Annotated in this window: 46 protein-coding genes (1 of these 46 running past the window's edge); 17 read left to right on the top strand and 29 right to left on the bottom strand. The window is 70.6% G+C overall.

Going from position 1 to position 57,671, the window contains the following annotated elements; translation table 11 throughout:
- Positions 1–57: 57 nt before the first annotated feature.
- From AWX74_RS18350 to AWX74_RS18360, 3 genes are all read right to left on the bottom strand, one after another.
- The gene (locus AWX74_RS18350) at positions 58–1,299 is read right to left on the bottom strand and encodes an IS256 family transposase (protein ID WP_091278262.1); all 1,242 of its coding nucleotides are present in this window, start codon (positions 1,297–1,299) and stop codon (positions 58–60) included.
- 277 nt (positions 1,300–1,576) lie between these two features.
- Complete coding sequence (locus AWX74_RS18355) at positions 1,577–2,308, bottom strand: TNT domain-containing protein (protein ID WP_091278265.1); 732 nt, start codon at positions 2,306–2,308, stop codon at positions 1,577–1,579.
- Positions 2,309–2,468: 160 nt separating this feature from the next.
- On the bottom strand, positions 2,469–3,059 hold the full coding sequence (locus AWX74_RS18360) for an NADPH-dependent FMN reductase (RefSeq protein ID WP_091278266.1): 591 nt from the start codon (positions 3,057–3,059) through the stop codon (positions 2,469–2,471).
- A gap of 902 nt (positions 3,060–3,961) precedes the next feature.
- Here AWX74_RS18360 and AWX74_RS18365 point away from each other — a divergent pair.
- Positions 3,962–4,879: an NADP-dependent oxidoreductase gene (locus AWX74_RS18365; protein WP_091278268.1), complete on the top strand. Its 918-nt coding sequence runs from the start codon at positions 3,962–3,964 to the stop codon at positions 4,877–4,879.
- 162 nt (positions 4,880–5,041) lie between these two features.
- Here the strand turns inward: AWX74_RS18365 and AWX74_RS18370 are convergent, their stop codons facing one another.
- A complete protein-coding gene (locus tag AWX74_RS18370; protein ID WP_091278270.1) occupies positions 5,042–6,244 on the bottom strand; it encodes an amidohydrolase family protein in 1,203 nt (400 codons plus the stop codon).
- Between the two features lie 358 nt (positions 6,245–6,602).
- Here AWX74_RS18370 and AWX74_RS18375 point away from each other — a divergent pair, with 358 nt between their 5' ends.
- Positions 6,603–8,066 (top strand): FAD-binding oxidoreductase, encoded by a 1,464-nt coding sequence (locus tag AWX74_RS18375; RefSeq protein ID WP_091278272.1) that lies wholly within the window; start codon positions 6,603–6,605, stop codon positions 8,064–8,066.
- Between the two features lie 152 nt (positions 8,067–8,218).
- Complete coding sequence (locus AWX74_RS18380) at positions 8,219–11,746, top strand: ATP-binding protein (RefSeq protein ID WP_091278592.1); 3,528 nt, start codon at positions 8,219–8,221, stop codon at positions 11,744–11,746.
- Here AWX74_RS18380 and AWX74_RS18385 read toward each other — a convergent pair.
- From AWX74_RS18385 to AWX74_RS18425, 9 genes are all read right to left on the bottom strand, one after another.
- On the bottom strand, positions 11,727–12,020 hold the full coding sequence (locus AWX74_RS18385; protein WP_091278274.1) for an EthD family reductase: 294 nt from the start codon (positions 12,018–12,020) through the stop codon (positions 11,727–11,729). The genes AWX74_RS18380 and AWX74_RS18385 overlap by 20 nt on opposite strands.
- 51 nt (positions 12,021–12,071) lie before the next feature.
- Entirely contained in the window at positions 12,072–12,848 is a 777-nt protein-coding gene (locus AWX74_RS18390; protein ID WP_091278276.1) for a VOC family protein, read from the bottom strand.
- A gap of 69 nt (positions 12,849–12,917) precedes the next feature.
- Complete coding sequence (locus AWX74_RS18395) at positions 12,918–14,003, bottom strand: Rieske 2Fe-2S domain-containing protein (RefSeq protein ID WP_091278278.1); 1,086 nt, start codon at positions 14,001–14,003, stop codon at positions 12,918–12,920.
- A gap of 151 nt (positions 14,004–14,154) precedes the next feature.
- On the bottom strand, positions 14,155–15,135 hold the full coding sequence (locus AWX74_RS18400; RefSeq protein WP_311984670.1) for an amidohydrolase family protein: 981 nt from the start codon (positions 15,133–15,135) through the stop codon (positions 14,155–14,157).
- 309 nt (positions 15,136–15,444) lie between these two features.
- Positions 15,445–16,158, bottom strand: a complete 714-nt coding sequence (locus AWX74_RS18405; RefSeq protein WP_226931151.1) for a TetR family transcriptional regulator — start codon at positions 16,156–16,158, stop codon at positions 15,445–15,447.
- Positions 16,159–16,644: 486 nt separating this feature from the next.
- Positions 16,645–16,986, bottom strand: coding sequence for an indolepyruvate ferredoxin oxidoreductase subunit alpha (locus AWX74_RS18410; RefSeq protein ID WP_006540958.1), 342 nt, complete (start codon positions 16,984–16,986; stop codon positions 16,645–16,647).
- 542 nt (positions 16,987–17,528) lie between these two features.
- A complete protein-coding gene (bluB, locus tag AWX74_RS18415; RefSeq protein WP_242666305.1) occupies positions 17,529–18,284 on the bottom strand; it encodes a 5,6-dimethylbenzimidazole synthase in 756 nt (251 codons plus the stop codon).
- A gap of 50 nt (positions 18,285–18,334) precedes the next feature.
- A complete protein-coding gene (locus tag AWX74_RS18420) occupies positions 18,335–19,483 on the bottom strand; it encodes a thiolase family protein (RefSeq protein ID WP_006540956.1) in 1,149 nt (382 codons plus the stop codon).
- 331 nt (positions 19,484–19,814) lie between these two features.
- On the bottom strand, positions 19,815–20,969 hold the full coding sequence (locus tag AWX74_RS18425; RefSeq protein WP_091278284.1) for an acyl-CoA dehydrogenase family protein: 1,155 nt from the start codon (positions 20,967–20,969) through the stop codon (positions 19,815–19,817).
- A 129-nt stretch (positions 20,970–21,098) separates the two neighbouring features.
- Here AWX74_RS18425 and AWX74_RS18430 point away from each other — a divergent pair, with 129 nt between their 5' ends.
- Positions 21,099–22,058: an AraC family transcriptional regulator gene (locus AWX74_RS18430; RefSeq protein ID WP_165615680.1), complete on the top strand. Its 960-nt coding sequence runs from the start codon at positions 21,099–21,101 to the stop codon at positions 22,056–22,058.
- Between the two features lie 34 nt (positions 22,059–22,092).
- On the top strand, positions 22,093–22,518 hold the full coding sequence (locus tag AWX74_RS18435) for a VOC family protein (protein ID WP_054568740.1): 426 nt from the start codon (positions 22,093–22,095) through the stop codon (positions 22,516–22,518).
- A gap of 49 nt (positions 22,519–22,567) precedes the next feature.
- Here the strand turns inward: AWX74_RS18435 and AWX74_RS18440 are convergent, their stop codons facing one another.
- The 3 genes from AWX74_RS18440 to AWX74_RS18450 all read right to left on the bottom strand — a co-directional run bounded on the left by AWX74_RS18440 (position 22,568) and on the right by AWX74_RS18450 (position 25,872).
- Entirely contained in the window at positions 22,568–24,385 is a 1,818-nt protein-coding gene (locus tag AWX74_RS18440) for a carboxylesterase/lipase family protein (protein ID WP_091278597.1), read from the bottom strand.
- A 291-nt stretch (positions 24,386–24,676) separates the two neighbouring features.
- Positions 24,677–24,883 (bottom strand): developmental transcriptional regulator BldC, encoded by a 207-nt coding sequence (gene bldC / locus AWX74_RS18445; RefSeq protein WP_006540950.1) that lies wholly within the window; start codon positions 24,881–24,883, stop codon positions 24,677–24,679.
- A 152-nt stretch (positions 24,884–25,035) separates the two neighbouring features.
- Complete coding sequence (locus tag AWX74_RS18450) at positions 25,036–25,872, bottom strand: DUF8083 family protein (protein ID WP_091278287.1); 837 nt, start codon at positions 25,870–25,872, stop codon at positions 25,036–25,038.
- 510 nt (positions 25,873–26,382) lie between these two features.
- On the opposite strand from AWX74_RS18450, the gene AWX74_RS18455 reads away from it, so the two are divergent.
- Both AWX74_RS18455 and AWX74_RS18460 read left to right on the top strand, forming a co-directional pair.
- The gene (locus AWX74_RS18455; RefSeq protein WP_091278289.1) at positions 26,383–27,510 is read left to right on the top strand and encodes a Glu/Leu/Phe/Val family dehydrogenase; all 1,128 of its coding nucleotides are present in this window, start codon (positions 26,383–26,385) and stop codon (positions 27,508–27,510) included.
- 371 nt (positions 27,511–27,881) lie between these two features.
- Positions 27,882–28,076, top strand: coding sequence for a DUF3073 domain-containing protein (locus AWX74_RS18460; protein WP_006540947.1), 195 nt, complete (start codon positions 27,882–27,884; stop codon positions 28,074–28,076).
- 524 nt (positions 28,077–28,600) lie between these two features.
- On the opposite strand, the gene purM is transcribed toward AWX74_RS18460, so the two are convergent.
- The 3 genes from purM to AWX74_RS18475 form a co-directional block, all read right to left on the bottom strand.
- Positions 28,601–29,728, bottom strand: coding sequence for a phosphoribosylformylglycinamidine cyclo-ligase (purM, locus tag AWX74_RS18465; protein ID WP_091278291.1), 1,128 nt, complete (start codon positions 29,726–29,728; stop codon positions 28,601–28,603).
- Positions 29,725–31,476 carry an amidophosphoribosyltransferase gene (gene purF, locus AWX74_RS18470; RefSeq protein ID WP_091278292.1) on the bottom strand — a complete coding sequence of 584 codons (1,752 nt, stop codon included), beginning with the start codon at positions 31,474–31,476 and terminating at the stop codon, positions 29,725–29,727. The genes purM and purF overlap by 4 nt, the downstream gene beginning before the upstream one ends.
- A 375-nt stretch (positions 31,477–31,851) precedes the next feature.
- Positions 31,852–32,553, bottom strand: a complete 702-nt coding sequence (locus AWX74_RS18475) for a sterol carrier family protein (protein ID WP_165615681.1) — start codon at positions 32,551–32,553, stop codon at positions 31,852–31,854.
- Between the two features lie 174 nt (positions 32,554–32,727).
- On the opposite strand from AWX74_RS18475, the gene AWX74_RS18480 reads away from it, so the two are divergent.
- Complete coding sequence (locus tag AWX74_RS18480) at positions 32,728–36,462, top strand: sacsin N-terminal ATP-binding-like domain-containing protein (protein ID WP_091278296.1); 3,735 nt, start codon at positions 32,728–32,730, stop codon at positions 36,460–36,462.
- 161 nt (positions 36,463–36,623) lie between these two features.
- On the opposite strand, the gene AWX74_RS18485 is transcribed toward AWX74_RS18480, so the two are convergent.
- The 4 genes from AWX74_RS18485 to AWX74_RS40775 all read right to left on the bottom strand — a co-directional run bounded on the left by AWX74_RS18485 (position 36,624) and on the right by AWX74_RS40775 (position 40,055).
- Positions 36,624–36,986, bottom strand: coding sequence for a DUF2530 domain-containing protein (locus tag AWX74_RS18485; protein WP_226931152.1), 363 nt, complete (start codon positions 36,984–36,986; stop codon positions 36,624–36,626).
- A 276-nt stretch (positions 36,987–37,262) separates the two neighbouring features.
- Complete coding sequence (locus AWX74_RS18490; RefSeq protein WP_091278298.1) at positions 37,263–38,186, bottom strand: sulfotransferase; 924 nt, start codon at positions 38,184–38,186, stop codon at positions 37,263–37,265.
- A gap of 406 nt (positions 38,187–38,592) precedes the next feature.
- A complete protein-coding gene (locus AWX74_RS18495; protein WP_091278300.1) occupies positions 38,593–39,126 on the bottom strand; it encodes a flavin reductase family protein in 534 nt (177 codons plus the stop codon).
- Positions 39,123–40,055: an NADPH-dependent FMN reductase gene (locus tag AWX74_RS40775; protein ID WP_091278302.1), complete on the bottom strand. Its 933-nt coding sequence runs from the start codon at positions 40,053–40,055 to the stop codon at positions 39,123–39,125. Before AWX74_RS40775 ends, AWX74_RS18495 begins: the two co-directional genes overlap by 4 nt.
- Positions 40,056–40,557: 502 nt before the next feature.
- Between AWX74_RS40775 and AWX74_RS42555 the strand changes: the two genes are divergently transcribed.
- Positions 40,558–40,638: a putative leader peptide gene (locus AWX74_RS42555; protein WP_369809833.1), complete on the top strand. Its 81-nt coding sequence runs from the start codon at positions 40,558–40,560 to the stop codon at positions 40,636–40,638.
- Positions 40,639–40,994: 356 nt separating this feature from the next.
- Positions 40,995–41,366, top strand: coding sequence for a winged helix-turn-helix domain-containing protein (locus tag AWX74_RS18505; RefSeq protein WP_054569134.1), 372 nt, complete (start codon positions 40,995–40,997; stop codon positions 41,364–41,366).
- Here AWX74_RS18505 and thpR read toward each other — a convergent pair.
- On the bottom strand, positions 41,315–41,872 hold the full coding sequence (gene thpR, locus AWX74_RS18510; RefSeq protein ID WP_091278304.1) for an RNA 2',3'-cyclic phosphodiesterase: 558 nt from the start codon (positions 41,870–41,872) through the stop codon (positions 41,315–41,317). The two genes, AWX74_RS18505 and thpR, sit on opposite strands and share 52 nt — an antisense overlap.
- A 216-nt stretch (positions 41,873–42,088) precedes the next feature.
- Between thpR and AWX74_RS18515 the strand changes: the two genes are divergently transcribed.
- Positions 42,089–43,102 (top strand): Gfo/Idh/MocA family oxidoreductase, encoded by a 1,014-nt coding sequence (locus AWX74_RS18515; RefSeq protein WP_091278306.1) that lies wholly within the window; start codon positions 42,089–42,091, stop codon positions 43,100–43,102.
- 6 nt (positions 43,103–43,108) lie between these two features.
- Here AWX74_RS18515 and AWX74_RS18520 read toward each other — a convergent pair whose 3' ends face one another.
- Entirely contained in the window at positions 43,109–43,534 is a 426-nt protein-coding gene (locus tag AWX74_RS18520; RefSeq protein ID WP_006543719.1) for a MarR family transcriptional regulator, read from the bottom strand.
- A gap of 330 nt (positions 43,535–43,864) precedes the next feature.
- On the opposite strand from AWX74_RS18520, the gene AWX74_RS18525 reads away from it, so the two are divergent.
- From AWX74_RS18525 to AWX74_RS18535, 3 genes are all read left to right on the top strand, one after another.
- Positions 43,865–45,700, top strand: coding sequence for a sensor histidine kinase (locus tag AWX74_RS18525; RefSeq protein ID WP_091278308.1), 1,836 nt, complete (start codon positions 43,865–43,867; stop codon positions 45,698–45,700).
- Between the two features lie 122 nt (positions 45,701–45,822).
- On the top strand, positions 45,823–46,530 hold the full coding sequence (locus AWX74_RS18530; RefSeq protein ID WP_091278311.1) for a response regulator transcription factor: 708 nt from the start codon (positions 45,823–45,825) through the stop codon (positions 46,528–46,530).
- A 644-nt stretch (positions 46,531–47,174) separates the two neighbouring features.
- On the top strand, positions 47,175–48,542 hold the full coding sequence (locus tag AWX74_RS18535; RefSeq protein ID WP_076830061.1) for a citrate synthase: 1,368 nt from the start codon (positions 47,175–47,177) through the stop codon (positions 48,540–48,542).
- Positions 48,543–48,693: 151 nt separating this feature from the next.
- Here the strand turns inward: AWX74_RS18535 and AWX74_RS18540 are convergent, their stop codons facing one another.
- The 3 genes from AWX74_RS18540 to AWX74_RS18550 form a co-directional block, all read right to left on the bottom strand.
- Entirely contained in the window at positions 48,694–50,220 is a 1,527-nt protein-coding gene (locus tag AWX74_RS18540; protein ID WP_226931153.1) for an ATP-binding protein, read from the bottom strand.
- Positions 50,221–50,482: 262 nt separating this feature from the next.
- Positions 50,483–51,607, bottom strand: coding sequence for a phosphoserine transaminase (gene serC / locus AWX74_RS18545; RefSeq protein ID WP_091278315.1), 1,125 nt, complete (start codon positions 51,605–51,607; stop codon positions 50,483–50,485).
- Entirely contained in the window at positions 51,600–52,694 is a 1,095-nt protein-coding gene (locus tag AWX74_RS18550) for a citrate synthase 2 (protein WP_006543712.1), read from the bottom strand. The genes serC and AWX74_RS18550 overlap by 8 nt, the downstream gene beginning before the upstream one ends.
- A 569-nt stretch (positions 52,695–53,263) precedes the next feature.
- On the opposite strand from AWX74_RS18550, the gene pdxH reads away from it, so the two are divergent.
- From pdxH to AWX74_RS18565, 3 genes are all read left to right on the top strand, one after another.
- Positions 53,264–54,007 carry a pyridoxamine 5'-phosphate oxidase gene (pdxH, locus tag AWX74_RS18555; RefSeq protein WP_091278317.1) on the top strand — a complete coding sequence of 248 codons (744 nt, stop codon included), beginning with the start codon at positions 53,264–53,266 and terminating at the stop codon, positions 54,005–54,007.
- Positions 54,008–54,364: 357 nt separating this feature from the next.
- The gene (locus AWX74_RS18560) at positions 54,365–55,129 is read left to right on the top strand and encodes a hypothetical protein (RefSeq protein WP_091278319.1); all 765 of its coding nucleotides are present in this window, start codon (positions 54,365–54,367) and stop codon (positions 55,127–55,129) included.
- The gene (locus tag AWX74_RS18565) at positions 55,126–55,923 is read left to right on the top strand and encodes a L,D-transpeptidase (protein WP_091278321.1); all 798 of its coding nucleotides are present in this window, start codon (positions 55,126–55,128) and stop codon (positions 55,921–55,923) included. Before AWX74_RS18560 ends, AWX74_RS18565 begins: the two co-directional genes overlap by 4 nt.
- Before the next feature lie 713 nt (positions 55,924–56,636).
- Here the strand turns inward: AWX74_RS18565 and AWX74_RS18570 are convergent.
- On the bottom strand, positions 56,637–57,671 hold the 3' portion of the coding sequence (locus tag AWX74_RS18570) for a cryptochrome/photolyase family protein (protein ID WP_207550367.1). 396 nt of this gene lie beyond the right edge of the window; 1,035 of the gene's 1,431 nt are visible here — the last part of the coding sequence; its start codon lies beyond the right edge, outside the window; its stop codon occupies positions 56,637–56,639.

Consider the following 57,671-nt stretch of genomic DNA (forward strand, 5'->3'; position numbering starts at 1 on the left):
GGTCACGTCCGGGGGCGTGGTGTACGGAGAGTGACTCCGCGTGATCCTGATGGAAGGTTATGCGGCGAGGGCTTCGGGCGTCACGCTGATCTCGGGTGTGTCGGATGGGTTGTTCGCGGCGTCGACTTTGGCGAGGACTTCCACACCGAAGTAGCGGTGGGTTTCGATCCACTCGTCGTGCTGTTCAGCGAGAACCGCGCCGACGAGACGTATGATGGCTCCGCGGTCGGGGAAGATGCCCACGACGTCGGTGCGTCGCCTGATTTCCTTGTTCAGGCGTTCCTGCGGGTTTGAGGACCAGATCTGCCGCCAGATCTCCCGTGGGTAGGCGGTGAACGCGAGCAGGTCTGCTTTCGCTTCGGAGAGATGTTCCGCGGCACGAGGAAGTTTTTCGGTGAGCCCGTCGACGACCCGGTCGAACTGGACGACGACCTCGTTCGCGTCGGCCTGATCGAAGATTGTTCTCACGACGGTGGCGACCCAGGGCTGCGACGATTTCGGTGTGAGGACGAGGAGGTCTCGCAGGTAGTGGGTACGGCATCTCTGCCACGAGGCGCCGGGCAGGGTCGCTCCGATCGCGTTGACCAGGCCGCGGTGGGCGTCGGAGGTCACCAGGCGCACCCCGGACAGGCCCCGGGCGACCAGGCCGCGGAAGAACGCCAGCCAGCCGGCGCCGTCCTCGCTGCTCACGACGTCCAGGCCGAGGATCTCCCGGTGCCCGTCGCCGTTGACCCCGACGGCGAGCAGACAGTGCACGTTGATCACACGGCCGCCCTCGCGGACCTTCATCGTCAACGCGTCCGCCTGCACGAACCGGTACGGACCGGCGTCCAACGGTCTCGACCGGAACGCCTCGACCTGGCCGTCGAGATGCTTCGCCAGCTCGGACACCTGTGACTTCGAGATGTGCGCCACCCCGAGCTGCTCGACGAGTTTGTCGACCCGGCGGGTGGACACCCCGAGCAGATACGACGTCGCGACGACCGAGATCAGTGCCTGTTCCGCCCGCCGGCGGCGTGTCAGCAGCCATTCCGGGAAGTACGACCCGGCCCGCAGCTTCGGAATCGCGAGATCAAGTGTTCCGGCCCGGGTATCCCACTCGCGCGGCCGGTAACCGTTACGGCGATTCGTGCGATCCGGTGATATCTCGCCGTATTCAGCGCCACAGGCACTGTCCGCCTCGGCGCTCATCAACGCCTCCGCGAACGCCTTCACCATCGAGCCCAGCAGATCAGGACTCGCCGCCAGCAGTTCCTTGCCGAGCCCTTCGGCATCGGTCACAGTCGGACGCACGGCCATCGCGTATCTCCTCATCGAGTCGCTTTCGCAGGTTTCTCGTGAGGATCACGCGGTGGTCGCTCTACGTCACGAACTGCCACGCCGGCGAGTCGCTAGACGATCACGATCCGTACACCACGTCCGTGGACTCCACTGGACGCGGCGACCCGGCAGACGCGGCGGACCCGCTCCGGGCCCTGGACAGCGACAGGCCGGCGCCGGTGAACCGAGGAAGTGCTGTCGTTTCACCGGCGCCGGCCCACCAGCGCTCTATCAGAGGTTTCGGTTCAGGAGCCGTCTAGAGGGTGCGCCGGTCCACGACCGGTACCTCGACGATGTACTGCTTTTCGAGCAGCTTCTCGATGCGCAGGTTTCCCCCCGTCTCGTCACAGGTGGTCGTCCCCTTGAATTCCGGGATGAGTATGCAGACCGTCTGGTACTGCAGGCCGTTCCCGGGCTGGTCGAACCATGGCCGGATTGGGCCGGAATAGACGTCGAACGGCTTCAGCACCTGGTAGACGTGGTAGTTGCACCCACCCGGGTTCGTGGTGTCGTCGAGGTTCGACGGCGGGAGCGATCGTGCGTCGTAGTCGGTTCCACGCGGGGAGAGGAAACTTCCGCCTGGCAGGCCGAAACGGTCGATCAACTGACCTGGAACCAGGGTGGTTGTAGTCCGGACCTGCGTTCCGTCGGGCCTGAGATAGTAACCATCCTTCGGCGGGTAGACCCAGAATCCATCAATTCCAGGGAAATAGGGCTTGGAGGGTAGCGACGGATCCCACCAGGTACCGAGGAACTGCCGGATCGAGTGTCCTCCGGTACGTTCGTAGTCGTCGAGTTCCTTCGCCACCGAGCCGACATACGGCAGTTTGGCCGGGCCGAGGCGGGGATCGTTCCGCAGATCGGCCTTCGAACACTGGTTGAAGGGCTTGGTCAGGGGCTCGGTGGCTGCATCTGCCACGCCCTGCGCCGAAGCGGCGAACAGCAGCCCGCCGGCGGCCAATGACATGAGCGTTCTGCGAAAGAACACCTGCTTCTCCCGTGGCTTCTGGAAATCAATATGCGGCCACGGAGAGTAGCCAGCGGATCTGGGCTTTCGCGGACACGGCCGGGTTGCGGTACTGCGCCGCGTGTCGCCTCTTATGGGCGCCGGATCGGGAACCGGATCTTCGGGCGGGTCGAAGGCGTGGTCAGAACTTGTACGGGGTTCGGATTCGGGCCTCCTTCAGCGCGGTTGCCCACCACCGCAGCTCGTCGAGCATCGTCCGGGCCGCCGTGTTGGCGCCTTCGGCGTCGCGCGGAGATCCGTCCGAGTCGAAGCGCTCCCAGGCCCCGTGGAAGCTGACCACATCTCGAATGGTGACCGCGTGCAGCTCCGCGAAAACCTGGCGCAGATGCTCCACGGCACGCAGGCCGCCGGACAGCCCGCCGTAGGAGACGAAGCCCACCGGCTTGGCCTGCCATTCGGTGTAGTGCAGGTCGAGGAGATTCTTCAGTGGAGCCGGGAAGCTGTGGTTGTACTCGGGGGTGATGACGACGTATGCATCCGCGGCGTCGAGCTGGCGGGTCACCGCCGTCAGCTCGTCGGTTTCCGCCCCGCGCGGGGAGCCCAGCCGTTCCGGCAGGCTGGTCTCACCCAGGTCGAGGACGGTTGTCGTCATCGATTCGTCGCCGGCGGTCTGACGCAGGAACCACTGCGCCACGACCGGGGCGAAACGCCCCACCCGGTTGCTTCCGATGATGACGGTCAGGTTTACCGGCTGTGCTGGCGCACTGGTCATGAGAATAATCCCCGCATCTCGCTGGCCCCGCATTCGTCGGGGTCTGCTCCGAAAACCTAGAACCTCAAGTCGAGTTGAGGTCAAGCTCCAGCACCCGGAAACCGCGGAAAGTGTTGTCCGGTTCCGTCCAGCGCGGGTGAAACTGCCAGAGGGCGGGATTCTGATGTACCCTGTCCCGCTTCCGCACCTTCACCGTGGCGCCGAGCCGGTCGCCGTGCCACAGCGGGACAGCCAGTACGGACCCATGAACAACGGCAGTAGCGCGACACCCACACACACACACGAGCACCAGCATCGCGCGGCGACCCGAAGCCGCGGCTGCTGCCGGGCAGGAGCTGAGGATCGTGGTCGTCACGGGCCCTGGGAGCCAGGGAGCCAGGGAGCCAGGGAGCCTGTAGCAGAGTCCTGAGGAGAGGCGGATCCGGACCACCAGCCTGGGCTTGGCGGAGTCGCGCTGATGGAACGCGCATTCCACCCACGGCCACCCATCGAGGATCTCGCACCGCCGCACAGCACCCGCGATTCACCGCAAGAGGGGCAAAAGGGGCGTAGGCGCGCCTGACGGCCCGCAAGAGTGAAGGATTTTGGTCGTTGGAACGACCAAAATCCTTCACTCTTGCGACTCACCAAACCGGGCTACCGGCGCCACCGGGGGTCCGGGGGGCCGGCCGCGTTCGTGGAGTGCGAACCGCCGCGCACCAACTACCGATCTTGTGCCGCTATGCCGTCCGTCGCCTGCTCACCATCGCCTGGACGTCGCCCCGCAACGGCTCTTGACCTCAACCTCGCTTCAGCCGACAGGCTGGCCGGCACCGGCATGGCGCGTCCTCGTGCCTGCGATGCCGGCCCGACTGAACGGCCCGACTGAACGGCCCGACTGAATCGGAAGGTGTTGGTAGGCGATGAAGGCTGCCGCGTTCGTTACTCCCGGTCCGCCCGAGGTGCTGCAGGTGATGGATCTGCCCAGACCAGAGCCAGGCGCCGGCGAGGTCCGGGTCCGGGTGCGGGCGGCCGGGGTCCAGCCCGTCGACCTGTCGGTCCGCCAGGGGCGGATGCCGATGGGTGTCGAGGCGACGCCGGGCCCGATGGTGCCCGGCAACGAGTTCGCCGGAGTCGTCGACGAGGTCGGGGCCGATGTCACGGACGTCGCCGTCGGCGCCGAGGTGCTCGGGTTCCGCGTCCTGGGCTGCTACGCGGAGCAGGTGGTCGTCCCGGCCAGCCAGATCGTCCGCAGGCCGGCGGCGCTGCCCTGGGAGATCGCGGGTGGGCTGTCCGGCGCCGGGCAGACCGCCCACACCGCGGTCGAGCTTCTCCGTGTCGCCGCCGGCGACACGGTCCTCATAAATGCCGCCGCCGGGGCGGTCGGCACGGTGGCGGTGCAGCTCGCCAGGCTCGCCGGCGCGACGGTGATCGGGACGGCCAGCCCGGCCAACCACGACTACCTGCGCGCCCTGGGGGCGATCCCGGTCGCCTACGGCGACGGTCTGGTCGAACGGGTCCGCGCGGTAGCGCCCGGCGGCGTCGACGCGAGCCTGGACGCGGCCGGTGCCGACGGACTGCGTGCCGCGGTGGAGCTCGTCGAGGACCGGGGCCGAATCGGGACGATCGTCGCCTTCGACCTCGTGCAGGAGCTGGGCGTGCGGTGGCTGGGCAGCCAGCGGTCAGCGGCCCGGCTCGCCGACCTGGTCGAGTTGTACGTCACGGGGCGGCTGCGGGTCGAGCTGCGCCGCGCCTATCCGCTGGAGCAGGCCGCGGACGCCCATCGCGAGGTCGCGACCGGGCACGGCCGGGGCAAGGTCGTGCTGACGCTGCCATCCTGAGCAGGCCCGAGCCGTCCTGAGCCTCCTGCGCCCTGCTGGTGGGCGGCGGACGCCGCTGCGCTGGTGGGCGGCGGACAAAAGCCTGCCGCCCCGGCGGACCTCGTTGTCCGGCCGGGGCGACAGGCTTCGTGCGGAGAACAGACTTTCAGAGAGAACGGCTGCTCAGACGGTGGCGGGAAGCTTCAGCGCCGTGGCGAGGTTGCCGCCCATGATCTTGGCCTTGTCCTCCCTGGACAGCCCCTCAAGATCGTCCATGTAGGAGAGCGGGTCGGACAGGCCCTCGGCGTGCGGGTAGTCGGAGCCGAACACAACCCGGTCGACGCCGACGAGGTCGATGAGGTACTTCGTGTTCTCCTCGAAGAACGGGTGGATCCAGATGTTGCGCTTGAGCACCTCGATCGGGTCCTCGTCGTAGAGCTTGGGGCTCTTGGCGTAGGACTCGCCGGCGGCCTCGATGAACGGGCGGACCCAGCCCGACCCGTTCTCGACCGGCAGGATCCGCAGCTGGGGGAAGCGGGTGAGCAGCCCGTGCCCGATCAGCGAGGTCACCGTGTCGAAGATGCCCCGGTGCTGCTTGTGCATGATGTCGGTGAAGGCGCTCGGCGTGGCGAACGGCAGGTGCTCACCGTCCTGCCGGCCCTCCCACATGTTGTAGTACCGGGTCAGGCCGTCATCGGACGAGTGCAGGCCGACGGTGATGTCCGCCTCGACGACCTTCTTCCAGAACGGGTCGAACTCCGGCAGCGCGAACGAGCGGAAGCCCTCGAAGCCGGGCACCGGCGCCGGACGGATCAGGATGATCTTGGCGCCCCGCTCGACGATCCACTCGAGCTCCTTGATCGCCTCGCTGACGATCGGCAGAGTGATCACGGGAGTCGCGAAGATGCGGTTCTCGTAGTTGAAGGTCCACTGCTCGTGCATCCACTGGTTCAGCGCGTGGACGACGATGTGGGTGGCCCGCGGGTCGTCCCGCAGCCGGTCCTCCAGCAGGCTCGCCAGCGTCGGCCACATGATGGCGCGGTCCAGGCCGAGCTCGTCCATCAGCTTGAGCCGGGGCTCCGGCGCGAAGAAGGCCTCGGGCGAGCGAATCGGCTTGCCCATGAGCTCCCGGGTCGACTTTCCCTCCGGGTTGCCGTTCTTGAAGTAGTCCTCCCAGGCACCCGGCCGCGCCACGACATTGAACGTCGGGTTGGGGATGTACTCGGAGATCACACCCCGAACCGCGATCTTGTCGCGCCCGTTCACCTGCACGTACTTGATCAGGCCTTCGTGTTCCTTCGGCAGGTACTTCGTGAAGGCGTCCACTGTCTCGTACATGTGGTTGTCCGCGTCGAAGACAGGGAAGTCGACGTCCGACCTGGGCATGACTACCTCCGTACGCCGGCTGACCGGCACCGGCTCGACGCCGTGAGGCAGTCACAGGACTCCCCCGGCGAGGCCTCCGTGGGATGGATGCGCCCACCCCAGAACATCATTCTCGATGTTGCCTCACGCTAACACTTATTGACTTCGACGTCAAAATCGCTTGACCTGGGGCAACGGGCGGCGGAGCGACCAGCGGCGAACGTCACCCTGGCCGATCGCAAGTGGCGTGGCGGCCAGCCGCAAGCGCCGTCTTGGCTGGCCGCAAGCGCCTCTCAGGCAGCCGCAGGAAAGGCCCAAGCGCCGGACCACACGCTGATTCCCGTCCAGCCCGGCACCCACCCCGCCAGACGGAGGCGTCATGTCCACGCTCACGCCCGACTACTCGTCCCACGACCTGCCCCACGTTCACGACGTGACCGAGGGCCTGGCCCCGGTACTGCCCCTGGCCGACCTCGCGGCCGTGGTCCGCGGGGAGGTCGCCCTGCCCGGCAGCGAGGCCTACATCCAGGCCGCCACGCCATGGAACGTCGCGGTCGTGTCCACGCCGGCGGCGGTCGTCATCGCCTCCGACGCGGCCGATGTGGTCGCCGCCGTGGTCTTCGCCAACACGCACGACCTGAACATCGAGGTGCGATCCACCGGACACGGCGCACTCGAGCTGCTCGACCGGAGCCGCCCCACGCTGCTCGTGCACACCGGCCGCCTGGTCGAGATCGTCATCAACCCGGTCACCCGACGGATCCGGGTCGGCGCCGGCGTGCGCTGGCAGCAGGTCCTCGACGCGGCCGCCGGGCACGGGTTCGGCGCGCTCGCCGGCTCCTCCCCGAACGTCGGCGTCGTCGGCTACCTCACCGGCGGCGGGCTCTCGCCGGTGGGCCGCAGCTTCGGCTTCGCCAACGATCTGGTGACCGCCTTCGACGTCGTCACCGGTGACGGTGAGCTGCGGCGGGCCACCGCGACGGAGAACTCCGCCCTGTTCTGGGCGCTGCGCGGCGGCAAGGGCGCGCTCGGCGTGGTCACCGCCGTCGAGTTCGAGCTGCTGGACGTCCCGCGGATCTACGGCGGCTGCCTCTACTTCGATGGTGCCGACGCCGAGCGGGTCGTCGAGGCGTGGCGGGCCTGGACGGCGTCGCTGCCGGAGCAGGCGTCCACATCGCTCGCGATCCTGCGCCTTCCGGCGATGCCGGCGGTGCCCCCGCCGCTGGCCGGCCGATGCACCGTCGCGGTCCGCTTCGCCTGGGTCGGTGACCCGGCCGAGGGCGCCCGGGTGGCCGAGGCCATCAGCACAGTCGCACCCGTGATCTTCGGTGGGCTTGACGTGCTCCCGTTCAACGCCCTGGGAATGATCCATTCCGACCCGGTCGACCCGATGCCGACCCACGAGCGTGGCGTGCTGTTGCGGGAGCTGCCGGAGCAGGCGGTGCAGACCCTGCTGGCGGTGGCTGGCCCGCAGGCCGAGTGCCCCCAGGTGATCGTGGAGCTGCGGCTGCTCGGCGGCGCGTTCGCGCGCCCGCCGCGGGAGCCGAGTGCCGTCTGCCACCGGGATGCCGCCTACTCGCTGCTGACCATCGGCATCGCCGCGCCGCCGATCATCGAGGCCACCGCGGGACACGCCGCCGCGGTCATCGCCGCTGTCGCCCCGTGGTCTGACGGTGGCTCGACGCCGAACTTCGGTGCCAGCTCGGACCCCGCGATCGTCGCCCGTCAGTACGACCCGGCGACGCTGGCCCGGCTCGCCACCCTCACCGCGAGCTACGACCCGCATGCGCGCATGGTCGCCTCCCACGCGGTCCGCGCCGCCGCGGGGCTGGTCCAGTCCTGAGCCCGACAGGCCCGCGGGCAGCCCTCAACCGACGGACCGGCGCACGGTCCTCAAGCCGACCGACCGGCGGGCAGTCCGGAAGCCGACCGGGCAACCGGCCGTCCTGAAGCCGACTGGCCGTTCCACCATGCGTGACCTGGGCCGACGGCATCATGAGATTCGTGCCGTCCTACCGCCTGTTCGGGCCGATCGAGGTCATCCGCGAGGGTGACCCGGTCTCGTTCGGCGGGCCCAAGCAGCGGGCGGTCCTCGCCGCGCTGTTGCTGAACGCCGGCCGGGTGGTCTCCGTGGACCGCCTGGCCGACGCGGCCTGGGGCGACGATCACCCGCCGAGCATGCTCGCGAGCCTGCAGGCCCACGTCTCGAACCTGCGGCGGCTGTTGCGGGACGACGAGCACGCCACCTCACCCATCGTGCGCCGCACACCCGGCTACCTGATGGACGTCCCCGCGGACGAGGTGGACCTGCGGCTGTTCGAGCGGGCCTGCGGCCAGGCGCAGGCCGCCGTCGACGCCGGCGACTGGCAGCGCGCGCTGGAGGCCGCCGACCGTGCCACCGCACTGCGCCGGGGTCCGCTTCTCGCCGAGTTCGCCGACGAGCCGTGGGTCCGGCGCTCGGCGGACACGGTCGCGGAGCGCTGGCAGCAGTGCGAGCAGAACGCGGTGGTGGCGCTGCTCGGCCTCGGCCGGGTGGCCGCGGCCGCGCCACGATCGCGCCAGCTGCTGCTCGACACCCCCGGTTCGGAGGGTGCCTGCCGGCTACACATGATCGCTCTCTACCGGGCCGGGCGGCCGGCGGAGGCCCTGGAGGCGTTCGGCGAGCACGCTCGCCGGCTGGACGAGGATCTCGGCCTGGATGTCAGCCCGGCCCTGCGCGACCTGCAGGGCGCCATTCTGCGCCAGGACCCCGCCCTCGATCTCTGGCCCGGCCAGGCACCGACCGCACCGGCCGCACTCATGACCACGATCGCGACCGCGCCGACCACGCCGACCGCGCCCGCGACCACGACGGCACGGACCGTGATCACACCGACCGCGCCAACACCAACATCAACACCAACCGCAGCGGCAACGGCAACCACCACCACGGCTTCCGGCGCGCGGGCGGACCTGGTCGGCCGGGAGCATGAGATCTCCGCCCTGGACTCCGCCCTCGGCGAGGCGGCGGCCGGGGACGGTCGCTGGATCGTCCTCACCGGGCCAACCGGCATCGGCAAGAGCCGCCTGGCGCACGAGGCCGCCGTGATCTGGCGGCGCGCCGGAGGACTTCCCGTGCGGACCGGATGCCCCGACGACGAGGCGCTTCCTCCGTGGTGGCCGGTCCGCCAGCTGCTGCGCGAGCTCGGCGCGGAGCCGGACGACGTGCTGACCCCGCCGAGCGGTGTCGACGCGGACGCCGCCCGCTTCGTCGTCTACGACCGGGTCATCGAAGCCCTGACGGCCGCGGCTCGGACCAGCCCGCTGCTGCTTGTCATCGAGGATGTCCACTGGGCGGACCCGGCGTCCCTGCGGCTGTTGGCCCATCTCGCCGACGCCGGCCCGCGCCCGGGGATCAGCGTGGTCGTCACGGCGCGGGACGTCGCCGGCAGGCCCCCACTCGACCGGCTGCTCGCCGCGGCGGCCCGCCGGCACGGCTCGCGCCGGCTCGCCGTCCCGCCGCTGACCAGGGCCGAGGTGGTGCAGCTCGCGTGCCGGGTCAGCGGCCAGCAGATCGGCGCCGCCGAGGCCACCGAGCTTGCCGAGCGGACCGGCGGAAACCCGTTCTTCGTCTGCGAATACGCCCGCCTGCCCGCGCGGGAGCGGGCCGAGGGCACGATTCCGCTCGCGGTGCGGTCGGTGCTCGGGCAGCGCCTCGCCGGCCTGGACCCGGCGGTGCTGCAGGTGCTGCGCGCCGCCGCGCTCATCGGCGACACACTGGACATCGGCCTGCTGCGAGCCGTCACCCGGCTGGACCCCGACGCGCTCGCCGACATGCTGGACGAGGCCTCGGACGAGCATGTGATCGTGCCGGCGGCCGGCACCGGCCGGTACATGTTCGCGCATGCGCTGCTGCGCGACGAGGTCGTCGCCGGGCTCTCCAGCCTGCGCCGCCAGCGGCTGCACCTGCGGATCGCCGAGGAGCTCGACCCGGCCGGGGGCGGTGAGACGCTCAGCCGCCGGGCCGCGCATCTCGTGGCCGCCTGGCCACTGGCCCAGGCCCCGGACGTCCTCGCCGCCTGCCGGGCCGCCGCGCTCGACGCGGAACGGCGCTGGCAGTCGGAGGCGGCCGCGCGCTGGTGGGGCCAGGCACTCGCCATCGTCGACCAGAGCCCGCGCGATCTCGACGTCGACCGGGACGAGTTGCTGGTCGCCCAGGTGCATGCGCTCGCGCGGCACGGTCGCGGCCAGACGCTGCTCGACCTGATCGACGCCGGCCTGCTCGACGCGGTGCGCCGCGGGCGGCTCGACTCCGCCGGCCGCCTGGCCAGCGCGCTGCTGCGGACCACCGGGTGCTGGCCCTGGCCGGCCTACGGCGACGACCCGGCGCCGCTGCTGGCCCGCCTGGCCGGCCTGGAGACGCTGGTCACCGCTGATCCGGCGGCACACATCCGCGTTCTGGCGGCCCTCGCGGTCGGTAGCACCTACGACCCGGACAGTTCCGTTCCCGACCGGCTCAGCCGCCGGGCGATCGAGCTCGCCGAGCGCCTCGGCGACGACGAGTGCCTCGCGGACGCCCTGCTCGGCCGTGCACTCGCCTTCTCCGGCATCGCCGAACGGGCCACCGAGTCCCTCGAGCTGCTCACCCGGCTGGCGAAGGTACCCCACTCATCCGCCCAGATCGACCAGGTCATCGCGCACGGGCTGGGCTGCCTCGCGAAGATCACGTTGGGTGACCCGTCGGCCGCCGAGCAGGCGCGGCTCGGCGCGGTCGGCAGCGACCTGCTCCGGCTCCCCGCCACCCGGGTGCAGTTCCGGTGGGCGCAGGGCTCCCTCGCGCTCTGGCATGACGACGATCTGGCCGCCGCGGAGCGGACCTACGACCAGGCGTTCGCGTTGCACCGGGAGACGGAGCTGTATCAGAGCGGCGCCTACGACTTCGCCCGGCTGACCCTGCGCTGGGAACAGGGCCGGCTGCACGAGCCGGATGACCGGGTCTCCGGCGCTCCGCTCCCGCCGTGGGCCGTCGCGGTCATCGCCGCCGCGCGGGACGACCCGGCTGCCGACGAGCTGCTCGCCGCGGCGGTCACCGAGACCGGGCCGGTGACCTGGACGACCCATGGACGCCTGACGCTGCTGGCCCACGCCATCGCCGACCGCGGGCTGCGCGAGCACGCCGAGACGCTGACCACGCGGTTGGCACCGATCGCCGGCAACATCGCCAACCTGGGCCAGTGCGGGATGGCCGGCCCGGTCGCACTGGGTCTGGCCCGGCTCGCCGAGCTCACCGGTGACATCCCGGCCGCCCGTGCACACCTGCGGACCGCACTGGAGGTCGCCACGCGATCGCGAGGGGTGGGCGCGGTGTTACGCACTCGGCTTGAAGCCGCCCAGCTCGCCCGCCGGTGCGGCGAACCCGTCGACGAGGCCGGCCTTCGGGACCTCGCCGAACAGGCCGCGCGGCGCGGCATGATCGGCGTCGCCCGCGACGCGCACGAGCTGGGACTGTCGCTTCAGGCGACCATCAAACGACCACGTCACTGATCTGCAGGACCGGGACGATCGTCGTGTAGTTCTTGACGTCGCCGGTGATCTGGGCCGTCGCCTCCGAGGCCAGCGCCGTGTCGAGCGCCTCACGGGAGGAGAACGTGATGTGGACGGCGGCGACATGGGGGCCGGAGCTTCCCCGGTCGACGCGGACATCCTCCGGCTTCCACAGTTTCTCGCACAGCGGGATGTGGACGTCGCGATAGTAGTCGTGGTCGAACGTCTCGTCGGCACCGGCCGGGTAGAAGACGCTCAGGCGGGCTTGTGGCATGGGGCCACCTCCTGGAGTTGTCGGGAATGCGAAATGTGCGTCGGCGGGCGGTCAGTTCAGTTTCTGGACGAGTTCGACGAGGTAGCCGGCCGGATCGGTGAAGAACGCGATGATCGTCGGCCAGCGGTCAAGCCGGGTCGGCTCCATGACTGCCTCGCCTCCAGCTGCCAGTGCGGTTCGGTAGAGCCCCTCGCAGTCGTCGGTGTTGAGATAGCGCTTCCAGAACCCGTTGCCGTGCTCGATCGGGACGCCGTCCTTCTGCTGGGCCAGCTGGATCAGCCCGCCGCGCCCCGGGGCCTCGACGATTGCTTCCAACGCCTCGGGAACGTCCGTCCGGCTGGTGCAGGTCAGTCCGAGCTTCTCATGGAAGGCGACCGCGGCGTCCAGATCGGGGACGTTGATGCAGTACTGGCCCAGCCAGGGTTCATCGGCCGGCGAGCCCTCGGGCCAGGGATGACGCTCGACGAACTCGACCAGACGACCATCCGGGTCGCGAACGAAGGCGATCGTCACCGGCCAACGCTCCGTCCGCTCCGGCTCGGTCACCACTTCGGCCCCCGCCGCCACCGCCCGTTTGAACGTCCCAGCGATGTCCGGAGTGTTGACGTACAGCTTCCACAGTGCCGTGCCGAGCGCGACCGGCCCCTGCTGCGCCTTCTGCTGGGCGATCTGGAAAAGCCCTCCGGTGGCCGGATTCTGCATGATCGCCTCGAAGGCGTCGGGAATCTCGGTGCGGCTGGTGTTACGCAGCCCGATCGCGCTCCACCAGGCGACGGACCTTTCCAGGTCCTCGACATTAAGGCAGTACTGGCCAACCCAGGTGCTCACGATTCCACCTTTCGAGTTCTCAAGGAAAAGGACAGCAAAACCACTGCGGGCGGCGAGGGCCGGGCACCGTCAACGGAGCCGGCGGTCGCCTTCGGGCCAGGAATAGAACTGCTGGCACCAGCGGCGCTGCTCGGTGACGGCCCGTTCGGAGGGGCGGAGCACCGGCGGATCCTTGAAGATCTTGTTTTCCCAGATCGGCAGGTCCTGGCTGACGCCGGCGGTGAAGCTGTCCGCCGCCGCTTCGGCGGCGTCCTCGCCGAGCGATCGCGGCGAGGTGAAGATCCATCGGACGTGCACGTTCTCCTCATCGATCGGGGTGGTCGAGGAGATGAACGTCGTGTAGCCCTTCACGCGCAGAACACCGAGGCCGAGTCCGAAGCCCTCGCGTACGAAGTTGCCATCCATCCCGACCGAGCGCTTGTAGTGCCCGTCGATGTGGAACTCCTCCTCCGGAACCGCCTGCATGCCGTGCACGTACAGGAAGTGCGGGGTGTCGACGTTGTTCTCGGCCATCTCCTGGCAGCAGGTCGCGACAGTGATGTCCTTGACGACGATCGGCAGCCAGTCCGGGTCGTGGATCTCCGGCACCTCGGGCACCTCGTAGAAGGGCTCCTTACCCTCCAGGTGGTGCCAGGCCCAGATCATCTTGTTGCGTTCGACCACCGGGTAGGAGCGCGCGGCGGCCGTCTTCGGGATGTAGGGGTTGTCGTCATAGGGCACCTCGACACACGCACCGCTCGCACCGTCGAATCGCCAGCCGTGGAACGGGCACTGCAGGCTGCCGTCGACGACCTTGCCGCCGACACCGAGGTGCGCGCCCAGATGCGGGCAGTAGGCGTCGAACAGATACGGCGTGCCGTCGGTGCCGCGGAAAAGCACCAGGTCCTTGCCGAAGTAGAACAGTGTCTTCGTCCGGCCCGGCTCGATCTCGTCGGCCCGGGCGACGACGAACCAGCCGTTGGGGACGGGGAACGGGAAACGCGGCCCGCGCTCCCGGCGAACCAGGGTGCGCCGGGACTGGTCATAAAGAGTGTCCGGCCGCAGCGGCATCGGTAGGCCGGTCAGGTCCGCCGCGGACGTCGTGAGCTCCGCGGAGAGCTCGTAGGTACCGGTCAGGCCGGATCGGTTGGCCCCGGCCTCGCTGGAGAGCGTCATGTACTGCCTCCCATGAGGTCACGCAAGGAGACTGGATGGGGTTTGGATAATGTATTCGATACTGGATCAAGAACGGTTCGTGATGCCGGCGCTCACGGCCGGGATTGCCGTCACGCACGCTCGCCGGGTGCGATCGACCGGCGGATTCTGGTCAGGTGCCGGGTAGCGGGTCGCCCATCCGGGCGAAACAGTCGGCGATGTTGCCGCCGAGGAAAGACCGGCGGGTCGCCTCATCCAGTTCGCCCAGGGCCGGGCCGTACAGGTCGATCGGGTCGGCGTTGCCCTCGCCGTGCGGGTAGTCCGACGAGAAGACGAGCATGCCGGGTAGCTGCGGCATCCAGCGGCCGAGTACATCACGGTCACCGACGCCGATGAGAGGCGAGGCGCGGACGTGGTGGCGGAGCATCTCGACGGGCGAGCGGTCGAACGGCCACCGGCCGGCGGAGCCGAGGCCCTCACACCGAGTGAGCAGGAACGGAAGCCAGCCGACCTGCAACTCCTCCGTCAGTATGGTGAGGTTCGGGTGGCGGCCGAGCGCCCCGCCGTACAGCATCGCGGTGATGAACAGCTCCGCGGCCTGGTGGTTCATGCAGTTGGCGTAGCGGAAGAACCCTCCGACACCGACACCGCTTTCCGTCCAGCCCGCGTTCCCCCACCCGGAGAAGGCGGTCGGGGCGTTGCCGATATGGAGAACGGCGATCATTCCGAGATCCGTCGCCGCTGACCAGACCCGGTCCCAGTCCGGATGGGCCGGCGACATCCCGTTCACCGGCTCGGCGCGTGCCCAGAACGCCCTGCTGCCCCGTGCGCGCATCCGGGCCAGCTCGACGACGGCACCGTCGAGGTCGTTCCAGTTCAGCATTGTTACCGGCATGAGCCGGTCGGTGTGGCCGGAGAGCCGGTCAGCGAGAAAGTCGTTGAGCAGGCGCACCAGCTGGGACCGGTCACCGTCCAGGTATCTGGGGAGGCTGGCGTAGACACCCGGGTTGACAAGCGCCGCGTCGATCCCAACCCGGTCCATCCAGGCGAGCCGTTCCGCGGCACTCGCGGACGGGAACTTCGGGTCGACCGACGCGGCCGGATCAACCGCTGCGGACGTATACGAACGGTTCGCTGGCGGACTGTACAGCAGAAGCGCCTCGTCACTCGGCCGCGAATCGGCCGAGTCGCCTCGCGCAGATCGTGGGTGAGCGCCTCGGCTACATACCGCCGCGCGGTCGGGAACTGGTCCGCATGGGCCCGTAAGGGATGGTCTTCGGCAGTGAAAGCAACTTCGAAATGGGTGTCAACATCCAGCACGAAGGTGTCACGACCAATGATTTTTCCGGTGGCCTTTACTTCGTCGACCGCAGTCATTCCATATGCCTCTTTCTTTTACCATGGACTCCGGGGCCACGAACCGATACCCAAAGGGGGAACGTCGGCGCGGCGGGATTACAAATCAATTCTCATCCAGATACGAACAGTCCTGCTGGATGACAGCGAAGGCCGCCCGCAGGTCTTCCACGGGAGAACGGTTGGCTCCCGCGGCCAGCCATCTGTCGGTGCCCAGCCGGAGGGCGCACAGCACGCTCCCGACCACGATGCGCGAGCGGAAGAGATCGACGTCCGGCGTGGCGAAACGCGGCGCGATCTCCCGCGCGATGGTGGTCTCCCAGTCCACATATCTGGCGCTGGCATGTGCCAGCACCGCAGGGAACTCCGCGCGCAGCTGGCCGTCGAGAACCGCGATGTCGCGCTGCGCCTCCCAGCCCTCCTGCGCCACCAGGAAGGCGTTACACAGCGCGGTGAAAGGCCCCTCCTCCGGCGGGCGCGCCCTGATCGCAGCCAGCGCGTTCTGAAGGTGCCCCTGGTGTGCGCCGGTGACGAAGCAGCTCTCCTTCGAGTCGAAATAGCGGAAGAAGGTCGACCGGCCGATCTCTGCCCGCGCGCAGATGTCCTCGACCCGGACCGCCGCGAGGCCGCGCTCCCTGACGAGGGCAACCGCCACCCGGGCGACGTGCTCGACGGAGCGTTCCTTCTTCAGGGCGCGCAGCGATTTCCTCGGCGCGAACGTCGTTCCCGGGGCCGCCGCCTCGGTCGTCACGCCCTGCCCGCTCGTCATGAGCCCCTGATCGCTGCCGCTCAGCGTGGCACCTCCACCCTCACGTCTCATGTGGGACTCTGTCTCACATGGGAATTCGTGTCAACTGGGTTGAGGTGCCAGCCGTCTGCCCGAGGGCAGCTCCAGGCGCGGGGAAAGCCGGGCATGCCAGCTACCTCGGCGACCGCCGACGAGACGGCGCGGGCGAGTTCGGTTAACTCGGCCAGGAAGTCAGCCCGGACGCCCCGCTGGCCGGGCGGGGGAGCACGGCCGGCCGGCCGATCCGCAGGTCACCACGAAATGCCGGCTCAAGCTGGGGCGATGTAAGCCGACCAGCGGCTGGCGGTGGTCAGGCTGAGCCGGTTTGGGCATAGCAGGCCAGGGCGAAAATGGTCGTACCGGTGAAGACGGGCAGCGGGACGGATGCGTGATCGGGCCGTACGCGAGCGGGCCGCGCACCCCGGGACACGAGTGCACGAAGCGACCCGGGGACACGAACACCCGAACACACGCTCAGTGGCTACGGCAGGCCGGACCAGGCTCCCGCTGCCCGTCAGGTCACTTCTTGAAGTTGGCGACGAATTCCGAGTCGGCGTCGATCTTTCCGACCTTGGCCGCGCCGCCCGGGTCGTCACCGATCGGCTCGTCACGCCCGGGCAGGGTCTCGGAGAAGAAGAGCTCCTCGCTCCTGATGAACTCCTGCTCCTCCTCGGGCACCATCTCGTCGAGCATTGCCGCTCCGACCGGACACCGCAGCGCGCACGCCCCACACTCGGTGCATTCGTCGGGGTTGATGTACATCTTGCGCCCGCCGGTGTAGATGCAGTCGGCGGGGCATCCGCCGTCGAGGCAGGCGCCATCCTTGACGTCGATGCACGCGGAGGTGATCACAAATGGCATGACAGAATCGTCTCCAATCAGCCGCACAATGCGTCGGCAAGCCGGGCCACGGCGGATCCGCGACCCACTGCCAACACACCTCGGCCGCCCCGACCGAAATGGGATCGACTCCGGCGAACCCGCATAGATTATTGGCGGGGGCTTGTCACACCGACGCTTCCCACGGTAAACGGCGGGTAACGAAGAAAAACGGCCGTGCCACTCAGATGATTTCCTTTTCCCGGACCACGGGAAATATGTTCGGATCTCGGCTCGGATAAAGTTATCCTCGCCTGAATCGGCTAGGCCGGGCGCGACAACCGGGAAGATCCGCCTGCGGCCACGGTACCCGAACGGCACTGGGAAGGCGGAGTGAATACGCCGACGGGTGCCGCATCGGGTGCCGCGACGGTGCCGACAGGCCCGCGGAACCGGCCCGTGCGACCCTCGCACCGTCCGGTACAAGGGTCGCCCCGGCTCAGGCGTGGCCCACGCTCCGGCTCAGGCGGCTGTGTCACCGACCTCGTCGAAGCCGACCGGCGCCAGGAGCCCGCCCCGCGCGACTACCAGCGCTCGTGGCGGATCACGACATCCAGCGGACGGCGGGCCGCCCATCCGTGCCGTTCCAGGTCGGGTGTGGTCTCCAGGTGGCTCACAGGACCGACGCACAGCCAGGCCACCGGGCGCACCCGCTCGGGTATGCCGAGCAGGTCGCGCACGAACTGCTCCCGATAGAACGAGACCCAGCCGACCCCGAGGCCCTCCGCGGTCGCGGCCAGCCACAGGTTCTCGATCGCCAGGCACACCGAGTACAGGCCGGCGTCCGCGATCGTGTTGCGGCCGAGTACCGCCGGTGCCCCGCGGTCCTGGTCATACGTCACGACCACGGAGAGGGTCGACTCCAGCACTCCGTCAATCTTGATCGGCGCGAACCGCTCCGCACGGTCGCCGGTGAGCGTCGCGGCGAAACACCCGCGCTCCTCGCTGACGTGCGCATGCATGGCAGACCTGGTCTCCTGGTCCTCGACCAGGATGAAATCCCACGGTTGGGTGAGCCCCACGCTGGGCGCGCTGTGCGCCGCGCCGAGGATGCGGTGCAGCGCGCCCGGCGGCATCGGCTCACCGGTGAACTGCCCGCGGACGTCCCGCCGCTGCCGGACGACCTCATAAAGGCCGGCCGCAACGGGCGGAACGGCGGGCGGGGTACGGGAAGGCCCCGGCCCATCCAGGGCCGGCGACGGATCCAGCGATGGATCCGTCGTCGGATCAGGCGTCGGATCCGACGGCTGATCGGACCACATCGAAAACGACGACATCACGACGGTTGCGCTCCACTCCGGCGAATCGGGTCAGGGATCCGCAGGTGTGATCAGTTCGCGACGAGCTCCACGATCGCGGCGTTGGCGGTGCCGCCACCCTCGCACATCGTCTGCAGGCCGTAGCGGATGCCGTTGTCCCGCATGTGGTGAGCGAGCCGCGTCATCAGGATCGCGCCCGAGCCGCCGAGCGGGTGCCCGACCGCGATGGCCCCGCCCAGCGGGTTGACCAGCTTCGGGTCGGCGCCGGTCTCGGCGAGCCAGGCGAGCGGAACCGAGGCGAAGGCCTCGTTGACCTCGAACGCGCCGATGTCGCCGATCGACAGGCCCGCGCGGGCGAGCACCTTCTCCGTCGCCGGGATCGGGCCGGTGAGCACCAGCAGCGGGTCGGAGCCGGCGACCGCGGCGCTGTGGTAGCGCACGATCGGCTTCAGGCCCAGCTCACGTGCCCGCTCGGGGGTCGTGACCAGGAGGGCCGCCGCGCCGTCGGAGATCTGCGAGGAGTTGCCCGCGTGGATCAGGCCGTCCTCACGCGCGACCGGCTTGAGCTTGGCGAGCTTCTCCGGGGTGGTGCCGCGGCGCAGCCCCTCGTCGACGGTGAACGGCCCGGACTCGGTGGGAACCGCGAACGTCTGCTGCTCGAAGGCGCCGGCATCGATCGCCGCGGCGGCCCGCTCGTGGCTCAGCGACGAGTACTCGTCCAGCTGCCAGCGGGTGAAGCCCCACTGCTCGGCGATCCGCTCGGCGCCGACGATCTGGTTGAAGTCCGAACCGTCGTACCGAGCCTTCGCCGCCGGCCCGTACGGCTCGCCCATCTGGCGGGACGCACCGAGCGGCACGCGGCTCATCGACTCGACACCGCCGGCCACGACCAGATCCTGCTGACCGGCCATGACGGCGAACACGGCCTGGTCGAGCGCCTGCTGGCTGGAGCCACAGGCCCGGTTCACCGTCACCGCGGGGACGGACTCGGGCCACCCGGCCGCAAGCACCGCGTACCGGCCGACGTTGCTGGACTGGTCACCCAGCTGGGTGACACACCCCCACTGGACGTCGTCGACGAGAACGGGGTCGATCCCGGTCCGGCTGATCAGCTCGTTGAGCACCATCGCCGCAAGATCCACCGGGTGCACGCCGGCCAGGGAACCGTTGCGCTTGCCAATCGGCGTACGCACCGCCTCGACGATCACTGCTTCCCGCACGGCCGTCCCTCATTTCTCGTCCCGGTGCGTCGGCGCGCCCGTGGCGATCGGCGCCGAGCCCGCGCCATGTCGAACGATCGGTTGATCGACTGATCGACTGATCGACTTGATCGTTCCGTCGTTCGATCGATGTGTCAGCTTGCCGGCCGATCGGCTTGTCGGCATTCTGCCCGTTCCACCTGTTCCGCCGGCATGCCAACGGTGCCACAGTTCGACGTCCGATGTCCCGGTTGCACGGCCCGTCCCGGCGCCCACGGTGACAAGAGGCACATCACGGCGCACCGCGGCGCCCGGGCTCCGGCCCGGTCTCGCTCGGGGTGCCGGCTCGCGCTCAGGTGTCGAGGCCGCCCCGCCGGATGAGCTGGCCGACGATGACGTTGCGCTGGATCTCGTTCGTTCCCTCGCCGACGATCATCAAAGGCGCGTCCCGGAAGTACCGCTCGACGTCGAACTCGGTCGAGTAGCCGTAGCCGCCGTGGATGCGCACCGCGTTCAGTGCCACCTCCATCGCGGTCTCGGACGCGAAGAGCTTGGCCATGCCGGCCTCCATGTCACAGCGTTCGCCGCTGTCATGGCGGCGGGCCGCGTACAGGAGCAGCTGACGGGCCGCGGTGATCTTCGTGCCCATGTCGGCGAGGTAGTTGCCGATCGACTGGTGCCGCCAGATCGGCTGGCCGAAGCTCTCCCGTTCCTGCGCGTATCGCAGCGCGTCGTCGAACGCGGCCCGCGCGACGCCGGTGGCCCGCGCGGCGACCTGGATTCGCCCGATCTCCAGCCCGGTCATCATCTGGGTGAACCCGTGCCCTTCGACACCGCCCAACAGGGCGGTGGCCGGCACCCGTGCGTCGTCGAAGACCAGCTCGCAGCTCTCGACGCCCTTGTAGCCCAGTTTGGGGAGGTCCCGCGACACCGTGTAGCCCTCCACCCGCTCGACCAGCAGGATGCTCATCCCGCGGTGCGTCGGGGTCGCGGCCGGATCCGTCCGGCACAGCAGTGCCACGAGGCCGGACCGGCGCGCGTTGGTGATCCAGGTCTTCGAGCCGTTGATCAGATAGCCGTCGCCGTCGGCCCGCGCGACGGTCCGCATCGCCTGCAGGTCGGAGCCACCGCCGGGCTCGGTGAGCGCCATGGTCGCCCGCAGCGCCCCGGTCGCCATCGACGGCAGGTAGCGCTCCTTCTGCTCGTCGGTGCCGAACGTCGAGATCAACTTGGCGACGACGCTGTGCCCGCCCATCGCCCCTGCCAGGCTCATCCAGCCGCGGGCGAGCTCCTCGGTGACCATCGCGTAGCAGGGTGTGGAGACCTTGCCGAAGCCGTACGGCTCGGGAACCGCCAAGCCGAACACCCCGAGCTCCTTCATCTGCTCGATGAGCCGCTCGGGGTAGGTGTTGGCGTGCTCCAGCTCCCGCACCACCGGCCGCACCTCGCGGTCGACGAAGTCACGAACGGTGGCGACGATCGCCTGCTCTTCGGACGACAGCTCCATCCAGCGAGTCTTTCGCACCATCGCGCCGCGCCGCGCCGCCACGCGACCGATGCGACAGATGTGCCGGTCCCGGGCCGACCGGACGTCGACACTGAGGCGGTGGCGCAGGAGCGGGTCGGGCAGGAGCCTGTGGAACAGGTCGATGAGCATGTCCGGGTCGCCCCGGCACCGGGCCTGCGTCCCTATGTGGCCTGGTACAGCGGCTACCGCCAGCGCGGGCTTCCCCCCGCGGTGCACCGCGGCCTGCCGTCGCCGGCCCTGACCCTGATCTTCACACTGGACGAGCCGCTGGTGCTGCTCGATCCGCCCGGTGCCGGCGCGCGGCGGCGCAGCTTCGACTCCCTGATCGCCGGGCTGCACACGGCGCCCGCGCTGATCACCCACCAGGGAGCCCAGTCCGGCGTCCAGCTCGCGCTGCGCCCCCTCGGCGCGCGGGCGCTGCTCGGGCTGCCCGCCGGCGAGCTGGCCGCGCTCGACCTTCCAGCTGATGCCGTTCTCGGCGGCGCCGGCCGCCGGATGTCGGATCGCCTGCGGGAGGCCCGCGGATGGCCCGGGCGGTTCGCCGTTCTCGACCAGGAGCTCACCGGCCTCGTGCGGGCCGACCGACCACGCGCCGGACGGTTCGGAGAGGTCGGACGGGTCGGGCAGATCGGGCGGGAGGCGCCTGCCGAGCTGCGCCACGCCTGGAACCTGCTTCGGCGGGGTCACGGCAATGTCCCGATCGCGGTGATCGCCGCCGAGGTCGGCTGGAGCACCCGGCATCTGAGCGACCGCTTCCGCGTCGAGCTCGGCCTCACCCCGAAGGCCGCCGCTCGGGTGATCAGGTTCGACCGGGCCAGGCGGCTGCTCGTCAGCCGGGACCGTCGCTGGCGGCTCGCGGATCTGGCCGCCGAGTGCGGCTATTTCGACCAGGCGCATCTCGCTCGTGACTTCCGTGCCCTCACCGGGTGCTCGCCGAGCGGATGGCTCGCCGCGGAGTTCCGAAACGTCCAAGCCGACGGCTACGGGTTCGACGAATCCTTGGACGGGCCCGGTCGGTCCAGTCCTGGGACCGGAACCGGGGCCGGGGCCGGGACCGGGACCGGCTGACCACCATCACCGCACGGAAGGACATCCCACGCACATGAGCGACACCCGCGACACCGCGCCGTCTCCCCAGGTCTGGCCCTGCCTGCGCGCCCGAGACGCCCGGGCACTGATCGACTTTCTAGCCGCGGCCTTCGGTTTCGAGGAGGTCGTCTGCTACGGCCCCGACGGTGCCGACGGCCGCGTCGACCACGCCGAGCTCGCCTGGCCGGAGGGTGGCGGGATCATGCTCGGCTCGATCCGCGACGACGCCGACACGTTCGCCCTGCCGCCGGGAGCGTTCGGCGCCTATGTGGTCACCTCGGATCCGGACGCCCTGTGTGAACGGGCCCGGGCCGCGGGTGCGCAGATCACCGCCGAGCCGCACGACACGGACTACGGGTCGCGCGACTTCGCCGCCCGCGATCCCGAAGGCAACCTGTGGTCCTTCGGGACCTACCGCGGCGCCGCCCGCAAGGCCTGACCGTCCCGCGCAGAGCCTGACGTCCCGCAGAGCCTGACCGTCCCGCGCCCTATTTCCAGAAGTCGCAGTGGTGCTCGGCCTCGTAGCCGGGGCGGGCCTCGATCGTGCCTGGTTCCAGCACCAGCCGGTCCGGGGTCGTCGCGGTTCGCGGCACCGGCCAGGCGGGCCAGGTCGGCAGCGTCCGGAGGGCGCCCTCCCCCTGGCCTCCGGACGAACCGGCCCGGGAGGCCACGTTCGGATCACCGGTGGCGGCGAAGCGCGTCCAGTAGGTGAGCATCGCCGCGGACAGCTCGCGCTCAGCCGCCGTCGTCATCGTCGACGTCGACGATGACGCACGGTCTGGGAACAGATAGGTCATCTCGCCGGAATGAGTGGCGCCGGTGCCGTTGTCACTCAGGAGCGGGGCGAGGCCGGGGACGTCGAACTCGTACAGGAACGCCCGGGAGCCCGACCCGACCAGCAGATCCGCCGTGCGGGCGGTCGGGCAGGCGAACGACCGGTCGGTCATCACCTGGGCCAGGCGCTCCCGGGCCGAAACGGCGCCGGCCGGGTAGGCCGCGAGCACGGCGTCCGCCCGGTCCGGCAGCTGCTGGCGGATGATCTCGGCGTACCGCTCGGCGGTGAGCTTCTGGCCCGGGTCGTAGCTGACCGTGAAGGCACGCCCCTCGTCCCGCACCGTCCCGAGCAGGACCGGTACCCGGGCCGCCGAGCCGGCCGCGAGTGCCTGCTCGGGCGGGTGGGGGAGTGTGCGGCTTCCGGTAACGGGTGCCCATCTCGGGTCGGTCAGGACGTCGGCCTGCCCACCGGCGGCCATCAGCCGGTCGACGGGGACGGCCCGCAGGCAGCTCAGGACGGTGGCGGCGTCGGTACAGCCCATCTGCGCGGCGAACTCCGCGCCGGTCCGCTCCGCGGTGGCCATGGTCGGCAGCGGCCACAGACAGGGTCCGCTCTGCAGCAGAGCGTGTTGGAACAGGCCGCGTGCGGACGGTGCGGCCAGCAGCGTGCAGGCGTTCACCGAACCCGCCGACTCTCCGAAGATCGTCACATTGCCCGGGTCACCGCCGAAGGCGGCGGCGTTGTCCCGGACCCAGCGCAGCGCGGCGATGAGGTCCGCCACGGCGTAGGAGCCCGCGTCACCGCCGGACTCGGTGTTCAACGCCGGCAGCGCGAGCTGCCCGAGCGCGCCGAGACGGTAGTTCACGCTGACGATCACCGCGGGGCCGGCCGCCGCGAGCGCCGAGGTGTCCAGTTGGTTCGCGGTGCCGGTCGTGAAGCCACCGCCATGGATCCACACGAGTACCGGGCGGCCCGCACCGGCCTCGGGGGTCCCGCTCGGGCCCGAGGTCCGCTGCGCTGCCTGCTGTGCCCGCGCAACGGCGCCGGGCGTGGTGGTCACGTTCACGAACAGGCAGTCCTCGGCGGCACCGCCGACGGCCAGCTCGCCGGACTGCGGGCAGGGATGGCCGCGCACCGACCCGTCCCGGGTGCCCTGCCAGGTCTGCGGCGCGGCGGGCGCGCGCCACCGCAGGTCTCCCACCGGCGCGGCCGCGTAGGGCAGGCCGAAGAAGGAGACGACGTCGCCGCCGTGGACTCCGCGCACCCGGCCGCCCGTGGTCGTGACGACGACCGGCGCGGAGCTCGAACCCGCACCGCCGCGTTCCGTTCCCGGCACGGTGTGCTCCTGGGAACCGTCACCGCAGGCTGGGCAGAGCAGCGCGACGAACGCGAACAGCACCAGGAGCAGTAGCGAGCGCGGCAGGTGCGGCCGGCGTGGCAGGGGCGGCAGGGGCGGCCAGCCGGTGCGGACCGGCCGCGACCGCCGGCGCACCTGGTCCGGCGCGCACGACGCGTTCGATCCCCCCGTCATGACGGACAGCCTCACCGGCGCAGACGTCGAACGCAAGATCACCAACGTGCGACACGGTATATGCGGCTTTGTCCGCCGAGAAACGTACGAAACCGACGGATGACAGGGCTGCCATCCGTCGGTTTCGACAATGCGAATCGCCACCGCCCTCCCGGAGCGGTGGAGAATTCACCGTTATGGGACGTCCGCTCAGGTGGCGGGTCCGGTCCTGTGTTCGAGAGCTCGACCGGGCGACCACCGAACGCCTGGATCTACCAGGACGCCTCCATCAGCGCCGGCATCGTGGCGCGCTCAGATGTCACTTCCGATGCTCGGAACTCCCTTCAGCAGGGCGCGCACCTCCGCCTCGCGGTACCGGCGGTGACCGCCCAGAGTCCGGATCGAGGTCAGCTTTCCGGCCTTCGCCCACCTGGTCACGGTCTTCGGGTCCACCCGAAACATCGTGGCTACCTCGGCGGGTGTCAGCAGCGGCTCGGCATCCGGCGTTCTCGTCGTCATTGCGTTGGCCTCCCGTCACAGAGCGTCGCTCCGTCCCATACAGATCGTGCATCCTTCGGGGGCATTTCGGACATGGCACGTCAGGACCATCTGCTGACTAGTCACAGCTCGTCCGAAGCGGAGGGCAACGCTGCGCTAACAGGAGGCTCCGATCAACTGGCGGATTCCCGTGACTGCAGGGGTCTCCACCTGATCAGCACGCGTTCGTACGCCTCGACCGCAAGGTCTGTTCGCCCTCGGCGTAACGCGCTGACCGCCTCAACGAGGTCCTCGACCGAGCTGTCGCTCCTGAGCATGTCATCGTCCAGCAGGTCAACTAGTCCGTCGTAGTCCAGTTCGACCCTGCTCTGTGGATGGAAGGACCCCAGCCAACGGGCCAGCTCGGCGACGCCCTCGATCGCGGGTGCGTTCGCGTTGTCCGAGCGGAGCGTCTCCATCGCCTCCACCGCGCGACCGACCCGCCGGCGGGCGAGGCTCATCGTGGTCCGGTAGACCATCGAACGATCCGACCGGTCACCGGTGATCAGCGAACGCTCGGTCGGGTCGAACAGCACGAACCAGGTCGGCGGGACCATCCAGGTGCAGCTCTGCACATGGAGCTTGATCTCGGGGCGGCGGGCCTTCCACCGGTCGAGCTCGGTCTCGGCCGGATCGACCAGCCGCCGCGGCAGGAACGCCTCGGCGACCCGTTCCGGCATCAGGCCGCGGAACTCCTTCGCGGCCTGCCACACCCGAAGCTGGGTCGACCACGGGCACACGAACATCAGCCCGTCCACCCACTGGATGAACGCGGACTCGTCGGCGACGTCCAGCGACGGCCGCACGGTCGCGACCAGCGCCACCACCCGTTCGCGCCGGGCGCCGGCCCGTGAGGAGGGAGGACCGGAGGCGGAGGCGGCATAGCGCTGCCACCGGACCCGGTCCGGCGGCGGGAATGCCGCCAGCGGCTCGTAGATCCGCAGGTACGCGGCGGGCGAGACGACAGGCACCCTAGATCCCGGTGCCCGAGGAGGCGGCTACCGGCATGGCGGCTACCCGGCCGGGTGCGGACATGCCCCTGGATGCTGGCATGCCTCCGATCCTGACACGGACCGCGGCGGTCACGGGCCCGACGGCGATGAGAGGTCCGGCATCTCTGTCGCCGCGCTGCCACTGCTGTCGAGCAGGACCCGAGGGCCGCGGTCGCGGGGGAGCCGGTCGCGGAACCCCGAACGTCAGGCTTCCGCCGATGCCCCTGCTTCTGCGCAAGGAGTGAGGATTTCGGCTGCTACAACAACCAAGATCTTCACTCCTTGCGCATCACCAAGTGGCCACCCGTCCCGCTTGCGGCTATTTGGTGTGAATTGCTGGCGGACGGTGCGGCGGCGGGCTGCGTCGTAGTGTTCGCCGAGAGCGGCCGGTAGGGGTCCGCGGCCCTCGGACACATCCCGGGCGGCCTGTGGGCCCCGGCCCAGTCGGGGCGCCGGCCCGTGGAGCGTCCGGACCAGGAGGGCTCAGGCATGTCACCAGATCCGCGCGGGCTGGACGTCGGCACGTCCACCGTCTCCTCGTCGGTGTTCGACGTCGCGGCCGAGCACGAGCAGGTGGTGTTCTGCTCCGACCAGGCCAGCGGCCTGCGCGCGATCATCGCCGTCTACTCGACCGCGCTCGGCCCGGCGCTGGGCGGCACCCGGTTCCACGCCTACCCGGACGAGGCGTCCGCGCTCACCGACGCGCTCGCGCTCTCCCGCGCGATGGCCTACAAGGCCGCCTGCGCGGGCCTGGACCTCGGCGGCGGCAAGGCGGTCATCCTCGGCGACCCGACCCGGGACAAGACCGAGGCGCTGCTGCGTGCCTACGGGCGCTTCGTCGCCTCCCTCGGCGGACGTTACATCACCGCCTGTGACGTCGGTACCTACGTCGAGGACATGGACGTGGTGGCGCGGGAGACCCGCTGGGTCACCGGTCGATCCCCCGTCCACGGCGGCTCGGGCGACTCGGGGGTCCTGACCGCCTACGGCGTCTTCGAGGGCATGCGTGCCTGCGCCCGGCACAGATGGGGGACGCCGTCACTGGCCGGCCGCCGCGTCGCCGTCAGCGGAGTCGGCAAGGTCGGCCAGCGCCTCGTGGAGCACCTGTTGGCCGACGGCGCGACCGTTCTGGTCAGTGACATCGATCCGGCCGCCGTGCGGCGCGTACAGGAGCGCCACGACGACGTGCTGCCGGTGGCCGACCCCGACGAGCTGATCCGGATGGAGGTCGACGTGTACGCGCCCTGCGCGCTGGGCGGCGTCATCACGACTCCCCTGGTGCCCCAGCTGCAGACGGAGATCATCTGCGGCGGCGCCAACAACCAGCTCGCGGACGCGGGCGTCGACAAGGTCCTCGCCGACGCGGGCGTGCTCTACGCGCCCGACTTCGTGGTCAACGCCGGCGGCCTGATCCAGGTCGCCGACGAGATCGAGGGGTACTCCCCCGAACGGGCCAGGGCCAGGGCCGCGCGGATCTTCGACACGACCAGCGACGTCCTCGACCTCGCCGCGGCCGAGGCGGTCACCCCGGCCGTTGCCGCGGGGCGGTTCGCGCAGCGGCGGATGGCCGACATCGGCCGGCTGCGCGGCATCCTGCTCCCCGACCCGCGCGCCTGAGCAGCGGCCCACGTGCTCCGAACGTCCGGCGGCGTCCGACGCCAGCACCGTGGTGCGCGCCACGCCGAAGCGTTCTGCGCCCGCCGGTCATGGCTGCACCTGTCACCGAACACGCCACCACGGGCGGGAAATCGTGATGATGACCACATCCAACAGGCCTCCTACCAGCACCGCAGCGGGCCCGCGTGCCCGCTGTCAGGGAGGTCCGGGGACCGCCGGAGGGGCGCCGATGATCTCCCGGATGCTGTCCGTCGACAGGTAACTGTCGGGTTGGCGTGCCGAGTAGGCTGCGATCCCTGTAGTCTCGGGAAGCACGAGACAGTGAGAGCACCGGGGCGGGTCCCCGTCGTCATGTTCGAGGGGGTCGAGCCATGGGGCGCGGCCGAGCGAAGGCCAAGCAGACGAAAGTCGCCCGCGAGCTCAAGTACAACTCGCCCACAATGGATCTCGACCGATTGAAGGCGGATCTGGGCGCGGGTACCTCGCGGGAGACCGAGAGCGACGAACCGTACTCGGATGACGACTACGGTTACGACTCTTACCTGGACGATGAGGACGAGCGCTAGCAGCGCTCGTCCCCCTGACTCCGGGGCCGCCCCTGCCGATGCCGCTCGTCCAGGAAGCTCTGGAAGAGCAGAGCATGGCCACCTGGCCTCAGGTAGCCATGGGCATCGGCATCAGATCGTGTCCGGTACGCCCGCCTTGCGCGGGCACACCGGGCGCCGAGCTGAGGTTGGGCAGAGCCGCCGGTGCCGCGCGCTTCGGCGTCGTCTTCCAGGTTCCCGAAGGGCAGCGTCATCCCGGCCAGGGAGGATCGCCACGGCGATGCTCCGCGGCCGTCCATGACCGGCGACCGTCCATGACCGCGGGTCACGGGTACCGGTTCAGGCCCGTCCACGCGCGTCGACCAGCCAGGCAGCTCGCAACGAGGCAGCAGCTTGTGACATCAGAACTTGTGACCAGCCCGCCGATGGCAGGGCGGCTGGTGGCAGGCCTGCCCCGGTCGCACGGCACCCGGGGCACCGGCGCCGGGCCACCTGTCAGTGCCAGGTCTCCCAGCCGCGGCGCCCCGGCACCACCACCGCCTGCGTCAGCGATGCGCGCCGACGAGGCGGGCCACGCCGGCGTCCTGCTCTCCCCCTTCGGGCAGCGCCTCGATCTGCCCGGCGATCCAGGCGGGGACGCCACGCTCCTCCAGCGTCCGCACCACCGTCTCCGCATCCGCGGCGGCAACGATCGCAACCATGCCGACGCCCTGGTTGAACGTGGCCTCCATGTCGGCTTCGCCGACGCCCCCGCGCTCGGCGAGGATGCCGAACAGAGCCGGCGGAGCCCAGGTGGACCGTTCCACCGTGGCCACCGCTCCGGCCGGGATGACCCTGGCCAGGTTCGCCGCGAGGCCACCGCCGGTGATGTGGGCGAAGGCATGGACCTCGGCCGCCTCGATCACGGCGAGACAGTCCCGGGCATAGATGCGGGTCGGGGTCAGCAGCGCCTGCCCGAGAGTGGTGCCCAGCACCTGCTCGTACCCGGCCAGAGCCGCCCTCCCCGCTTCGGAGACGCCTGCGGGCTGGTCAGGAACGGCCGGACCGAACAGGATGTGCCGTACCAGCGAGAAGCCGTTGGAGTGGAGACCGGATGACGCCATCGCGACCACCACGTCCCCCGGCCGGACCAGCTCCGGCCCGAGCACGGCGTCGGCCTCGACTACCCCGACCCCCGTCGCGGCCAGGTCGTAGTCGTCGATTCCCATGAGCCCGGGGTGCTCGGCGGTCTCCCCGCCGACGAGCGCACACCCCGCCTGCTCGCAGCCGGTGGCGATACCGGAGACGATCGAGGCGATCCGCCCCGGCTCAAGGGAGCCGCAGGCGATGTAGTCCAGCAGGAACAGCGGCTCCGCGCCGCAGACGACGAGATCGTCGACCACCATCGCGACCAGGTCGATGCCCACCGTGTCGTGGACGTCCAGCGCCCTGGCGACCGCGATCTTCGTCCCGACCCCGTCCGTCGACGACGCCAGCAGCGGGCGGCGATAGCGGGCCACGTCCAGCGCGAACAGGCCGGCGAACCCGCCGAGCGAGCCGACCACCTCGGGTCGGGTGGCCCGGGCGACGTGCTGGCGCATGAGCGCGACGGCCCGGTCGCCGGCCTCGACATCGACTCCGGCGTCCCGGTACGAGACCGAACGCCCGTTCGGCGGGCCTGCGCCGTTCGTCAAAGCGAACCTCCAGTGGTTCGGGTCGGCACGAGCGGAGCGGCGGCGATATCGGCCCCGAGGTCGGCCTCAAGGTCGGCTTCGAGGTCGGCGTCGTGGTTGTCCGGCGACGGGTCGGCGCCGTTCATCCCCAGCGTCACCCGGGCCTGTATCGCCTGGGCGATGACCTCTTCCGTGGTCTGCGGGCCGAACGACTCCAGGCGGTACTTGCCCAGCTTGTCGGTGTCTGCCAGCGGTACCGGATAGATCCCGTCGAAGCAGGCCCGGCACAACGAGTCAGCGGGCTGCTCGGCGGCCTCGATCAGCTCGTCGAGGGAGACGTACGCCAACGAGTCGGCACCGAGCGACTGCCTGATCTCCTCGACACCGCTGCCACTGGCGATCAGCTCGGAACGGGTGGCGAAGTCGATGCCGTAGAAGCAGGGCCACCGCACCGGCGGCGAGGAGATGCGCACGTGCACCTCGGTCGCTCCGGCCTCGCGCAGCATCCGGATCAGGGCCCGCTGCGTGTTGCCGCGGACGATCGAGTCGTCCACGACGACCAGGCGGCGCCCCTCGATGACGTCCCGCAGCGGGTTCAGCTTGAGCCGGATGCCCCGCTGCCGGATGGTCTGCGACGGCTGGATGAACGTCCGGCCGACGTAGGAGTTCTTGACCAGGCCCTCGCCGAACGGGATGCCGGAGGCCTCGGCGAAACCGACCGCGGCCGGCACGCCGGACTGCGGCACCGGGATCACCAGGTCCGCCTCGGCGGGAGCCTCCAGCGCCAGCCGCCGCCCCACCTCGACCCGGGTGGCGTGCACCGACCGGCCGCCGATCGTCGTGTCGGGCCGGGCGAGGTACACGTACTCGAACAGGCACACATGCCGGTCCGCCTCGGCGAACCGCAGCGAGCGCGGGCCGTCCGCGTCGATGACGAGCAGCTCCCCCGGCTCGATCTCGCGGACGAAGGTGGCGCCCACGATGTCGAGGGCCGCGGTTTCGCTCGCGACGATCCACGCGCCGTCCGGGCGGCCGTCGAGCTGCCCCAGCACCAGCGGATGGATGCCGTGGGGGTCACGGGCGGCATACAGCGTCGACGCGTCCGAGAACGCGAGGGAGAACGCGCCCTTCAGCTGCGGCAGGACGTCCATCGCGGCCTCGGCGAGGGTCGGCCCCGGGTGGGCCGCGAGCATCGCGGTGATCAGGTCGGAGTCGGTGGTGGCCCCGAGGCCGCGCTCCCGTTCCCCAAGCACCGAGGCGAGCTCGACGATATTCGTCAGATTGCCGTTGTGACCGAGCGCGATCGGCCCGCCAAACGTGGCCGTCCGGTACGACGGCTGGGCGTTTTCCCAGGTGGACGAGCCGGTTGTGGAATACCGCGTGTGACCGACGGCGACATGCCCGGAAAGGCTCGACAGCGTGATCTCGTCGAAGACCTGGGCGACCAGGCCCAGCTCCTTGAAGACCACCACGGTGCGACCGTCACCGACCGCAATCCCGGCAGCTTCCTGACCTCGGTGCTGTAGCGCGTAGAGGCCGTAATAGGTGAGGTTCGCCACGTCCTCGCCGGGCGCCCAGACGCCGAACACCCCGCAGGCGTCCCGAGGGCCCGGATCGTCGTCGAGGAACTCACTCCCAGCCAGATCACTCCCAGCCAGATCGCCGCGAGCGGACCCGTCACGGCCGGGGCCGTTGTGGTGTTCCGGTGGACGAGCGGAGGTCGACTCCCGGCTGTTCGCGGAGTCGTCGCTGCCTGCGACGTGTGGCACCAGGTCTCCTAGAGAGGTCAGGGTGACCGAGATGTCGGGAGAAACGGATCGGGTTCAGGGTGGATATGGCAATTCCCGGGACGCACATGACAACGCTCACATCAACGGACAGCCACGAGAAGCACCTCGGACCACCCGACGTTCACGCCCGGCCTCGACTCCCCACATAACCACGCTAGCAGCGGCGACGCCGATCAGCCGGCCGAGCCGGATCTCACCACCCCAGCGCCAGTGAAATCACAGCGGAAACACCACAAACACCGCATCAGACGCCTTCGGGGCGCTATATCACGCAGCACGGGCCGACCGGCGCCACAAGCCGTGAATCGCGGGGTAGCGGTGGGAAGCAGGCCGCGCCGGCGACCACGCCCGCACTCACCGCCAGCTGGGCAGCGGTAGCAGAGAGCGGAGATCGGCCCGTTCACCGCTTGCCCGGACCCGGCCGTCCGCCACCGCCGTCTCCCAGTCGAGCCGGCCCGTCGCGACCATGACGAAGGCCACCGGCTCTGCCTCGACGACGTTCGGTGGCGTGCCGCGGGTGTGCCGGGGGCCTTCGACGATCTGCACCGCGGCGAAGGGCGGCACCCGCAGCTCCACCGAACGCCCGGGGGCACGCTCGGTGAGACTGGCCGTGAACAGCCGCACGGTCACCCTGAGCGCGGAACGCACCGGTGGGACACCGAGATCCAGGCCGTGCAGGACCGCCTCGGCGACGGCATCGGTCAGGAACGGGATCAGGTCCACCCGCCCGCCCGGGGTGAGAACGCCGCGGCTCACAAGCTGATCCGGGGCGTCGGGCTGATCCAGGCGCAACGCGGCCAGATCAGCGGTGGCGGCCGACACAGCGGCCCGCACCATCGCCTGCGGCCGGCTCTGGCCCGAAGCGGGCGGCGCGGGCTCGGAGGCCAGGGCGGTGTACAGAGCGAGCGCACTTCGAGCGGCCCGGCCCACCAGGTCGCCGACGGTCAGGCCGGGCCGGGCCGACGGCGTGGCGAGCTCCAGGTCGGAAAGGCGCTCGACGTGCTCGGCGAGCAGCTCCCACTGCTCGACCAGCGAGCTCGGCAACGTCAGGTCCACCCGGGTGGGTCGATCCCGGGCCGACCGAGTCGCACCAGCTCGGTCGGCTCCCCTCGCGCGACCACCAGCAGCCACCAACGACCCTCCTGCCTGGTTTGCGCGTTCCCCCGTCCCGGAAAGCGATGCTAAGCACCCTCGCTACGCAACGCTCCGGCCACGGAGAAGGATGAGGCTGTGGATGTCACCCCGTTTGACACCGAGACGTTGCGAACCCGCGTGACCGAGGCCTGGGCCGCGTCCCCGAGCCGGTTCCGGGAGGACGCGAACGCGGAGGAGGACGCCGCCCTCGGTGCCTACCGGGACCGCCTCCTGGTGGAGCTGCTCCAGAACGCGGTCGACGCGGCCACCGCCGCCGGTGTGCCGGCACGGGTTCTCGTCCGGCTGCGATCGAAGCCCGCTCCGACCGGGCCGGGCAGGCCGGATCCAGGCACGGCGGAGCTGGGCGCGGCGGAGTCAGGCGGCCTGCTGGAGATCGCCAACACCGGAGCGCCACTCACCGCTGCTGGTGTCGAGGCGCTGTCGACGCTGCGTGCCTCGGCGAAGCGCGACGTCCAGGCGGTCGGGCGCTTCGGTGCCGGCTTCGCCGCGGTCCTCGCGGTGACCCAGACACCGTCGATCGTCTCCAGAACACTGCCGTCCGGCGACGGCGACGGCGACGGCGGCGCGGCGGACGGCTGGCGCGGCGTGGGCTGGTCACGGGGCCGCACCGCGGAGCTGGTGCGCGCGTCCGGGGTGGACGCCCTCCTCCACGAGCTCGACCGGCGGGCGGGGCAGGTTCCCGTGTTGCGCCTGCCGTTCACACTCGACGACCCGCCGGCCGGGCCCGCCGGCTACGACACCGTGGTCCGGCTGCCGCTGCGTGACGAGGCCGCGGTGGCGACGGCGCGGGGTCTGATCGGCGAGCTGGACCCCACTCTCCCTCTTGTTCTGCGGGGCCTCGAGGAGATCGTCATCGATCTGGACGGGGAGGTCCGCACGCTCCGGTGCGAATGGGAGCCCAGCCGCCCCGGGCCGAACGGAACCGATCTCGAAGTCGCGACCATCGAGGGCACCCGCTGGCGCGGATGTGTGTACCGGGGCGGGATCCCATCCGAGCTGCTCGCGGACCGCCCGGTGGAGGAGCGTGGCCGCACCGGCTACACCGCGCGGGCGATGGTGCCGGACGGCGACTGGCCCGGCGATGTGACGCGGGTCGTGCGCGCCCCTCAACCAACCGACGAGCCGATCAGCATTCCCGCTCTGATCAGTGTCGATCTGCCGCTCGATCCGTCGCGGCGGCACACCGTCCCCGGACCGCTGCGGGACTGGCTGACCGACCGGCTCGCCGAGGCGACGGTCGCGCTGGCGATCCACCTCGGTGATCCCGCGGACGGACAGCGGCCCGGTCCGGCGCGGCTCGCCGCCCTGGACCTCGTTCCCACCGGGCTGCCCCGCGGCGAGGTGGACGGCAGGCTGCGTGACCGCCTCCTGGCGCTCCTTCCCGACGCACCGCTCTTCCCGGGTGGCCGGACCGGCCGTGACTGCGCGGTTCTGGACCTCGGCCCCGCCACGGACGCCGTCACCGACCTGCTGCTTCCCACCGCCGCGACCACCGGCGCCGGCAGCGCGACGAGCGACAGCACCGCCGGCGACCGTGCCGTCGACGACGCTCGTCACGACGGCCTTCACAACGGCCTTCACGACGACGGCACCGAGAAGGGCGCGGAGGACGACGCGATCATCGACGGTCTGCTGCCGGCCCGGTTCGCCGCACGGCGTCGCCGGCCGGCCCTGGACCTGCTCGGCGTCCGCCGGATGGACACCGGTGGGGTGGTGGAGCTCCTGCGCGGTGTGCGCCGGGATCCGTCCTGGTGGGCGAGCCTGTATCCGATCCTGCTGACGGTGCCGGATCGGGACGCGCTCGGCGCGCTGCCCATCCCGGTCGTGGTCGTGCCCGAAACCGACGATCTCGACCGGTGGTCGGTCTTCGGCCCGGAGGGTGGTGCGCAGCCGGTCTTCGACGGGTCCGATCCGGTGATGCCACCGCCCAGCCGAATGGTCACCGGACCACGCGGCGCGCTGTTGCCCACCCCCGACCTGGACGTCGTGTCCCTGGTCCGTTCGGGCCTGCCGTTGCGGGTCGTCCATCCCGACGCGTGCACGGGCACTGCCCGGGACGCACTGCGCACCCTGGGCGCGCTGGAGGGCACCCCGGCCGGCGTGCTGCGGGACCCGGCGGTACGGGAGGCCGTCGTCCAGGCCGATCCGGAGGATGATCCCGACGACCTGGACGCACTGGCCAACGGGGTGCTGGCACTGGTGCGCGACGCGATTGTGGAGCACAGCCACGCCCGGGCGGACGGCTCCGCCACCGGCCCCGTGCCCGGACAGGACTCGGACACCGGCACCGACGGCGGCCTGACCGCCGATCACCACGCCGACTCCGCTGACGCGCACGAGGATGCCGGCTCGCCCACCGGGTCCGGCCGGCCGGCCATGCCCGGCTGGCTCACCGCGCTGCTGCTCCCCGAGCTGGACGGTGGTTTCGCGCCTGCCGCCGAACTCGTCATCGCGGATGGTCCGCTCGACCTCCTGCTGGCCGACGATGCCCCGTTCGGAACCCTCGACCCGCACGTCAGCAACGCCTGGCCGGTCCATGTCCTGGAGGCTGTCGGCGTCCTGCACACGTTCGGCGTCCTGCGCGCCGTGGAGGTGACCCTCGACCCGGACGAGCCGGTCCTGCTCGAGCTGGACGACAGCGACATCTGGGTGGACGAGGTCTACGAGTCCTCCGAACGGGCGACTCCCGAGGTTCCGGGCGCCCCGCTGGTGGTCGAACGGTTCGCCGCCGTGCGGGACCTGGAGCTCGTCGACGAGGAGGCCTGGCCGGCGGCGCTCGCCGAGCTGGCCCGCCCGCCGCTGCGCCGGGTGGTGCTCGGCCGCGAGCCCTCCTACACCCGCTGGTGGCTGGCCCGGCACACGACGCTGCCGACAGCCGACGGGTCCGGCGCCCGGCTGCCACCGCGGGAGCTGGTGCTGCCCGGTGCCGATCCCCTGCTCACCGGGTTGTTCGCACCGGCCACACCGCTGCCCGGGGTGGACGACGAACTGCTCCGCGCGCTCGGCGCCCGCCGCACCCTCGACGACGTCCTCACCGACCCGGACGCGGTGATCGACCTGCTCGACCGGCTGGGCGACAGCGACCGCGAGATCGGCTGGCCGGCGGCACGGACGCTCTACATGGCCGCGGTGAGCGCCGCCGGACTGCTCGGTGCCGACCCCGACGGGGTGGTCGGACCCCGGCTCGACCCCCCGCTGACGGTCCGGACCCCGGCCGGCGTCTTCCCCGCGGACGAGGTCGTCGTGGTCGACGCGCCCGACCTGCTCGCGGTGGTGGGGGACGGCAGGCCCGTCCTGCGGCTGCCGCTGGACCGGGCGGCCGAGGCCGCGCATGTTCTCGGCCTGCGGCTGGCCTCCGACCTGGACGACTTCGAGCCGGTGGACGTCCCCGCCGGCACGGACGCGGCCGGCGACGGGGAGGCGACGAGCCGAACCGTCGTCGTCTCCGCAAGCAGGGTCGTTCTCGACCACCTCGCCGCGGACGAGTCCGAGCCGGGGCCCGAGGACCTGCACGGGACGGATCTCGCGGCCGCGCCGGGGGCCGTCCGGCCGCTGGTGGCGCGGTACCACCTGCATCCGCAGCTGTGGATCACGGCGCCCGGCGGGCGGCAGGCCCGGGTTCCGTGGCGCGTCATCGGCGGCATCGGCGGCGTGATCCACGTCGATGCCCAGGCGGGCACGGACGCGCTCGCCCGGGCCCTGGCCTGGCAGGCCGGTCAGTGGGAACGCCGGCACGGCCTGGCTGCGGCTCTTCGCGACCCGGACGGCGCGCCGCTGCGGCAGGCTGAGGACGATCTCGACGATCTCTGACCGGCGTACCGGCGCCGCCGCCGGGCCTGCGGTTCCGCGGCGCCGCCAGACCAGCAGCACCGCGGTGCCGCGGTTCCGCGGTGCCGCTGTTCCGCGGTGCCGCCAGACCAGCAGTGCCGCGGTTCCGCGGCGCCGCCAGACCAGCAGTGCCGTGCCAGCGGTCAGCCGGCTTCGGCTTCGGCCTCGGAACGCTCCTCGGCCGCACGCAGGCGATCTCGACGGCGGATGACGATCCAGAGCCCCGCCAGCCCCAGCCCGAAGCCGACGGCGGCGGTCGCGATCCACCACAGCCTGCCGTCGTCACGCAGGTCGTCGGCGAAGGGAATCATGACCAGGAGCGCGACAAGCCAGACGACGGATCCCACGGCGACCGAACGGACCCCGTCGTAGGGAAGCGCCTGCAGCTCCGCCGGGCGCGAGCCGCCTCCACCCGGGACGTCGGCATTCGGAGCGTCGACGTCCGGAGCGTCGGCATGCGACACGGTGGCCTCTGGCACGTCGCCCTCCGGCCTCGGTGTGCTCATCGCGACGACGTTACCGCGGGCACCCCGCGGCGGATCCGGGCCACCAGCCTGAGCTTGGCGGAGCCGCGCTGATGGAATGCGAACCCCACCCGCACGGCCACCCATCGAGGCTCCCGCGCCGCCGCACAGCACCAGCGACTCACCCCAAGAGGGACAAAAAGGGCACAGATTCATCTGGCGACCCGCAAGAAGCAAGGATTTTGGTCGTCGGAACGACCAGAATCCTTCACTCTTGCGACTCGCCAAACCGGGCTACCCGAAGGAACGCCCCTGGCGTCAGCGGTGTGTCTCCAGCGCGCAGTCGCCACGCTCAAGCCACTCGTCGAAGGATCGGCCCGTCACCCGGGCGAGCAGGGCGATGTCGTCGACGTAGCGGTCGATGACCCGCGCACGCAGGCCGGGTGGCAACGGCGGGCCCGGTAGCAACTGCGCGCGCAGCGTGGTCAGCGCCGCGGCCATCGCATCGGCGCTGGCGGGACCGGCGGCCCGGATCCGGACTCCCCCGGCATGGGTCACCGCCGGCGGAAACATGCGGTCGACGCCGCGGGGCGGGGCGCCGGGATCGACCGCGCCGACGAAGGAAAAGACCTCGCCCAACACGGATTCGGGCTGGGTGACCAGGTCCCGATATCGAACCAGCAAAACCTGGCTGGGCGGGAACAGGGTGTAAAGGCGCTGCAACGCGATGCCATAGCGGCCGTGTTCCGCGTACCACCACCGGCGCCGCCATCCTGCGGCCCGGCGCGCCGCCTCCGCGTCGAGCGCCTCGATCAGCGTCGGCAGGTGCTCCAGACCGGCCCGGCGCTGCGCGGACCAGTTCGCGTAGGCCCGCTCGACCGGGTCCCGCAGCACGACGACCATCCGGAGGTAGGGCAGCAGCTCGTGCATGCGCCGCTGCGCCGGGAAGTTCGCCAGGTAGTAGGGAGTGCATTCTCCTCGGGGCCGCCGGTCGCTTCCCGGAAACAGCTCCTCGTAGTCCGACCGGCACCAGACGAACGGTTCCTCGCCCATCGGATCAGGGACATCCCCAACCGCCGAAGTCGCCGGGCCGGCAGCGGTGGGACGCACTCCGGCCGCAAGGAAGAAGCCGGGTTCGGCCGGCCGGGACATCACCAGACCGGGGTGACGGGCCAGCGCCGCGTGCAGACCGGAGGTGCCGGCATCGGGGGCACCGATGACGGCGAAATCAGGCAGACCCACCCCGCCTCCTCCCCCGGAGCATGATTTCACATGCAGACCAGGAGCATATCTCCCTATTACCCATTGACGAACTTGGAAAGTGCGAACGACCCGATGCCGGTACGACGCCTCGGCGCTTCCTCACCACCGATCATTTCCGCTGATCACGACTTCTGGTGGCCGGCGAGGCGGACGAGGGCGGCGACGTCGTACACCTCGGTAGGCGTCGCGACCTGGCCGTCGGCAAACAGCACGGCTGGCGCCCGGGCCGGGCATACGTAGCAGTGAGCGCGTTGGTCATCCCAGCGACCAACGCCCTCAACGGCTGCTCGGCAGCGGCAATCCGGCGGCAGCCCGAAGCTTCGCACTGAATCCACCGGCTTCCGGTGCCAGACCTCGCTGCCAGCCCCCCGGTACCCGTCGCCGGCTAGGTACGCGGTCGTCCCGCCGTCACTGTGCCGTAGCGGCCGTTGTGGTAGACGAGCGGAGCGAGCAGGCCGGCCGCGGAGTCGACCCGCGTCTCGGCGATCTCGGCGATCACCAGATGATGGTCGCCCGCGATCAGCCGGGAGCGGATCCGCGTCCGCAGCCAGACGGCCGCGTCGGCGAGCAGCGGCTCGCCGGTGGGAAGTGTCCGCCAGCGAGTCGGCTCCGCGAACCGGTCGATCCCAGGAGTCGCGAACCGGGCCGCCAGCTCCTCCTGATCGTCGGACAACAAATGGACCACGAGACCCGTGGCGGCGGCCAGGGCCGGCGTGCACGACGACGTGATCGCCACCGAGAACGACAGCAGCGGCGGGTCCGCCGAGAGCGACGCGACCGAGGTGGCGGTGAAACCGACCGGCCCGTGCGGGCCGGGCATCGTCACGATGGCCACCCCGGCCGCGTGCCCGCGGAAGACACGGCGCAGCGCGGCCGGGTCGATCAGCTCGGACTCGGCACCGAGGGCGGTGGACGTCACAGGACTGCCCCGGCCAGACCGACGCGCAGAGCGGTCCTGACCCCGACCGCCACCCCGGATGAACCGGATGACGAGGCCCCGGATCCGGATCCGGTCACCGGCACCGCGGACGCCGCCGGCGCGAGAACGGCGGGAACAGGCCGGGCCGGCTCCGTCCGAGTCGTGTCGGACCGCACCGCGTCGGACCGCACCGCGTCCGACCGCACCGCGTCCGACCGCACCGCATCCGACCGCACCGCATCCGACCGCACCGCGTCCGACGGCACGGGCGATGGCGCCGCCTCGGCGTGGGCGGGGCGGTCATCCTCGGCAGCGTGGGCTGGACGGGCCGCCCCCGCGTTCGCCGCCACGCTGGCCCGCAGCGCGGACACGTAGGAGACCACCCAGGAGTCGAAAACGACGTCCAGGTCGGGGATCTGCTCCTCGATCACGGCGAAGGAGCGCGCCGGCACCGCGGCGCCGAGCTCGACGAGGACCGGGCGCAGATAGGCCTCGCCCGCGAAGGAGTGATCTGGCGCCGCCGACAGGACCAGCGGGATGGCGGTGACTCCCCGCAGCGCACCGCCCGGCAGCAGGTCCAGGAAGACCTTGAGCAGGCCCGTGTAGCTGCCCTTGTAGACGGGCGAGGCGACGATCAGCAGGTCGGCCGCGGCCACCGTCCTGGCCGCGGCGGCGACCCGGCTGTCACCGTCGAAGAGGTGCCGGGCCAGCTCCGCGAGATCGATGATCTCGACACTGGCGGCCGGCAGATCCTCCGTGATCCGCTCGACGAGACCGCGCGCGACGGCGAGCGTTCGGGAGCCCGTCCGCGGACTACCGCTGAGGACGACCAGGCGGGGCCGTACAAGCAGCCCGGACGGAGTGTCTGACTGCGTGCGCTGCAGCGTGTGCGACGTGGACGGCGGCACCGGGCGTGAGGACTGGATCATGATCGGCCTTCCGGTCTGGTCGAGCGCCGGCGCTGCGGCCTCGGACCTGCTCAGACCGCGTTCGCGGCCACGAGCCCTGACGGATTCCCCTTGACGCGTGCACCGACGGTGAGGCCGATCGGTTGTGGCGAGGCAGGGACTGACGTGAGACGGGAACGCACGACGAAGCTCGGACCTGGGCCCTGGTACTGACACGGTGCCGCGATCATCGCGGCGGCGGGCCCACGGAATCCGCTCCGTCAGCGGACGCACCGGCTACAGCGGCACCGGGTGACGCGGCCGTAGTCGACACAGCGCCGGCGCGTGAGCAGCGGGCGGGACACGAACCAGAAAGCCAACCACGCACGGTGGGCCGGCAGCGCTCGGTCATTGGAGAGTACGCGAGCGGCCACGTCCAAAACTGTGCGAGCAGGTCTTTGTTCAGTCAAGAAGTGATAAAGTGAGTCAGATCACACTGTAATTTTATTGGCCGGGTATCGCTGTACGTGTTTCCGTTGCTGCTGTGTTGAAGCCGACCTACCTCGTCAAGCGGGGGCACATCGACCTGTTGCGGGTCGCCTCCGCCGCCTGTTCGGCCACCTGACACCGCAGTCGACGTCCCGCGCGCGGTGACTGTCGCGCGGTGAGCGCCCCCGGCTCCGCGATCGCCGTGCCGGGTCCGGACGCCGGACGCCGGCCGGCACTCCCCGCGGCAGCGCGTCACGCGGCAGCACGCCACGCGGCAGGCGCGGCCAGCCATGCCCGCCGCCACCGCAGGCGCTCCCTGGCCGTCGGGCCGCAGCTGATCGTCCGGTCGCAACCCCTGAGGTTGCGGACGGATCCCCACCGGCCGACGCGACCACATAGATGATCTTCGCCCGGGCGCGCGCCCGGGCAGGAGCCCACCATGCTCCCGACCGTGCCGTTCGTTGTGTTTCGCTGATCTCCCTGGAGGCGTCCGTGACTGCCTACGCCGGTTTCGTCGAGAGAACGACCGTGGGAGGTGACGTGGACATCGACCGCGTCGCCTGGCAGGTCCTGGTCGACGGGCAGCCGATCGACCTCACCTACCTGGAGTTCGAGGTCCTCGACTACCTCGTGCGCCATCCGGGGCGGGTGCACAGCCGCGAGAAGCTCCTGCGCGAGGTGTGGCACCAGGATCCGGACGCGCTCGGCGCCTCCGCGCCGCGCACCGTCGACGTCATGATCACCCGTCTGCGGCGCAAGCTCGGCCGGGGCCACCGGGACCGCATCGAGACAGTCCGGCGAGTCGGCTACCGCTACCGGGACGCCGCGGAGCCCCTCAGCTCCCATTCACTCTCGACCCGGTAGGTGGGGGCCGGCCCACCGTCGCTGCTCATCAGCGTGATCGCTCCCGCGGACCAGGACGATCCCGCGATGGCCTCGTCGAGCTCCCGGACCACCTCCCGCAGGTCCGGGCTGGTACCGGCCGGTACCCGGGCCAGGGTGAGGTGGGCCCGGAACGGGCGGTCATCACCGTGGTCCGCACCGGCTCTGGCCGCCGCCCGGCGCACCCCGGTGGCCAACGGCCCGAGATCACCATTGACGCGGGCCCAGAGCACCCGCCCGCCGAAGTGGCCAGCGCCGTCCAGCCGCACCTCGACCGGTGGGTGACGACGGGCGACGCGCCCGAGCCGCTCGGCGAGCGCTGGACGCACGGCCGGGTCGACGGGGCCCAGGAAGGCCAGCGTCACGTGCCACTGCGGCGGGCTGCTCCAGCGCAGCCGCGGCTCCGGCCGCCCGCTCACCCTGGCGATCGCCGCCGCCAGGCCGTCGACGACCTCCGGTGGTGGCAGCAGCGCGACGAAGTACCTCATCGGGAACACTCAACACCGCGCCGCGCCGCCAGCCCGCGCCGCCAGCCCGCGCCGCCGCGCCGCCAGAGCCCGTACCCGCCACGTCCGGCCCGATCGGGCACCCCCGTAGGGCGTGACGAGGTCTGGTCACGGCGGGCTGGTTCGAGTGGGTGGTCTGACGACGGGATCGGCCCGACCGCCCACCCTCGGGTGGTGTTCGGATGCACTATCGGAGCTGTGACGACGGTCCCCGAACTGGTGGCACCCCGCGATCCCGGTCTGTCCCGGGCCTGGCGTTCCGACCGTCGCGCCGCACGGCGCGACGAGCCCGATCTCCCGGTCGCGATGGCCCTTGTTACTGACGGTTCGGAGCTCTCCACGGCGGATGTCCTGCGCGACGCGGGCGTCGACGTCGTCGGTCTGCTGGCCCCGGAACCGTTGGAATCACTGGCCTGGGCGGCCGAGGCCGGAGCACCCCGCGCCTACAGCGATCTGATCGCCCTGCTGTCGGACGACATCGAGGCGGTCTGCGTCGAGATGGCCCCGCCGGCGTCGGACATCGTGGCCCGCCGCGCCGCCGAAGCAGGCCTGCATGTCCTGCTCGCCAAGCCCGCCACCGCCGAGGCGGAGTCGCTGCGCGCCGTCGCCGACATCGCGGAGGACGCCGATCTGGCGCACGTCGTCGCGTTGGACGGCCGGGCCTGGCCGGCGGCGTGGCACGTCCAGGCATCCGTCCACTCGCTCGGGCGGCTCAGCCAGATCACGGTGGTCGGGGCACCCGCCGGCCCGGTCGGTCGCGCCGAGATGATCGATCTCGCCCTGCGCTGGTGCGGCGAGATCGTCGCCGTGTGCGCGGATCCGGGCAGCATGCCCGCGACCGCCCTCACCCCGGACGCCCCGGTGACCCTGGCGCTGCTCGCGGCCAACGGGACGACGATCCTCATCAACGAGCGCATGAGCGGCGAGATCACCACCGCCGTCGTCACGGTCTGCGGCGATGTCGGCCGGATGGTCGTGCAGGGCCGGCGGGTGCGCCGCCAGGACAGCACCGGCGTCCGGGACCTGTGGATGCCGACGGTTCCCGCCGAGCGGCCCGGCCTGGTCGAGGCGACCTATGACGTCGTGCGTGCCGCGGAGCTCAACGATCCGGCGCTGGTGCGCGGCGCCACCTTCCACGATCTGCTCACCGCCAGCCGGCTTCAGGTGGCGGCCTCCGCGTCCCGTAAGCGTGGCGGATGGGTGGAGCTTTGAGCTGCTTCAGAGGCCGGCGAGGCGGTCAAGGATGGGAGCGGCGGCCTTCAGCGCGTCGACCTCGTCCGGTGCGAGGTCCTCGAGGTGCTCGGCCAGCCACTCGTCCCGGCGGCGGCGGTCCGCGGCGAGCAGTTCCCGGCCCGCCTCGGTGACCTCGGCGATCACCTGACGTCCGTCGGAGGGGTGCTGGCCCCGGTTGACGAGCCCGGCCTCGGCCAGGAGCGTGATCACGCGGGTCATCGACGGTGGCTGCACGCGCTCGTACGCCGCGATCTCGCCGAGTGTCATCGGGCCGTGCCGCGCGAGGGTGGCGAGGGTCGCGACCTGGGTCGGTGTCAGGGTGCTCGAACGTTCCTGGCGCATTCGCCGCGACAACCGCATCACGGACATACGCAGGGTGGAGGCAAGCTCTGCCACGCCTACGTTGTCCATTCCCCGAAAGTACTGGTTAGCGTCGCTAATGTTCAAGAACTGCGGGACCCGTCGCAGCGCGGCCGGAGCGGGTCCGTGACGGGCGCCGGGAGCCGGCCACCCCCCGGTAGCGTCCGGCTCCCGACCGACCCGGGCCAGCTGCCCGCGACCGAACTTCGGTGCGGGAGGGCCGCATCCACTATTCACCGGAGCCGTCGTTCCTCGCTTCCGGGACAGCTCCACGTTTTCGGGGTACTTTCCACCCCGGCCTCTGGGGGGTAACACCCAGCCGGACATGACCGGTGTGTCACCCTTACCGGGTGAGATCGTCACGCCCGGCGAGACGTTGACGTGCCGGCCCCCAACCTGTCGCCAGGTAGGACGTCCACAGCCACAGCCGGCACTCCGGCGTCCCAGGCACCCGACCAGCGGCTTGCCCGGTTGCTGACCAGCGCCGTCACCCGGCACCGGCTCGTTTCCCTGGTGACGGCCGGCCTGGTGACGTCGTTGCTCGCGATCGCGGCGCAATGGCCCGCCTGGGCCAGGACGCCGTTTCCGGCGACGCTGAACGTGCTCGTCGTCCTCACCTTCGTCCTCACCGGCCTGCTGCTCCTCGACGAGGACGCACTCAGCAGCGTGAGCTGGGCGTTCGTTCTGGGCGGCCTGCTGTGGGCGGTGAGCTGGACCGCCACCTGGGAACACGGCCCGAGCGCCGTGATCTCCTCGTTCGCCTACACCCATTTCTGGGTCTGCCTCGGCTGGGGTGTGCTCCGCTACCCGCACGGGCGCCTCGTCGGGTCCGTCGACCATCTGATGGTGGCCGTCGCCGTCGCGGTCATCCCCGTCGGCAACCTGGTTCTGATCGGGCTGTGCCGGCCGGAGACCCTGGGCTACCGGCCGGACGTGTGGTGGTACGGGTCCGCGATCGAGCCGGGCGTCTTCGAGCTGGTCGTCAACATCCTCGACGGCCTGACCATCGCTCTCGTCGTCGCCTTCGGGCTGGTCATCGGACGCCGCTACCGACGGGCGTCGGCGCTGGAGCGGCGCACCCTCGGCCCGGTCTCGCTGGGCCTGCTCGCCGCCTTCGTGATGGCCTCCGTGGTGAACCTGTTCGTCTACTACCCCCAGGGCGGGGCCATCGACCCGATCTTCATACCGATGGCCGCGACCCTGTTCGCCATTCCGGCGTCGTTCGCCACCGCCGCGGCGCGCCGTCACCTGGCCCGTGGCCGCATCGCCCAGCTCCTGAGCACACTGAGCACCCCACCGACGCCGAGGGCGGTGCGTGAGGTGCTGCGCGCGGCACTGGGCGACGAGAGCGCGCAGATCTACCTGTGGGTACCCGAGCGAGGTGTGCACATCGACAGCGACGGCCGGCCGGCCATCCCACCGGCAACCGACGACACGCTGCTCACGCTGCCCGTCCGCACCACCTCGGGCGCGCCGCTGGCGGTGCTGTCCGCCCGGTCATCGCTGGAGCGCGACCGCGACCTGGTGGACGTCGCGCTGAACGCCAGCGCCATCGTGCTGGAGAACGCACAACTTCACGCCATGATCGCCTCCCAGCTCGACGCGGTGCGGACCACCCGAACGCAGCTCATCGAGGTCGGTCTGGCCGAGCGCCGCCGAATCGAGCGGGACCTGCACGACGGCGCCCAGCAGCGCCTGCTGGCCCTCGCCGCCCGCCTGGGGCTCGCCCAGGCACAGGCAACAGACGAGGCCACGGCCACCGCGCTGGCGGCCGCATCCGCCGATCTCCGGGCCGCGCTGGAGGAGCTGCGCGGACTGGCCCGCGGAATCCATCCGCCGATCCTGCGGGATCGGGGGCTGAAGGCCGCGTTGGAGGACATCGCGGGCCCGCTGCCCCTGGTGGTCGATCTTCGAGTCCCGGACCAGCGTTTCGACACCGTGTTGGAGACCACTGCGTACTACACCGTGAGCGAAGCGCTGGCGAATACCGTCAAACACGCCGAAGCCACCCATGCGCAGGTTACGGTGCGAATGTCCGGTGACCGGCTCCTGGTTCAGGTCGCCGACGACGGCAAAGGCGGAGCCGTGATAAGCGAAAGCGGCGGCATCGCCGGCCTGGGTGAGCGTGTCCGCGCGCTCGGCGGGGAAATCATGCTGTCCAGCCCGCCGCATTCCGGCACCCGGCTGACCGCGGTAATCCCGGCCACAACCCACTGATGTGATGCCACCGCCGTAATGCCACCGCCGTAATGCCACTGCTGTAATGCCACTGATGCGATGACCAGGACCACGGACAACCAGACCCACGGACAACCAGGCGCGACCTTGATCGGGGCGACATGCGGGTAGCTATCGCGGACGACTCAACACTGTTCCGGGAGGGCCTCGCGATGCTGCTGGCCTCGGCCGGTGTCGAGGTGACGGCACAGGCCTCCGAGCCGCGCGGGATCCTCGCCCACCTCAAGGACGCCCAGCTCGCGGACGCGCAGCCCGATGTCGTCATCCTCGACATGCGGATGCCGCCGACGTTCACCGACGAGGGCCTCGTCTGCGCGGAGCTGATCCGCGCCCAGCATCCGGCGGTCGGCGTGCTCGTCCTGTCCACCTACTCGGACGTCCACTACGCGGTGCGCCTGCTCGGTGACGGCCGGGGCGGGATGGGCTACCTGCTCAAGGACCGGGTCGCCGATCTCAACGGGCTGCTGGACGGCGTGCGCCGCATCGCGGCCGGCCGCCTCGTCGTCGACGAGGACATCATCGCGGGGCTGCTGGCGCACCGGCGGCGTGCCGAGGCGCTCGACCGGCTTACCGAGAGGGAGCGCGCCGTTCTGCGGGAAATGGCAGAAGGCCGCTCCAATGCCGGTATTGCCGGGAAACTGCACCTTGCCCCCAAAACAGTCGAAAACCACGTCGCCAGTGTGTTCTCGAAACTCGGGATGCCCGCGTCCGGCGACGACAACCGGCGAGTCCTGGCCGTCCTCGCCTGGCTTCGGTCGGCGGGTGACACCGCCTCCATCGCCGCACCGGGCGGATCTCCCGGCCGGTAGGCACCCGGCAGAGCAGGAGACACCGGCAGACGGGTCGAGCCGGCTGTACGGGCGGTGGCGGGCGAGACCGGCAGCGGGTGGGGCCGGCATGCGGGGTGGCTCCGGCGTGGGGGTGGATCCCCTCGGCGCCAGCCCACCCCACGGGCCCGCCGTCCAACAGTCCGGCCGGAACGGCGACGGCGACGCGCCAGAACCACGGCACCCACAACCACGGCCACGGACCTGACGTACACGCCGCATTGTGAACTTTCGATAGCACACCGTTGACCAGACAGTGCGCTGCGCACCACACCCGGCCGTGTGAGTTATCTCGCTTGATCCCGGCCACCTGCGGATTCAGGCAGAACGACGCACACCCCACACAGCCGCAAGGCGTGACGACCCAACCGCCCGTAGATACCCAAATCGGTCAGTTCATTACCAGCTGCACCAGCCCTGGCGCCACCCGCAGCTCGGCGGCATACAGGGTGGCAGAGCACACGTGGGATAGACGCCACCGATCACGCGCATGTGGTGGCTCGAACCGCGAGACTTGGGGACAACCGAACCGAACCAGTGAACCGGCGAGAGCGCTCCGAACCGGGCGCGCGCCCGGAGGTGGCCGACGCCGTCACCCGGCAGTGCCATGGCGAGAGGAGCCCGGCGTGTCCGAGCAGGTCAGTACCCTGACCGTCACTGACAACCGCACCGGTCGGACGTACGAGGTGCCGATTACCGACGGCACGATCCGCTCAAGTGCGTTCCGTACCATCAAGGTCGACGACGACGACTTCGGCCTGATGGCATACGACCCCGCGTTCACCAACACGGCGAGCTGCCGCAGCGCGATCACCTATATCGACGGTGATGCCGGCATCCTGCGCTACCGCGGATACCCGATCCAGGAACTGGCCGAGAAGAGCAGCTTCCTCGAGGTTGCCTACCTGCTTCTCGCGGGCGAGCTTCCGACCTCGGATGAGCTCTACACCTGGGAAGACGAGATCACGCACCACACCCTGGTGCATGAGTCGATCAAGAAGTTCATCGACGGCTTCCACCACGACGCCCACCCGATGGGCATGCTGGTATCGACCGTCGGCGCGCTGTCGACCTTCTACCCGGACGCCAAGACGATCGACGACCCCGGTCTGCGGCGGCTGCAGATCGTCCGGCTCATCGCGAAGATCACCACGCTGGCGGCGTTCTCCTACCGCCACTCCGTGGGCTTCCCGTATGTCTACCCGGACAACGATCTTTCGTACGCCGGCAACTTCCTCAACATGATGTGGAAGGCCACCGAGCTCAAGTACGAGCCGGACCCGAACCTCGAGCACGCGCTCGACGTGCTGTTCATCCTGCACGCCGACCACGAGCAGAACTGCTCCGCGAACGCGATGCGTGCCGTCGGCAGCTCCCAGGCCGACCCGTTCTCCGCCGCCGCCGCGGCGATCGCCGCGCTCTACGGCCCGCTGCACGGTGGCGCCAACGAGCAGGTGCTGCGCATGCTCGCCGACATCGGCTCGGTGGAGAACATCCCCGCCTTCATCGCCCAGGTGAAGGACGGCAAGAAGAAGCTCATGGGCTTCGGCCACCGGGTCTACAAGAACTACGACCCGCGGGCCCGGGTGATCCGCCAGGTCGCCGACGAGGTCTTCAAGGTCACCGGCACCAACCCGCTGCTCGACCTCGCGATGGAGCTCGAGCGGGTGGCGCTGGAGGACGAGTACTTCATCTCCCGCAAGCTCTACCCGAACGTCGACTTCTACACCGGCATCATCTACCAGGCCATGGGTATCCCGGTGGAGATGTTCCCGGTGCTGTTCGCGATCGGCCGGATGCCGGGCTGGCTGGCCCAGTGGGAGGAGGGCCTGCTCGACCCCGAGCAGAAGATCGCCCGCCCACGTCAGCTGTACGTCGGCTACGACCAGCGTCCCTACGTTCCGATGGACGTCCGGTCGGCCGCGGCCGCCGCCGAGACGGACCCGATCGCCGCCCAGGCCGCGCAGGCCGCCCCGGTGCGCCCGCTGCGCTGAGCCCCCAGGGAGTCCGCCCGCCGCACCGATCCGCGGCGGGCCTGAGACACCCACCTGAGACGACCGCCGCCGGCTGCCGCCGACCGGCGGTCGTCGTGTTTCCAGCCTTCGACGGCTGGCCGGCGGCGCTGCAGCCGGCAAGCCGCCTCCGTCAGCCTCGCAGGAGGGTGATGGTGCGGCCGGCGGGGCTGCTGGCCGTGCCGATGCTGGTGCGCTCGTGGATGGCCGGCGCGGCCGGACGGCGGTCAAAGATGGCCAGGGTGCCGCCGAGCAGGCCGAGACGATCCAGGTAGGCGTCGAGCTGGCCCAGCCCTTCCGCCAGCGGGTCGGGGTCGCCCGCGGCACGGACCTTGAGCTCAAGCCCTTCGAGCTGCCAGGCGCGCCGCCCGCCAGGATCGCGATACGGCCAGCGGATGAGCAGGTCGATGCGGCCGCGGCCGACACCGTACTCACGCTCCACGAAGCCGCCGCCGTTGATGAGACGCTGCAGGAAAGCCATCATCACCAGCTGTGGCGCGGCCTCGTGGTAGACCTGCCGGGCAGCCAGGACATCACCGTTGACTCGCCAGAACGCGGCGAACTCGGCGAGCATCCGGGTGAGGTCGAGCCGTCCGTCGGGAAGGACGAAGGATCGCGGCTCGGCGGTGACATTGGCGGCGACGTCGGCAGCCAGCACCCGCGGTATGACCTCCCGATAGATCGGGTTGGCGATCCGGACAGGAGGATCCTCGGCCACGAGCCCGAGATCGCGGGTGTAGCTGAGGTCATCGTCGTAGGGATCCAGCAGCAACGTCGTTCCCGCCAGCACCGGCTCGACCACCCGCTGGACCCGCGGCTCCCGCAGCTTGTCCACCAGCGAGTCGAGATGCGTGGCACGGGCGACGATGAGCCGCTCCTTCGCCTGTTCCACGTGGTCGATGCTGATCGGGGTGGACGCCGGGACCGCCATCTCGTCGACAATCTCGGCCGCGAGCGCGTTGACCAGCCACGGCTGGCCCGCGGTCAGCTCGAAGGCGCGCGTCGTGGCCTCCGCCGTGAACACCTGGCCGGTGTCGGCTGTGTGCTGGGCGTACAGTTCCCGCACCTCGCCGGCGGTGAAGTTCCCCAGCCGCAGCGACTTGACCTTGATGTTGAACGGGCTGGCCGTACCCAGCCGGGACGGGTCGCCGCCAGAGGCGGCTTTGTAGTCGCGGACGTCCCGCAGGCCGCAAAGCGCGACGGAGATCGGAAAATTGGTTGGACGGCCGCGATATCCGTCGCGGAGCTGGCTCAGAAAACTGATCAGGGTTCGACCCTGCAGCGCGTCGATCTCGTCGAAAAACAGCACCAGCGGCCGCGGGCAGGCCCGCGCCCACGCGGTCAGCGCCGTGGCGAGAAGGGTCCCTTCCGATGCCTCGGGCCACGGCGGCGGTCGCAGGCCCTCGGACAGCGTGCTCTCAGCACCCGAGCGGATCCGGTCGAGAACGGCGCGGGTAGCTGCACCGATGTCGTCGCCCCAGGCTCGGCCCGCCTCGCAGGAGAACAGCAGCGCCGCGTACTGGCCGGTGGCGGTCAGCTCGTCCGCGAGCGCCTGCAGTGTCGTCGTCTTGCCCGTTTGCCGCGGAGCATGTACGACGAAGTAGCCTTCCCGCGCCACGAGCCGCGGGACCTCCGCCAGCCGCGCCGACGCCGGGATCATGTAGTGGTTCCTCGGCACGCACGGCCCGGCGGTATTGAACCAACGAACCACCAGGACTGACCTCCACCGCCCAACCAGCGATCAAGGACAGTCTACGGACCGCCCTGGGACCGTTTCTGATCCTGTCGAGTGCGGCGGCGGAGCTCGGAGGTTGGCTCTGAAGCGCTCGACTTCCGAGTACTTCAGAGCTGGGCGCGGGTGTTCGTCCCAAACGATCGGGCCGGGAGGACAGATCGTCCTCCCGGCCCGAGTCGCATGTTGGTCAGAGGCGCTCGACCACGTAGTCGATGGCGCCGGTGAGGGTCTCGACGTCCGAGGGCTCGATGGCCGGGAAGCAGGCCACCCGCAGCTGGTTACGGCCCAGCTTGCGGTACGGCTCGACGTCGACCACGCCGTTGGCGCGCAGCACCTTGGCCACCGCGGCGGCGTCGACGCCCTCGAAGTCGATCGTGACGACGACCTGGGAGCGCTGCGCCGGGTCGGCGACGAACGGCGTCGTGTAGGCGGTCTTCTCGGCCCAGTTGTAGAGGATCGAGGAGGACTCACCGGTCCGCCGGACGCACCAGTCGAGCCCGCCCTGCCCGTTCATCCAGTCGAGCTGGTCGGCGAACAGGAACAGGGTGGCCACGGCCGGGGTGTTGTACGTCTGGTCCTTGGTGCTGTTGTCCAGCGCCGTAGTCAGGTCCAGGAACGGCGGGATCCAGCGGTCGGTGGCCGCGATCTCGCCGAGGCGGCCCAGCGCCGCGGGCGACATGAGAGCCACCCAGAGACCACCGTCGGAGGCGAAGCACTTCTGCGGCGCGAAGTAGTAGACATCCACCTCGGTGAGGTCGACGGGCAGGCCGCCGGCGCCGGAGGTCGCGTCCACCAGGTGCAGCGCGCCCGCGTCGGTGCCCACCGGGCGCCGCACCGGCCGGGCGACACCGGTCGAGGTCTCGTTGTGCGGCGTCGCGTAGACGTCGATACCCGCTTCGGGCGCCCAGTCGGGGTGGGTGCCCGGCTCCGACTTCACGACCGACGGGTCGCCCAGGAACGGCGCGCCCTTCGTCGTGTCGGCGAACTTGCCGCCGAACTCGCCGAAGACGAGGTGCTGGGAGCGTTCCCGCACCAGGTTGAACGCGGCGGCGTCCCAGAAGGCGGTGGCGCCGCCGATGCCGAGGACGACCTCGTAGCCCTCGGGCACCGAGAACAGGTCGGCGAGCCCGGACCGGACCCGGCCGACCAGGTTCTTCACCGGCTTCTGCCGGTGCGACGTGCCGAGCAGCGAGGTCCCGCTCGCGGCGAGGGCCTCCACGGCCTCGGTGCGGACCTTGGACGGCCCGCACCCGAAGCGGCCGTCGACCGGACGCAGCGGGTCGGGCAGGACGATCGTCGGGGCGTCAGGCATGGACGTCCCCCAGCGGCCTCGGCGCGGGGCCGACGTAGCGGGCGGACGGGCGGATGAGCCGGCCGGTCCGCATCTGCTCCAGGATGTGAGCGCTCCAGCCCGCGGTACGGGCGCAGGTGAACATGGACGTGAACATATGGGCCGGGACCTCGGCGAAGTCCAGCACCACGGCCGACCAGAACTCGACGTTCGTCCGCAGTGGGCGGTCCGGGTAGCGGTTGGTCAGCTCCTCGATGGCCGCGGCCTCCAGCGCCTCGGCCACCTCGTAGCGCTCCGAGCCCAGGTCACGGGCGGTGCGGCGAAGCACGCGGGCGCGCGGGTCCTCGGCCCGGTAGACCCGGTGCCCGAAGCCCATCAGGCGCTCCTTGCGGTCCAGGGCCGCCCGGACGTAACCGGCAGGGTCACCCGTCCGTTCCACCTCGTCCAGCATCGCCAGGACGCGCGAAGGCGCCCCGCCGTGCAGCGGCCCGGACAGCGCGCCCACGGCCGCCGACAGCGCCGCGGCTGCGTCGGCCCCGGTGGAGGCGACCACGCGGGAGGTGAAGGTGGAGGCGTTCATGCCGTGCTCGGCGGCGGACACCCAGTAGGCGTCGACGGCCTGCACATGCTTGGGGTCGGGCTCACCGCGCCAACGGATCATGAACCGTTCCGTTATCGTGCGGGCGCGGTCCACCTCGCGCTGCGGAACGGCCGGCTGGCCGAGCCCACGGGCCGACTGGGCGACGAAGGACAGCGCCACCACCGAGGCCCGCGCCAGGTCGTCCCGCGCCTGCGCCGGGGTGATGTCGATCAGCTGGCCGAAGCCCCAGTAGGGCGCGAGCATCGCCAGCGCGCTCTGGACATCGACTCTTATATCGCCAGAATGCACCGGTACCGGGAAGGGCTCGGCCGGTGGCAGGCCTGGCTCGAACGCCCCGTCCACGAGCAGGCCCCAGACGTGGCCGTAGTCGACCTTCCCCACCAGGTCCTCGATGTCGACGCCGCGGTAGCGCAGCGCGCTGCCTTCCTTGTCCGGCTCGGCGATCTCCGTCTCAAAGGCGATCACGCCTTCCAGGCCCGGCTTGAAATCGCTTGTCTTCTCGGCCATCGAGTCCGGATCTCCGCTTCTGTCTCGGCCGACAGTGGGACGGGCCCTGCCGGGACCGGTCAGCCGCGGCTGCGCATCGCCGGATCCGGCGCGCGCCGACCTGGCGGTCGTCGCATCGTCCCGGTTCCAGCGCGGCCCCGTTGCCGCCGCCGTCGGCGACTCGTCGAGTTCGTCGGTGCTGTGGTTGTTCCCTGCGGTTGTTCCCTGCCGTCGCCAGACCATGTGGTCGCCAGACCCGCGGTCGCTCGGCGAGTGGCCGCTCGGCCGATGGTCGCGCCGAGCGCGGTCGCTCTGATGAGTGGTCGCTGGTGATGACTGGTCGCGCTGTCACCACATCGGTCCGTGGCCACATCGGTCCTGCGTTAAGGACGTAATCGTCCGTCTGCATCCTGCCCTGTCGAGAGCCGTTTCGCCACTGGGCGGGAAGTGATGAGTCGCGTTACGCACCGGCGCCCCGCCCACACATCACCCGCACTTCGTCATCAAGCGTGCGAGGGCGTCCGCTGCCACCACCCGCCCATCCGAGGTGATGCCAGTCACATTGCCGAGGGCCTGCCAGGATCCGAACCGTGAACCTCCACCCGCCGACACCCGATCCCGCGGTGCTGCGCCGCAGCTACCGTCCAGGGCGGTTCGACGAGGCCATGCTCGCCGCGACCTGGACCGAGCAGTTCCGGAAATGGTTCGCGGAGGCCTCCGCCCCAGAATCCGGAATCAGCGAGCCAAATGCGATGATCTTCGGTACCGCCGACGCCGACGGTCGTCCCGGTTCCCGCACGGTGCTGATGAAGGGATTCGATCAGCAGGGATTCGTGCTCTTTACGAACTACCATTCGGCGAAAGCCCGCCAGGCCGCTGCGAACCCCTACGGATCCCTCCTCTTCCCGTGGTATCCGCTGGAACGGCAGGTGATCGTGACGGGCTCCGTCGAACGGGTTCCGCGTGCGGAGAGCGAGGCCTATTTCCGTTCCCGGCCACGCAGATCCCAGCTCGGCGCCTGGGCGAGTCACCAGTCAGAGGTGATCTCCTCCCGCGAGGTGCTCACCGACCGGCTGGCCGAGCTCGAGATCCGATGGCCCGGGAACGAATCGGTGCCGACCCCCCCGTTCTGGGGAGGCCTTCGGTTGGTACCGAACGCGGTCGAGTTCTGGCAGGGCCGCCCGGACCGCCTTCACGATCGCCTGCGCTATCGGATGATCACAGAAAGTGGGGCATCCGCGGTTGCGGGTGAGCCGGCGGCCAGCCCCGGCACGACCCACAGCCAGGCGCCCGACCGGGCTCCCACCTGGATCATCGAACGGTTGGCGCCCTGACGCCGAACCGATCCAGGCTGAAGAATCCGACCGCCGGTGGCCCCGATGCACAACATGATTCCGGCAGGTGAACGGCAGGTGAGCCGACCCACCGGATCGACGGTTCACGACCGACCCCACACCTTGCCACCGCGACGCGTTTAACACAGATGAACACCCAACGTTTCCGCTACGTCGGACCCGCCCACCCCGTGACGATGCGGGAATTGGTACCTTTCTGCCTGCAGCCGTACCTGATCAGCAAACGCTGATCCGCGTCCCGCGCCGACTCGCCGCCCTCCGGCTGGTCGGGCACCTTGACGGGCCGCCGGCAGCGCGTGTCAAGGGCGACCCGTCACAACGTAGGGAGACGGATTCATGCGGATCACCAGAATGCGGGCCGTGGCGGCCGGCGTTCTCGGAGCGGCCCTGATAGCGGTCGCCCCACCGGCCTCGGCAGCCACGACGACGACGTCCACCAGCCCCAGCGCCTCCCCGACGGTGGAAGCCACCACCACCACGGAGCCGGAGGCACACCTGACCTCGCCGGAGACGACCGAGACGCCGTCGGCGGACGAGTCGGCCACGCCGGACCCGGACGTTTCCGCGACTCCCACGGCGACAGACACCCCGCAGACAACGGCGGACGCCACGGCCAGCGCCACGGCGACGGAAAGCGCGTCACCCACGTCGACCCCGACCGAGGGCACCGGTGACCCGGTCCTCGACGGCTTCCTGTCCCTGCTCCCGTTCAAGGTGCCGCTGGACAAGGAAATCGACGGGATCGAGGACTTCGAGGCCAACCCGTTCGTCCTCACCTTCAAGTGCGGCGCCAACGGCCCCGACTGGACGCTGCAGAACACCCAGGACAGGGCCTTCGGGTTCGGCTGGTTCGACACCAGCCTCGGCGCCGGCATCTCCGAGATCGGCCCCGGTGAGACCCTGACTCTCGACTCACACGGCGGGGCCGTGGTCGCGGCCCCGTGGGACGCGGAGACCGGCTACCTGCTGGTGACCCTGCCCACCGTCGGGGTGTCCGACTGCGAGGGCACCGACCCGCCGGCGGCCGTGCCCGCCGTGCTGCCCATCGCTGCCCCCGCTGCCACGACGGCGGTGCGCACCGAGCCGTATTACACGGGATGACACGTCACCACGAAGCGCTCGCCGAGCGCTCGACCGGCCGCCGCGCCCTGTCACGGACAGGGGCGGCGGCACTGGCCGTTGTGCTGGGCGGCGTGATCCTCAGCGGCTGTGGCGGCGATGACGGGGCTTCCGGGCCGGCCGCGGTTCCCGCGGCGGTCCAGAGCCAGCTCGCCGCCGTCGCCGGGCTCAACCAGGGCACGAGCACCGTGCTGACCGCCAGCGGCGCCAGTGTCGACATCTACCAGGCCCCCACCGCCGCGAAGCCGACGCGCAGCCTGTCGAACCCGAACGAGAACGGCGCCCCGCGGGTCTTCCTCGTGCAGGCGAAGATGCCGGGATGGTGGCAGGTCCTGCTGCCCGTCGAGCCCAACGGAAGCACCGGCTGGGTGAAGGCCGAGCAGGTCACCGCGAGCCAGACGCCCTACCGCATCGAGGTGGCGCGTGGCGCGCACGTGCTGCGCCTCTTCAACGGCGATCAGAAGATCGCCGAGGAGAAGGTGGCCATCGGCACCTCGGACACTCCCACCCCCGGCGGCCGCTTCTTCCTGATGGAGCTGCTGCGCCCGAGCAACCCGAACGGTGCCTACGGGCCGTACGCGTTCGGCCTGAGCGGGTTCTCCACCAGCCTGGAAGACTTCGGCGGCCGCGATCCCGTCATCGGGATCCACGGCACGAACGATCCGAGCTCGCTGGGCCGCGACGTCAGCCATGGCTGCATCCGGCTGAGCAACGACTCGATCACCCGGCTGGCACAGACCGTCCCGCTGGGGACGCCAGTGGAGATCGTCGCCTGATCCCGGATGATCCCGGGCTGATCAGCCTTACCCGCGTGATCAGCCCGGGGCCCGATCCACGCTGATGTTCGGTCCGCGCCGCCCAATGCCCGGTCGACGCCGAGGCTCACCCTGCCGTCGCCGGGCCGGCGCGCCATAGGCCAAGGCCAGCACTGGCATCGCCGCTACTCGAAGATCATGGGATTTTGGTCGTCCCGACGACCGGGATCCTCAACTCTTGTCTGGTCGCAACGGTTGCCCGAGGCGCGGCCCGGGGTCACCGCTCGAAGATCATGGGATTTTCGTCGTCCGACGACCACGATCCTCAGGTTCTTGCCCGACAGCCGACAGCAACGGCTTCCCGAGTTCGGGATTCTGTCGCCGTGCCGCGGATGGACGCTCCGTTTCGGACTCGCTCTGTCGGGATCAGCCCCGATGACGCTCCGGCGGACGGGTGTGCCCGTGGCGCGTCGGCACGAGCTGCCCTCCACATCCCGCACCGACGCGGCCACGTCCGATGGAGCCCGTCACTTCCCCACCGGATGGACGGGCGAGGAGTCGAGCCCGCCGCCTCCCTGCCCACCTCAAGGGTGGCCAATCGCGGCCGAGTGAACCTGCGGACAGGGGAATCAGATGGTGTCGGATAGCCGACACGACCACCGCTTGCGACTAGACCAAACAACCCGATAAAGGAAACATCCGACGATCCGCCGCACCGGGCCGCGCCGGGCGATTCAGATCCGCTTCGGCGCCGATGCCCCACCGGCCGACGCGTTCCGGGCCTGTGCGTGCCGTGCGAGGGCGTCACGGCGCTCCACCGCGTGGTCCACGATCGGGCCCGGGTACCCGTTCGGTGGGCCGCCCGGGCACTTCCACGGCTCGTGGACCAGCTCGGCGGGCAGACCGCGCAGCTCGGGCACCCAGCGCCGGATGTACTCCCCGTCGGGATCGAACCTGCGGCCCTGGGAGACGGGGTTGAAGACGCGGAAGTACGGCGCCGCGTCGGTGCCGGTGCCGGCCGTCCACTGCCACCCGTGGTTGTTCGAGGCGAGGTCGCCGTCCACCAGCCGTTCCAGATACCAGCGAGCCCCGTGCGTCCAGTGGACGTGGAGGTCCTTGCAGACGAACGACGCCTCGATCATCCGTACCCGGTTGTGTACCCAGCCCTCGGCCAGCAGCTGGCGCATCCCGGCATCGACGATGGGATATCCGGTTCGCCCCCACTTCCACGCCTCGAAGCTCTCGCCGGGTGGTTCATAGGACATCCGGGCCAGGGTGTCGGAGAGGTCGCTCCGTGCTGAGGATGGATTCGCCGCGAGGACATCCGCGTAGAACTCCCGCCACGCGATCTCGCTACGGAACTTCTCCGCCGACTCCATTACGCCGTCCGTGGCGTCGTCGGTGGCGCCGCCGGTCGCGGGAGCCGTCGCCGCGCGCACGCCGTCCAGCACCGTTCTCGGATGTATGCAGCCCCATTTCAGGTAGGGCGACAGGCGCGAGGTGGCGTCGGCCGCCGGCTCGTCGCGGTGCCGCGCGTAGTCGCCGAGCGGCCCACGCAGGAAGGCGTGCAGGCGGTCGTGTGCGGCCTGCTCACCCGGCGGGGGCAACGTGACGCCGTCGAGGTCGGGGTCCGGGGGAATCTCCTCGCTTCCCCCGCTCAGAGAGGCCGGATCAAGCCAGTCCGGCTCCGTCGGCGCGGGTGCGGCCGGCGCGGGCCATCCGTGCGCCTTCCAGGCCCGGTAGAAGGGGGTGAAGACCCGGTAGGGCGA

Source organism: Parafrankia irregularis (genome assembly GCF_001536285.1).
Classification (GTDB): domain Bacteria; phylum Actinomycetota; class Actinomycetes; order Frankiales; family Frankiaceae; genus Parafrankia; species Parafrankia irregularis.

Bases quoted from the DNA above. Each gene is read 5' to 3' on its own strand.
- AWX74_RS18350 (WP_091278262.1), bottom strand. From the start codon at position 1,299: ATGGCCGTGCGTCCGACTGTGACCGATGCCGAAGGGCTCGGCAAGGAA.
- AWX74_RS18360 (WP_091278266.1), bottom strand. From the start codon at position 3,059: ATGACCAGTGCGCCAGCACAGCCGGTAAACCTGACCGTCATCATCGGA.
- AWX74_RS18365 (WP_091278268.1), top strand. From the start codon at position 3,962: ATGAAGGCTGCCGCGTTCGTTACTCCCGGTCCGCCCGAGGTGCTGCAG.
- AWX74_RS18370 (WP_091278270.1), bottom strand. From the start codon at position 6,244: ATGCCCAGGTCGGACGTCGACTTCCCTGTCTTCGACGCGGACAACCAC.
- AWX74_RS18375 (WP_091278272.1), top strand. From the start codon at position 6,603: ATGTCCACGCTCACGCCCGACTACTCGTCCCACGACCTGCCCCACGTT.
- AWX74_RS18380 (WP_091278592.1), top strand. From the start codon at position 8,219: ATGAGATTCGTGCCGTCCTACCGCCTGTTCGGGCCGATCGAGGTCATC.
- AWX74_RS18385 (WP_091278274.1), bottom strand. From the start codon at position 12,020: ATGCCACAAGCCCGCCTGAGCGTCTTCTACCCGGCCGGTGCCGACGAG.
- AWX74_RS18395 (WP_091278278.1), bottom strand. From the start codon at position 14,003: ATGACGCTCTCCAGCGAGGCCGGGGCCAACCGATCCGGCCTGACCGGT.
- AWX74_RS18405 (WP_226931151.1), bottom strand. From the start codon at position 16,158: ATGAGACGTGAGGGTGGAGGTGCCACGCTGAGCGGCAGCGATCAGGGG.
- AWX74_RS18410 (WP_006540958.1), bottom strand. From the start codon at position 16,986: ATGCCATTTGTGATCACCTCCGCGTGCATCGACGTCAAGGATGGCGCC.
- AWX74_RS18425 (WP_091278284.1), bottom strand. From the start codon at position 20,969: ATGGAGCTGTCGTCCGAAGAGCAGGCGATCGTCGCCACCGTTCGTGAC.
- AWX74_RS18435 (WP_054568740.1), top strand. From the start codon at position 22,093: ATGAGCGACACCCGCGACACCGCGCCGTCTCCCCAGGTCTGGCCCTGC.
- AWX74_RS18440 (WP_091278597.1), bottom strand. From the start codon at position 24,385: ATGACGGGGGGATCGAACGCGTCGTGCGCGCCGGACCAGGTGCGCCGG.
- bldC (WP_006540950.1), bottom strand. From the start codon at position 24,883: ATGACGACGAGAACGCCGGATGCCGAGCCGCTGCTGACACCCGCCGAG.
- AWX74_RS18455 (WP_091278289.1), top strand. From the start codon at position 26,383: ATGTCACCAGATCCGCGCGGGCTGGACGTCGGCACGTCCACCGTCTCC.
- AWX74_RS18460 (WP_006540947.1), top strand. From the start codon at position 27,882: ATGGGGCGCGGCCGAGCGAAGGCCAAGCAGACGAAAGTCGCCCGCGAG.
- AWX74_RS18485 (WP_226931152.1), bottom strand. From the start codon at position 36,986: ATGAGCACACCGAGGCCGGAGGGCGACGTGCCAGAGGCCACCGTGTCG.
- AWX74_RS40775 (WP_091278302.1), bottom strand. From the start codon at position 40,055: ATGATCCAGTCCTCACGCCCGGTGCCGCCGTCCACGTCGCACACGCTG.
- thpR (WP_091278304.1), bottom strand. From the start codon at position 41,872: ATGAGGTACTTCGTCGCGCTGCTGCCACCACCGGAGGTCGTCGACGGC.
- AWX74_RS18520 (WP_006543719.1), bottom strand. From the start codon at position 43,534: ATGGACAACGTAGGCGTGGCAGAGCTTGCCTCCACCCTGCGTATGTCC.
- AWX74_RS18530 (WP_091278311.1), top strand. From the start codon at position 45,823: ATGCGGGTAGCTATCGCGGACGACTCAACACTGTTCCGGGAGGGCCTC.
- AWX74_RS18540 (WP_226931153.1), bottom strand. From the start codon at position 50,220: ATGATCCCGGCGTCGGCGCGGCTGGCGGAGGTCCCGCGGCTCGTGGCG.
- serC (WP_091278315.1), bottom strand. From the start codon at position 51,607: ATGCCTGACGCCCCGACGATCGTCCTGCCCGACCCGCTGCGTCCGGTC.
- AWX74_RS18550 (WP_006543712.1), bottom strand. From the start codon at position 52,694: ATGGCCGAGAAGACAAGCGATTTCAAGCCGGGCCTGGAAGGCGTGATC.
- AWX74_RS18560 (WP_091278319.1), top strand. From the start codon at position 54,365: ATGCGGATCACCAGAATGCGGGCCGTGGCGGCCGGCGTTCTCGGAGCG.
- AWX74_RS18565 (WP_091278321.1), top strand. From the start codon at position 55,126: ATGACACGTCACCACGAAGCGCTCGCCGAGCGCTCGACCGGCCGCCGC.